Raw genomic sequence first — 57671 nt, 5'->3', positions numbered from 1 at the left:
GAATGGTAGAAAGTGAAGAAAACTTTATTGTTTCTATTCACGATCATGGAGCTGGAGGACATTTGAATTGTTTATCTGAATTGGTAGAAGATACAGGAGGTAAAATCAATTTAGATAAATTACCTGTTGGTGACCCGACTTTATCAGCAAAAGAAATTATTGGTAACGAATCTCAAGAAAGAATGGGATTGGTTATTGCTGATAAACATTTAGAAACTTTACACAAAATTGCAGACAGAGAACGCTCTCCTATCTATGATGTTGGGGAAGTTACTAATGATCATCGTTTTACTTTTGAGTCTGAAAAAACTGGAGATAAACCAATGGATTTAGCTTTAGAAGATATGTTTGGTTCGTCGCCAAAAACAATTATGACCGACAAAACTGTCATCAGAAATTATAAAAATTCTAGATATAAAGTTAAAAATTTAAAAAACTATTTAACGCAAGTTTTACAGTTAGAAGCTGTTGCTTGTAAAGATTGGTTAACAAATAAAGTAGACAGATGTGTTGGAGGTAAAGTTGCCAAACAACAGTGTGTTGGACCTTTACAAATTCCGTTGAACAATGTTGGAGTGATGGCATTAGATTTTAACGGAAAAGAAGGTGTTGCAACTTCAATTGGGCACGCTCCTATTGCTGCATTAATTAACCCAGAAGCAGGAAGTAGAAATGCAATTACAGAATCTCTTACCAACTTAATTTGGGCACCTTTAAAAGACAATTTAAAATCCGTTTCTTTATCAGCAAACTGGATGTGGCCTTGTAAAAATGAAGGAGAAGATGCTCGTTTATACAAAGCTGTAAAAGCAGTTTCTGAATTTTCTATTGGTTTAGGAATCAATGTTCCTACAGGGAAAGATTCTTTATCAATGAAACAAAAATATCCTGATGGAGATGTTATTGCTCCAGGAACTGTAATTATTTCTGCTGCTGGTAACTGTAACGCAATTACTAAAGTTGTTGAGCCTCTTTTACAGGTTGATGGAGGAAATATCTATTACATTAATATTTCTCAAGATGATTTTAAATTAGGAGGAAGTTCTTTTCATCAAGTTTTAAATACCATTGGAAATGAAGCCCCTGATGTTACAAATGTAGCTTTTGTAAAAAATACATTTGATACTATTCAGAATTTAATTAAAGATGATAAAATTGTTGCAGGACATGATGTTGCTTCTGGTGGATTGATTACCACTTTATTAGAAATGTGTTTTGCTGATGTAAACTTAGGTGCAGATTTTGATATTTCTTCTTTAAATGAAGAAGATGCTATAAAAGTATTGTTCTCAGAAAATTCAGGAATTGTTTTTCAAGCTGATGCTGCTGTAGAAAGTATTTTATCAGAAAATAAAATTGAATTTTTTACTATTGGTACTGCAAATAATTCAGGAACTGTAAACATTAAAAACAACGAAGAAAGTTTCTCTTTTGATGTAACTGAAATGAGAGATGTTTGGTATAAAACTTCTTTTTTATTAGATAGTAAACAAACTGCTAATAATTTAGCTCAAGACCGTTATGATAATTATAAAAAGCAGCCTTTAACCTATAAATTCCCAGAAAATTTTACTGGTAAACTTCCTAAAATTGGAAAAGAAAAGCCAAAAGCAGCAATTATACGTGAAAAAGGTTCTAACTCAGAACGTGAAATGGCAAATGCTATGTATTTAGCTGGTTTTGATGTGAAAGATGTACACATGACCGATTTAATTTCTGGTCGTGAAACGTTAGAGGATATTCAGTTTATTGGTGCTGTTGGAGGGTTTTCTAACTCAGATGTTTTAGGTTCTGCTAAAGGTTGGGCAGGTGCATTTAAGTACAATGAAAAAGCAAATACTGCTTTAAAGAATTTCTTTAAAAGAGAAGATACATTGTCTGTTGGTATTTGTAATGGTTGCCAACTTTGGATGGAATTAGAACTCATAAACCCAGAACATAAAGTGCATGGAAAAATGCATCATAATGATTCTAAAAAGCACGAAAGTTCTTTTACTTCTGTAAAAATTCAGGAGAATAACTCTGTAATGTTAAGCTCTTTAGCAGGCACAGAATTAGGCGTTTGGATTTCTCATGGAGAAGGAAAGTTCCACTTACCAGAAGCAGAAGAAAACTATAATATTGTTGCCAAATATGGTTATGAAGGCTACCCAAATAACCCAAATGGTTCTGATTTTAATACTGCTATGATGACAGATAAATCTGGTAGGCATTTAGTTACTATGCCACATATTGAGCGTTCTACTTTTCAGTGGAATTGGGCAAATTACCCAGCAGGAAGAAAAGATGAAGTTACTCCTTGGTTAGAAGCTTTTGTAAATGCTAAAAACTGGATTGAGAATAAAAAATAAGAAAGTATATTTTCTAGACCTCACAGGTTTTTAAAACCTGTGAGGTCTTATAACATTTAATAAAAAGCAGCTTTTAGGAAATTCTAAAAGCTGCTTTGCGTTAGGGATTGAACGACCTGTTTGAGCTCTCACGCTTTTTAGCGTGAAGCGAGTAGTGAAAGCCCGACCTTTAGGGAACGCCCAAATAATTAGCAGTTAGCAGTTAGCAGTTAGCAGTTAGCAGTTAGCAGTTAGCAGTTAGCAGTTAGCAAAAGTAAAATTTTGAATTTAATACCTTGCAGGAACTTTGTAATCATTATTTCCTTTTTTGATGTAACGGAATTGGTTTTTCTTGCTTTTTAACAGGTGTTCCATACAAATCGTAATCTCCTGCTTCGTGTATTTTCACATCAATAAACTCCCCTATTTTAATATAATGTTCTTTAGCATCTACTAAAACATCATTGTCTACATCTGGCGAATCAGATTCTGTACGTCCGTAGAAAAACTCTCCGTCTTTTCTATCGAACAAACATTTAAAAGTCTTCCCTATTTTAGCTTGATTCAATTCCCAAGAAATTTGAGACTGCACTTCCATAATTTCATTGACTCTTTGAAACTTAACCTCTGCAGGCACATCATCTTCTAAAACATAAGCTCCTGTATTTTCTTCGTGTGAATATTCAAAAGCACCCAAACGTTCAAAACGCATTTCTTCTACCCAATCTTTTAGTTCTTGAAACATGGCTTCTGTTTCTCCAGGATACCCAACAATTAAAGTAGTTCTAATTGCCATTTCTGGCACAGCTTCTCTAAATTTATGAATTAAAGCAGTTGTTTTTTCGTGTGTTGTTCCTCTTTTCATCGATTTTAACAACTCAGTATTAATGTGTTGTAACGGAATGTCTAAATAATTACACACTTTTGGCTCGCGTTTCATTACCTCCAAAACATCCATTGGAAAACCTGTAGGAAACGCATAATGCATTCTAATCCACTCAATTCCATCTACTTTTGCCAATGCTTCTAATAAATCTGCCAAAGCACGTTTTTTGTAAATATCTAACCCATAGTAAGTTAAATCTTGTGCAATTAGCATTATTTCTTTAATTCCTTTTGCTGCTAATTTTGTGGCTTCTATCACAATATCTTCTATAGGTGTAGAAACGTGTTTTCCACGCATTAAAGGGATTGCACAAAAAGAACAAGGTCTGTCACAACCTTCTGCAATTTTTAAATAAGCGTAATGTTTTGGTGTTGTTGTTAAACGTTCTCCAATTAATTCGTGCTTATAATCTGCTTCTAAAGCTTGTAATAAATTTGGTAAATCATGCGTACCAAAATATTGATCTACGTTTGTAATTTCTGCTTCTAAATCTGGTTTGTAACGTTCACTTAAACAACCAGAAACAAAAACTTTATCAATTTTTCCTGCTTCTTTTCTTTTTGCATAATGCAAAATAGTATCGATAGATTCTTCTTTGGCTTTACCAATAAAACCACATGTATTAATTACAACAATATTTCCATCATCTTCTGGGTCTTCATGTACAACCTCTTTACCATTGGCTTTTAACTGTCCCATTAAAACTTCACTATCATAAACGTTTTTAGAGCAACCTAAAGTAACTACGTTTATTTTATTTTTTTTGATGGTTTTTGTACGCATTTTTATATCGATTTAAGCGATTGCAAAGATACATAATGATTATTGATTACCTATTTTTGTTTTAAATTAAACTTTTTGTTATTATTAGTGTCTTAAAAAGAAAACTTTATGAAATTATCTATTTATGTTTTATTGTTTACTTTCCTATTGTTTTGTTGTTCTTCTAAAGATGAAGAGATAATCATTAAAGAACCTATTGTTGAAGAAAACATCTATTTCCCACCGATTAATTCTAATTCTTGGGAAACAAAAGCAATTTCAGATTTAAATTGGAATGAAAATCAATTACCACCTCTACTCGATTTCTTGGAAGAAAAAAACACCAAAAGTTTTATGATTCTACACAATGGAAAAATTGTGGTTGAAGAATATTTTAATACCCATACTGCTAGTTCTAATTGGTATTGGGCAAGTGCAGGTAAAACATTAACTGTTACAGTTGCAGGAATTGCAGAAGACAAAGGTCTTATCAGTCTAAACAATAAAGTATCTGATTACTTAAATACAGGTTGGACTTCTGCTCCGCTTGAAAAAGAAAATTTAATTACGTGTAAACATTTACTTTCTATGAGTTCTGGATTGGATGATTCTTTAGGGGATGATGTTTCTGCTTCTAACTTAAAATACATTGCTGATGCTGGTAAACGTTGGGCCTATCATAATGTATATGTAAAAATGCAAGAAGTTGTTGCTTCTGCTGCTAAAAGAACTTGGAACAACTACTTTAACTTAAATTTAAAAAATAAAATAGGCATGTCTGGTGCTTGGATACGTTTAAATGATTTAAATGTTTATTGGAGTAATACTAGAAGTATGGTTCGTTTTGGCTTGTTAATTTCTGCAAAAGGAAAGTGGGAAAACACACAAATTATTTCAGAAAAATTTATAACCGAAGCAACAAATACTTCTCAAAATATTAATAATGCTTATGGTTATTTATGGTGGTTAAACGGAAAAGAAAATTATCATTTGCCTAATACTCAAATTCAATTTAATGGAGCGTTAATTCCTAATGCTCCTGCAGATATGTTTTGTGCTTTGGGTAAAAATGATCAGAAAATTTATATTGTACCAAGTAAAAAACTGGTTATTGTTAGAATGGGAGAATCTGCAGAAGATGCTAATTTTGCTTTATCTAATTTTGATAATGAATTGTGGGGGAAAATGAACGCTATTTTTGATTAAGCTATTTTTAGCACTTGCTTTCCACTCTTTACATTTCAAAGGAATGGTTGTCAAAGAAGATTGTGTCTCTTTATCAGGAAATCTTTAGCACAATATATTATTTTACCTTTATTAACAGCTAATAATAATTAGATACACAGGTTTTTTATTTGGTCTTTAATACCTGTAGCTTCATTGTATTCTCTTTTAATATCATCATAAGTAGGATATTCTTTTTTAAATTTAAAGAAAAAATCACTTGCTCCTTCAATTTCGAAAATACCGTTATTTATAAATTCTAAAACTTTATCAGACATTATTATACGTTTTATTATTTAATATAAGTACACATTAATTATTAAATACAAATTTAATAATTATATGACAACTATTACAAGGGTAAACTCATACTTTTTAAAAAATGATAAACTCTAAAACCTTGCCACGAATTCACGAATTATTTTATGATTTAAACTAAAACAATTTCACAAATTTAAAAACCCAAGGTTTTCATTTAAGTAATTAAAGATTAAAATTGATATTCAAGATAATTGAAGGTTAAAAATTTGTGAATTAGTGGCAAAGTAAAAGCTAAGAGTATTCCTTGCAATTTTTACACCAACTCAATTCGATCCTCTTTAATTACAATCAATTTTTGTTTGTACAAATTACCCACTGCTTTTTTAAAGGCTTTTTTGCTCATTTTCATATGAAAACGAATCGAATCTGGACTACTTTTATCTGTTAACAATAAAAAACCTTCTCTACTCTTTTTAAGCTTTTCTAATACTTTTTCTACATCAGCATCAATTACGTTTCTAAAACCTTGTGGACGAAGAGAAACATCTATTTTACCATCTTCTCTAATTTTTTTGATGTAGCCAACAACTTCCATATTTTCTTCTAAATCCTGAAAAACTTCACTTCTAAAAAGCAATCCATCAAATTCTTCATTAATTAAAACAGTATAGCCTAAACCCGTTTCAGTTTCTATTACTAAGTTTACTTTATCGCCTTCTTTAAAGTCGTATTCAAATTCTTGAAAACTATTTTCTTCTTGCAAATTTTCATCTTCTTCATTAAAATCTTCTTGTAAACTCATTATTGTATGTATTTAAAATAATCTTTTAAAACTAAATCATTTTCTTCACTTGGCGTAAAGATTTCTAATATTTTTGGTTTTTTCGAAGATGCTGAATTCATTTCAGTACTTGTTTCAAAAAAACCTTTTAATTCTTGTGTTACTTCTTCTGATGCAAATGCTTTTTGATACTCAAACCCATGCATTTTACACAAATGTTCTGCTGTTAAACAATGTGGCGTTTCAAAATATTTTGCTGCGTTTGTAGATTTTGGTCCAGGTATAATTTTAAAAATTCCTCCACCAGAATTATTGATGATAATAATTCTAAAACTTGCAGGAATATTTGCATTCCACAACGCATTAGAATCGTAGAAAAAACTTAAATCTCCCGTAATAAAAACTGTCTGTTTTTTATTTGCAAAAGCTGCACCAATAGCTGTACTTGTGCTTCCATCAATTCCACTTGTGCCTCTATTGGAATAAATATTTATAGAGTCTTTAATAGAAAATAATTGAGCATATCTAATGATAGAACTATTGCTAATTTGTAGCTCAGAATTTTCTGGAATTTTATTTAAAACCTGCTCAAAAACTTTAAAATCAGAATGTTTTAAATTTTTAAAATATTCAGTATGTTTTGCTCTTCTGTACGCTCTAATTTGCAACCATTTTGGTTGATAATCGCTTTTTATCTTTGAAACAAATTGATTAAAATTAAAGAAAAAATCTACAGGTGTTGTTTGTATAAATTCTGATAAACAAAAATAGGTATTTGTTGCTTTTCTGGCATCAATATCCCAATGATGTTTGGGTTGATACTCTCTTAAAAATCGTTTGATTCTTTTAGAAACAATCATGCCTCCAAATGTGATTAAAATATCTGGCTGCAATTCTTTAAAAGCTTCATCATCCAAAGAAAAAATAAGTTGATCTATAGAGTCTATGGCTTTTTTGTGTCTTAAATTTGAAGTGGTTTCTGTAAACAATAAAACAGATTCATCTTCTGCATACAAATCCATTAATTTATGTAGCTGATCATCAGGATAATTGACACCTACCAAAATCATTTTCTTTTTTGCAGCGTTCCATTTTTTGGATAAATCTTTATAGTTTATATGAGAATTATCTAAAGAACTTAAAGAAATATGAGGGAAATTGAATTTTGTTAGCTCAGGTATAGTTTCATATAAAGGTTCATCAAAAGGCACATTAATATGTACTGGTCCTTGTTGTGAAACAGCCATTTGCAAAGCCTCTCCTATTAACTGAGAATTTCTCGTTTTATATTTTTCGTTCTCTATTAAATTGGCAGAAAACAGCATATGATTTGCAAATACGTTTTCTTGGCGTATTGTTTGTCCATCTCCAATATCTATTAAATGTTTAGGTCTGTCTGCAGAAATTACAACTAAAGGAATATTGCTATAAAAAGCCTCTGCAATTGCAGGATAATAATTTAACAACGCAGAACCAGAAGTACATAAAATTGCCACAGGTTTTTGGGTTTGTTGTGCAATGCCTAAAGCAAAAAAAGCAGCACAACGCTCATCAACAACACTTAAAGTTTCTATTTCTGGATGATTAGAAAAACCAATTGTTAAGGGTGCATTTCTAGAACCTGGAGAAATCACAACTGTATCAATTTTAAATTGAGTACATGCTGAAATTACTAATTGTGCTAAAGGTTTCTTTGGGTACATTTAATATAGTTGCAAAGTTACAAAGGCACAAAGTTACAAAGTCAAAAAGTTATTAAAGTTAAAAAAGTCGCAAACTTTCATTTATTACTATGAAAGTTAACGACTCTTTAATTTTATTTATTAGCTATTAGCTCGCAAACAAGTTTTAGCCCTGATTGAAACCTTTCGACTTCGCTCAAGACAGGCTTCATCCTTTTTGCTTTTTCAGCAAAAAGATATAATGAAAAGCAGGAAATAGCTTCTAATAATTATATTTAAAATTCTAGTTTCCTTTTTGGTAATCTGCTAAAAACGTAGCCAAACCACTATCTGTTAAAGGGTGTTTTAACAAACCTTCAATTGCACTTAAAGGTCCAGTCATTACATCAGAACCTAATTTTGCACAATTTACAATATGCATTGTGTTTCTTACAGATGCTGCTAAAATTTGAGTTTTAAATTTATAGTTATCAAAAACCAATCGTATCTCAGAAATCAAGTTCATTCCATCTGTAGAAATATCATCTAAACGACCTAAAAACGGAGAAACATACGTTGCACCTGCTTTTGCAGCCAATAAAGCCTGACCAACAGAAAACACTAAAGTTACGTTGGTTTTAATACCTTTAGAAGAAAAATATTTACACGCTTTTACACCATCTTTTATCATTGGTAATTTTACCACAATTTGAGGGTTTAAAGCTGCCAAAGCCTCACCTTCTCTAACCATTCCATCAAAATCTGTAGAAATTACTTCTGCAGAAACATCACCATCTACTAACTCACAAATTTCTTTGTAATGATTAATAATATTAGTTTCACCAGTAATGCCTTCTTTAGCCATTAAAGATGGGTTTGTAGTAACACCATCTAAAATTCCTAAAGCTTGTGCTTCTTTAATTTGCTCTAAATTTGCTGTGTCTATAAAAAATTTCATTCTTGTATATTTATTTGTATTTTATTAAAATCTGTTTTTAGTTCGAGTGATTTTGCATTATTTTTAGCAAAATTATATCTATAAATTGGGCGTTCCCTAAAAAGGTCGGGCTTTACGCACTCGCTTCATGCAAAAAAGCATGAGAGCTCAAACAATTGCTTCAATCCCTAACGCAAAGATAGTTAGTTATTAACAAAATTGGTAAGCTTAGTAAAAATATTTTTTTTAAGATTTATAAAGTTTTTTAAACCTGTAAACCATCATGTAAAAATTACAATTTATAATGATTCATTAAAATTTTCTCGTAAATTCTATCTGGCAAAATTCTTTTTAAAACAATCGAAAGTTTCTCCATAAAACCACCAACTTTATAATGAATTTTAGGATTCTTTGTATTGATAATTTTAAAAATAACTTTCGCCATTTCTACAGGATTCATTCCTCCAGTTACATGAGCATCCATTAAATCTAAATTTGCTTGATAATTTTCTTTATAAGCAGAGTTTTCAAAAACGGGTGTATGATATCTTCCTGCTGCAATATTGGTCGCAAAATCTCCAGGAGCAACATTTACAACTTTAATTCCAAAAGGTTTTACCTCCATACTAACTGCTTCTGTAACAATTTCTAAAGCTCCTTTTGTGGCAGAATATAATCCCCTGAAAGGCAAACCCATATAACCTGCAATAGAAGTTACATTTATAATAATACCAGCTTTTTGTTTACGCATTTGTGGTAAAACAGCTTTCATTACATCAACAGCACCAAAAAGATTGGTGTTAAAAACACTTCTCATTTCATCAGTTGGTGTATCTTCAATAGGCCCTGTAATTCCCATACCTGCATTGTTTACCAAAACATCTAGTCTACCTTCTTTTTGTATTACCAAATCAATTGCAGTATTTATGCTATCAACCTTTAAAACATCTAAGGCAATCAATTCAAAAGAAAAATTATTTGGTTTTTTAGGATTCCTACTTGTTCCATAAACTTTATATCCATTTTCAGATAAAAAAATAGCAATTGCTTTTCCTATTCCTGAAGAAGCACCTGTAACTAAAACAACTTTAGACATGAAATTAATTTTAAAGTATAAAAGTTGTAAAGTTAAAAAAGTTAAAATGAAAGACACCTTTTTTCAGAACGAAACTTTAAGGCATAAAAAAAGGCAAGCTACCTACATCACACTGCTACAACCTAATACCTTTGCTGTGTTCCCACCCTGGAGGATTCAAAGGGAGCTAGTTGTGTAGGACTTGCCGTGGCAAATTTACAATACATTTTTATTTTAACAATTAAAAAAAGAGTTATTTTTTGCAACTTTTTTAATACTTTGATTATTAATTAATTGTTGTGATAGTTTACAATCTTTCTTAAAAAGTAAAAACTATCAAAAAGTAAATGAATATATTTGTCTCATTAATAAAATATTAAAAATGGAGGATAAAATTATAAAAACTAAAGGTGTTCATTTTGGTTTGTACTTTGGGTTGTTTTTAGTACTATTATTATTATACGCTTATGTAATAGATAATAATTTTTTTGCCAGTTATTGGTATCTTGGCATACTTGTATTAGGCTTTTTTGTAAATGGGCTTTGGGTTATTGGAGACTTAAAGAAAACACAAAATGGTTTTATCACTTTTAAAGAAGGTTTTACTGTATTCTTTATATCAAATGCTTTAGCTTTTCTACTATCAACAATAGTAACAATTTTAATTTTTATTGTTATTGACCCTGATTTACAAGCTACTGTTAAAGAAATTACAATTTCTAAAACTACTGAAATAATGGAGAATATGAATGCTCCAATTGATAAAATTGATGAAACAATTGAAGGTTTAAAAAGTCAAAATAATTTTTCTTTAGTAGCACAAATAAAAGGATACTTTTCTACATTAGTAGTTGCTTCTATTGCTGGTTTGTTACTAGCATTAATATTAAAAAACAATAAAGAAGATTAAGTAAAAAAGAATTTTACTTTTTTTAATTTAACTACAAAAAAATGGATATATCGGTAGTAATACCACTTCTTAATGAAGATGAATCTTTAAAAGAATTACACAATTGGATTGCAAAAGTGATGCAATCTAATAACTATGTCTATGAAATAATTTTTATTGATGATGGTAGCTCAGATAAATCCTGGGCTGTTATAGAAAATTTATCTTTTAAAAATGAAGCTGTAAAAGGAATCCGTTTTCAAAGAAACTACGGCAAATCTCAAGCATTAGATGCTGGTTTTGAAATTGCGAAAGGTGATGTTGTAATTACAATGGATGCAGACTTGCAAGATAACCCTGATGAAATACCTGAATTATACCACCTAATAATTAAAGAAAATTTTGACCTAATTTCTGGTTGGAAAAAGAAAAGATATGACAATGTTTTTACAAAAAACATTCCCTCAAAACTATTTAATGCAGCTGCAAGAAAAACATCGGGATTAAAATTACACGATTTTAATTGCGGTTTAAAAGCTTACAAAAACGAGGTTATCAAAACTGTAAAAGTTAGTGGAGAAATGCACAGATACATTCCTGTCTTAGCAAAAAATGAAGGCTTTACTAAAATAGGGGAAAAAGTAGTACAACACCAAGCAAGAAAATACGGAGTTACAAAGTTTGGAATGGACCGATTCGTAAACGGCTTTTTAGATTTGATAACCATTTCTTTTTTATCAAAATTCGGAAAAAGACCGATGCATATTTTTGGTCTTTGGGGTACATGTATGTTTCTATTTGGAACCATATCTGCATTTTACATCGGTGCTCTTAAACTTTACAAAGTATTTAATGGCATTAAAACCATTTTAGTAACAGACAATCCTTGGTTTTTTATCGCCTTAACTTCTATGATTATAGGAACTCTTCTATTCTTAGCTGGTTTTATTGGTGAGCTAATCATAAAAACAAAAAGTAACGAAAAACATTATAAAATTAAAGAAAAGCTAAACTTTTAACCTTTATTTTAGTATTTTTAAATCAATATAACAAATAACACAAATGAGCAAAATTTTAGACAAAGCAAAACAATGGTTAACTGCTACTTTTGATGCTGAAACTCAAAAAGAAATTAACGATTTAATTACAAATAATCCTGATGCTTTGGCTGATAGATTTTACAAAGACATGGAATTTGGAACTGGTGGAATGCGTGGAGTTATGGGAGCAGGAACCAACAGAATTAATAAATACACATTAGGTAGAGCCACCCAAGGTTTGTCTAACTATTTAATAGAAAATATAAAAAAAGATCAATTAAGTGTTGTAATTGCTTACGATTGCAGACACAACAGTAAAAAATTCGCTAAAATTGTTGCAGATATTTTATCTGCAAATAACATAAAAGTTTTTCTTTTTGAAGATTTACGTGCAACCCCAGAATTATCTTTTGCAGTGCGTCATTTAGGCTGTGATGCTGGTATTGTTTTAACAGCTTCTCACAACCCACCAGAATATAATGGTTATAAAGTTTATTGGTCTGATGGTGGACAAATTGTACCTCCTCATGATAGTGGAATTATTAGCAAAGTAAATTCATTACAATTTTCTGAAATTAAATTTAATGCAAACAAAAATTTAATTGAAGTAATTGGCAAACAAGTTGATGATGAATTTGTTGATGCTAGTGTTAAAAATGGTTGTTTATCTGATACTATTGATCGTGAAAACTTAAAAATTGTATTTACTTCTTTACATGGAACCTCTATTGTTTCTGTACCTGATACTTTAGCAAAAGCAGGCTATACAGATGTACATATTGTTGAAGAACAAAGAGCACCTAATGGCGACTTCCCTACTGTAAAATCACCAAACCCAGAAGAACCAGAAGCTTTAAAAATGGCGACTGAATTGGCTGATAAAATAGGAGCTGACATTGTAATTGGTACAGACCCAGATTGTGATAGATTAGGTGTTGCAGTAAGAGATTTAGAGGGCAACATGAAACTAATGAATGGTAACCAAACCATGGTTGTGATGACAGATTTTATCATTCAGAAATGGAAAAATGAAGGTAGAATTAACGGAAAACAATTTGTTGGTACTACCATTGTTTCTACTGAACTAGTAAATGATGTTGCTGCGAGTTATAAAGTTAAAACCAAAGTAGGATTAACTGGTTTTAAATGGATTGCCAAAATGGTTAGAGATGCTACAGATTTAGAATTTATTGGTGGTGGTGAAGAAAGTTTTGGTTATATGGTTGGTGATTTTGTAAGAGACAAAGATGCTGTAACAGCAACGCTTTTAGCCTGTGAAGTTGCTGCTTTAGCAAAACAAAACGGAAGTTCTTTCTATGAAGAGTTACTTGCTATTTATGTTAAAAATAGTTTTTACAAAGAGCATTTAATTTCTATTACTAAAAAAGGAATGGATGGTGCTGCAGAAATTCAGCAAATGTTAAGTGATATGCGTAACAATCCATTAACAGAAATTGATGGAGAACAAATAGAATCGTTATGCGATTATGATGCTTCTACTAAAAAGAATTTAATTACAGGAGAAGTAACAACCATTGATTTACCAAAATCTAATGTGTTAATCTATCAAACAAAATCTGGAACTAGAATTGCAGCAAGACCTAGTGGAACAGAGCCTAAAATAAAATTTTACTTTAGTGTAAATACTTTATTAGATGATGCAAAAAATGCAGCTGCAACAGAGGCTGAATTAGATGCAAAAATTCAAAGAATTATTAAAGAAATGAAATTGAATTAATGGGATATTTTAAAGATATTTTAAAATATGAAAAAAAATACAGAAAATTTACAGTCTTAAATATTGTATTTAATATACTGTATGCCTTGTTTAATGTGCTTTCTGTTTTAGCATTTATTCCTGTTCTAAATATTTTATTTGGAGCTGATAAAAAAGTAATAATAAAACCTAATTATCAAGGTATTACCAATATTGGTAATTATCTTGAAAATAGTTTTAACTATTTTATTTCTCAAAAAATTGTAAATGACGGTGAGGCTAATGTGTTATTTTTTATCTGTATTCTATGCCTTTCATTGTTCTTTTTCAAAAACTTATTTAGATATTTAGCTGCTTATGCAATTACTTTTTTAAGAACAGGTATTGTAAAAGATTTACGTGATAATCTGTATCATAAAATTGTAGAATTACCCATAGCTTACTTTTCTGAAAAAAGAAAAGGTGATATTATTGCTCGTATGACTTCTGATGTACAAGAAGTAGAAAGCTCTATTTTAAGTTCTATCCAAACCATTGTTAGAGAGCCTTTAACTGTTATCATTTCTATTGCTATAATGCTTTTTATGAGTGTAAAACTCACCTTATTTGTTTTTGTTTTACTCCCCGTTTCTGGATTTATAATTTCGTCTATCAGTAAAAAATTAAAATCAAACTCTGCCAAAGCTCAAAAGGAAACTGGTAATTTTTTATCATTTATAGAAGAAACGTTAACTGGTTTAAGAATCATTAAAGGCTTTAATGCAGAAAGTGTTATTGAAAAAAAGTTTAACAATTCTACCACTAAATTTAAACAATTAACTACAAGTGTTTTTCATAGGCAATCTTTAGCATCACCAATGAGTGAGTTTTTAGGTTCTGCAACTATAATTGCAATTCTTTGGTATGGAGGTAGTGAGGTTTTAGCTGAAACTAGTTCTCTAGAAGCTGGTAAATTTTTAGGATATATTGTGTTGTTTTACACTGTTTTAAATCCTATCAAATTAATTACATCAACATTTTACAATATTCAAAAAGGAGAGGCTTCTGCAGAAAGAATTATCACAGTTTTAAATACTGAAAACAGTATTAAAGACAAAGAAAATGCCCTTGTTAAAAAAGAATTCTCACATAAAATTGAATTTAAAAACATCTCTTTTAAATATAAAGATGATTATGTTTTAAAAGATTTTTCATTAACAATAAATAAAGGAGAAACTGTTGCTTTAGTTGGGCAATCTGGTAGTGGAAAATCTACCTTAGCAAACTTAATTACTCGTTTTTATGATGTAAATAAAGGTGATGTGATTATTGATGATAACAACATTAAAAACATTAGCAAAAAGTCTTTAAGAGATTTAATGGGTATTGTTTCTCAAGATTCTATTCTTTTTAATGATTCTATAGTAAATAATATAAAGTTAGGAACTCAAAATGCAACAGATACAGCTGTTTTAGAAGCTGCTAAAATTGCCAATGCAGATGAATTTATACAGAATTTACCTGAAAAATACCAAACAAATATTGGCGATAGTGGAAACACACTTTCTGGCGGACAAAAGCAGCGTTTATCTATTGCAAGGGCTGTTTTAAAGAACCCTCCTATTATGATTCTTGATGAAGCTACTTCTGCCCTAGATACTGAGTCTGAACAATTGGTGCAAGTTGCCTTAGAAAAAATGATGCAAAACAGAACTTCTTTAGTCATTGCACACAGATTATCTACCATTCAAAAAGCAAATAAAATTGTAGTACTAAAAAAAGGAAAAATTGTAGAACAAGGAAAACACGAAGAGTTATTGGCTAAAAAAGGAGAGTATTTTAAATTGGTAAATATGCAATCTTTAAAGTAAATGAAAGAAATATTAATTTTTAATCTACTCTACAAATGGAAATATTTAATAGCAATATTAAAGTCTAAATTTGTAAAAAAAAATCAAAAAAAAACACTTGAAACAGTAACTTATGTTGCCAGAGAAGTAGATAAAGATTGGATTTTTGGAGCTAAAGTAAGACGTTTAGCTAAATTTTCTTCATTGAACGCTAAAACGTATTATCACAACAAACTAAGAGACTTACCAGATTCAGATGGCTATTTTTTTGTTTTTCATCAATATTTTTACAGAGCGATTCGTCATAATCCTAAGATATTGAATAAGAAAAATATTGTAATGTTTACGCATGCAAATTGGACTGTTTCTTTTTCTAAAACGCATGTTATTTGGTGTTTAAAAAAGGCAGATAAAGTAATTTGTTTAAACTCAGTAATTCAAAAAGAATTAATTGATGCTGGATTAAATGAAGAAAAAACAGAAGTATTACACATTGCTTCAGATTCAACTTTTTTCTATCCTCATGAAAGAAAAAGTGGCTCTGTTGGTTTTTGCAGTGCTTTTAGCGATCGTAAAAATCCTGATTTAATTTTTTCAATCATAAAAAACATGCCTGAAAGAACCTTTTATTTAATTGGTAAAAACTGGGAAAATTATAAAAATTATGATGAATTAATTGCACTTGAAAACTTTACCTATTTTAACAATCAACCCTATGAAAAGTATCCAGATTTATACAATAAAATAGATGTTTTTATAAGTCCTTCAAAAAATGAAGGAGGCCCAGTACCTTTACTAGAAGCAATGTTGTCTAATTGTTTTCCAATTTCAACAAAAACAGGTTTTGGACCTGATATTATTGAACATGGAAAAAATGGGTTTTTAATTAATGATACAGATCATTATAGCAAAGTTATTGATTTGATCAACAAAGCTAACAAAAGTAACATTAATGTTAGAGAAACTGTACTTGCCTATTCTTGGCAAAATTGCTCTAAAAAGCTAGATGAACTATTCTTAGAAAAACAACCTTAAATCTTAATTATGAATTTATTATTTGTTGGTTCTTTTACTGGAAGTGAAAACGTACACAAATCTCAAATAGAAATTATTTTAATTTTAAGCAAACAGGTTCATACCATTATTGTTGTTGGAAACTTTAGTTTAGAAATTGAAAAAATATTTAAGAAAAATAACATAAGAGCTGTAAAAGCTTTCCCAAAGAAAAAATTTGACAAAGAGTACAGTGCAATTGTAGAAAGTATTATATCCAAAGAAAAAATTGATGTTGTGCAGTTTTTAAACGGAAAAGCTTCTAGAAGTATTTTATATTATTGTAAAAAAGAATCTGTTAAATTTGTGTCTTATTTTGGTTCTAACAGTTTACACTGGTATGATGTTTTCTCTTATTTTACGTATTTAAGTCCTAAATTAGATGCTATTATTTGTAATAGTAATTTTGTTTACAACCATGTAAAAAATCAGCTTTTTGGTAAAAACAAAGAAAAAGCAAAAATGATTTACAAAGGCTATGATAGTTCTTGGTTTACCAATGTAATTTCTTATGATTACTCTCAAATGCAAATACCAAATAATGCTATAAAGGTATGCTTAGTAGGAAATCACAGAAAAGTAAAAGGCACTAAATATTTTATAGAATCATTCAATCATTTAAACACAAATAAAGAAGTACATTATATTGTTGTAGGTAATAAAACAGACTCATCCTTTTTCTCAAAAATAAAAAATCGTATTTCTAATGGAAATAGAATTCATCTTTTAGGCCAAAGAAAAGATGCAGTATCTCTTATAAAAGGTGCAGATATTTATGTACAAACATCATTAAGCGAAGGTTTAGGAAGAGCTATTTGTGAGGCAATGTGCCAAGAAAAACCAATTGTAATGACAAATGCTGGTGGCTGTATTGAGTTAATTGATAAAACCTCTGGCATTGTTGTACCTGTTAAAAACCCGTTAGAAATTGGGAAAGCAATTTCTAAGCTTGTAAATGATGAAACTCTAAGACTTAATATGGGAATCAATGCTAAAAAACGTATTGATAACGATATTAACATTCAAAAAAATGCAGATGAAAGTTATTTGCTTTATAAAAGTTTAATTGATAAACCTTAACAATTATAGAAATTAACTACGCTTTTTTTAAACCTAATTTTTCTCCTTTTTCTATCATAAAATTAAAGCAAGCTTGATGTTCATTTGGTATATTACCATCTAAAATAGCTTCTTTAATAGCTTCTTTAATTTGCCCAATTTCTCTACAAGGTTTTAAATTAAAAACGTTCATAATTTCTTCTCCAGTAATTGGTGGCTGAAAATTACGAACTTTATCTCGTTCTTCTACTTCTTTAATTTTAGAACGTACAACATCAAAGTTTTGATGGTAACGTTTAAATTTTTTAGGATTCTTTGTAGTAATATCTGCTTCACATAAAGTCATTAAAGAATTGATATCATCACCTGCATCAAAAACCAAACGTCTTACAGCAGAGTCAGTAACTTCACTTGCTAAAACGATAGGTCTAGAACTTAACAACACCATTTTCTGCACAAATTTCATTTTATTATTTAAAGGCATTTTTAAGCGTTTAAATAATTTATACACCATTTTAGAACCTACAAACTCGTGTGCATGAAACGTCCAACCTACTTTTTTACTAAACTTTTTTGTGGGTGCTTTACCAATATCATGTAATAAAGCAGCCCAACGCAGCCAAACATCGTCTGTGTTTTTAGAAATATTATCTACAACTTCTAAAGTATGATAAAAGTTATCTTTATGCTTTTGCCCTTCTACCTCTTCTACTCCTTTTAAGGCTATTAATTCAGGAAGAATTTGAGGTAATAAGCCAGATTTTTCTAACAATAAAAAACCTATTGAAGGTTTGGCAGAAGAAAGTATTTTATTTAATTCATCTACAATTCGCTCTTTAGTAATAATCTTTAAACGATAGGCATTTTTAGAAATAGCGTGTAAAGAATCTGCATCAATATTAAAATTTAATTGCGTGGTAAAACGAATAGCACGCATCATTCTTAAAGGATCATCAGAATAGGTAATATCTGGATTTAAGGGTGTTTTAATTACTTTGTTTTCTAAATCTTTAATTCCGTTAAACGGGTCTAATAATTCGCCAAAATTAGCTTCATTTAAACTTAATGCCAATGCATTGATGGTTAAATCTCTTCTATTTTGATCGTCTTGTAAAGTACCTTCTGTTACCTCTGGGTTTCTACTTTCTTCAGAATACGATTCTTTTCTAGCTCCAACAAACTCAATTTCAATATCTTTAAAACGCAACATGGCTGTTCCATACGTTTTAAATACCTGTACTTTTGGTTTGTTTGGTAATAATTTAGAAACCTTTTTAGCTAATTCAATGCCACTGCCAACTGCAACAATATCTATATCTTTAGAATTTGCTCTTTTTAAAAAAAAATCACGCACAAAACCACCAATTACATAACTATCTATTTCTAATTCTGAAGATGCTTTTGATATAACGCTAAATATTTCTGATGAAATTGCTTCTTTAAAGAATTGTTTTTGCATGAAATACGGACTTAAAACTTGAATAATTACATCAAAAAAATTAGTTAGATTTTAATGATTTTCTATGCTTATTATTTTATGCAAATTTACTATATAATAAAGACCTTTCAAAACAGAGTTTACTATTTATGAAAGTATTTCTATGAATACTTTTTAAAGAGTATCAATATATTTTTTAAACTTTTTACGAATTAATAGTGCATCAAATTCAGTTACAATTTTATGCCTTCCGTTTTTACCTAATTTAGAAATTAAATCTTTGTTTGATTCTAATTGCTTTATGTTATTTACAAAAGAATCTACATCATTTACCGCAGTTAAAAAACCATTATTAGTATCAACTACTAACTCAGGATTACTGCTAATATTAAATGCAATAACTGGCTTTTTACAAAGCATTGCCTCTGCAATTACATATCCAAAACCTTCCCATAAAGAAGACAATAAAAAAACATCTAGCTTGGCCATAAACATCTTTGGATTTTTTACAAAACCTTCAAACACTACTTCATTTTCTAACTGAAGCTCTTTTGTTCTTTTAACCAAAGCTTCTTTTAACTTCCCTTCTCCTCCAATAATTAGTTTAAAATTAAAATTGTCTTCCTTTAGTTTTTTGGCAACATCTAATAAAAAAAACTGATTTTTTTGCTTCACTAACCTCCCTAAATTTCCTAGGGTAAAAATTTTATTTTCTTCTTTAGAAATTTTGTTTAGTTCTAATAAAAATTCTTCTGTTTCAATTCCATTTGGAATAACGGTAATTTTATCATCAGGAAAAAGATTTTTATTATTTGCATTAATAGTAACTTTAGTCGCTGAAGAATTTGCCAGAACATTTGTAATAATGTTAGAAAAAAAATATCTGTTAATAAAAGAATTCTTAATAGGAATAGCACTCCCTCTTCTATAAATAATATTTTTAACACCTGCTTTTTTAGCAGCTAAACCAGCAAACTTAAGCTCTTGAGAAGAGTTAAAAATAATAGTTTCAATTTTATTTTCTTTGAGAACTTTTGCTACTTTATCAACTTTAAAAGTATTAAAATAGCTGAAATTTGATACTGAAACATGTTCTACTTTAATAGTATTTTTATCTATCTTACTATCTAAAATACCATTTTTTTCTGCAAAAAATAAAACTTTATAATCAAGTTTTGAAATATAGGTCGCCATTTCTAGGTGCCATTTTTCACCTCCTCCCCAAGAAGAAATCGAATTAAAAAAGCAAATATTTTTCATGTAAAAATGATTTTAATAAAATAATAACAAACAAATTTACAAATCCTATATTTGTTATGATGTTACAAATAAAAAATAAACAGAATTATTTATGAAAGTGCTTATTGAAGGATCTACTTTATTTACAAAAGGCTATACAGGCATTCCTCACTACATAATATGCCTTCACAAAGCTTTAAAAAAAAATTCTAATATTGATGTTTTTTTAGCCTATAATTTAAAAAAAATTAAAAGCTTAAAACATAATAAAGTAAATATTAAGCATCTTTGGTATTTAAAAAATATTCTATTTTCTTTAAAGCATAAGCCACAAATTTCTCATAGTTTACATACACCTTTTTTAGAGATTATAGGATCTAAAAAAATTGCTACCATTCATGATTTAGCAGTTCATTTACCAGAATTTGCTGATTATAATTTTAGTAGTGAATATTTTAAAAAAAAGAGATTCAAACTATTTAAAAACTTTGCTAAAAATGCTGATGCCATAATATCTGTGAGTGAAAACACAAAAAAAGATTTTTTAAATTTTTTTGATTATCCACCAGAAAAAATACATGTCATTCATTTAGCACCGGTTTTTAAACCAAAAGTAAATGTACATATTGAAAATGATACCATATTAGAAAGTTATCTTATAAAAAAGCATCACTATTATTTATCTGTAGGTGGTATTTCTCTTAGAAAAAATAGTTATAACTTGTTAAAAGGATTTCATTTATCAAAAAAACATTTACAAAATAAACTCGTTTTTGCTGGCAAAATTTCTTTGGATGAAAAATCAAAATTAGACAAGTATATAGAAAACAATAATTTAAAAGATCAAATTATATTTACAAATTATATAACAGATGATCATCTAAGTATTTTATATAAAAATGCCAAAGCATTTCTTTTCCCTACTTACTATGAAGGTTTTGGAATACCAATAATTGAAGCAATGAGTTATAGGTTGCCTGTGCTAACAAGTATTACTGGATCTGCTCCAGAAATTGCGAATAATAATGCAATATTAGTAAATCCTTTTAGCGAAGAAAGTATTGCGAAAGGAATTGTTGAATTAGATTCTATTGATGATTTACAATTAGAAAAAGCTAAAAATTATGCCAGTACTTTTACTTGGGCAAAAGTAGCTAAAGAAACAATAAAGGTTTACAATTCGTTAGCTAATTAGAGATTTGTATATTTTAAAATATTTATTTGCAATTACATCATCATTAAATTTCTGAACAAAATCAAAGCCTTTATCAATCATATTATTTGCTAAATTTTGATCATTTAAAACCAATTGAATACTACTAGATAAAGCATCAATATCCTTAGGAGCTAAGTAGATAGAATCTGGACCTCCTGCCTCAGAGAAACAACTTCCTGTACTTGTAATCACTGGGGTTTTAGAATATAAGGCCTCTATAATAGGGATGCCAAAACCTTCAAAAATACTTGGATATACAAAAACAGCTGCCATTTGGTAAATAGCAGACAACTCTGCCATACTAACGTTTTCTAAAAACTGCACTTGATTTTCTAATTGATGTTCATCAACATAAGCTTTTAACACCTTAAAATAAGCAGTTTTAGCACCAATAACAACTAAAGGAGTTTCAATTTTCTTAATAGCTTTTATCAATGATAAAATATTTTTACGCTCATTTAATGCCCCAACATTTAAAATAAATTTTTTGGGAAGTATAAATTTTTCTCTTACTTGTTTTTTAAAAGAATCTGATTTTTGTTCTTTAAAAGTAGCATGACAACCTTGGTAAATAACCTCTATTTTTGATGCATCAATTTTTAAATAATCTACAATATCTCTTTTTGTTTGCTGGCTAATAGCTACAATTTTATTAGCATTTTTTGCTGAAAACGTAACCTTTCTAAGATGTATTTTTCTATCAAAAAAAGAATATAATTTAGGATATCTTATAAATATTAAATCGTGAATGGTAACCACTGTTTTTATTGATTTTTTATCGATCCCAATTGGAATTTCGCCACTCAATCCATGAAAAACATCAATCTTATCTTTTTTTAATTGTTTCACTATAGGGCCTTGCCTCCATATTGATGAAAACCTTTGCCAAAACTTAGAGCTTGGTAAAATCTCTAAAATATTTTTATTTTCTTGAAGTCTTTTAACCTTCTTAGCTTTTGGATTGTATAAAAAAAGAAGCATACTTGGGTGAAATTCAGATAAAACTCTTACCAAATCTCTACCATAATTTCCCAAACCAGTTGTATTATGATAAATTCTTTTTGCATCATAACCCACACGAATAGAACTTTTATTTCTTTTAAATTCTATACCATTTTTGTTTAACTCTAAAAGTTCAATATACCTTCTATACACTCCATAAGCATGTAAATAAGAAATTTGGAAACCTTCAACACCATCTAAAAAACCTAATTTAATTATAAAATGAATTAAAAATCGGATAAAAGGTTTTGCTATTAAATGATATAAGTTAACACGATTCCCTTTTTCATAAAGTTCTAAAGCTTGTAACTTTGCATACCCTTTTAATTTCCTTTTATATTGCTCGTTATTTTGATAGGAGAAATGCTGCAATTTATGCTGCATAAAATCTACTTTACCTTTAAACTGTAACTTTTCATGCACCTTACCTGTGTAAGCACAATAATCTTTGTGAAACAATCGAATTACTTTATCTCTTTTCCAACCGCTAAAATTTATTTTTTTATTCTTAAAATAAAAAACTCTATAAATATAAAAACCAACAATATTTGAAGTATTATTGGCTTTTTCTAAAATTTCAAGTTTTAAATCTTCATTTACAATTTCATCTGCATCTAGCAAAAATACCCATGAGTATTTTGCCTGTGAAATAGCAAAGTTTTTTTGAGAAGAAAAATCATCAAACTTTCGCTTGATGATTTTTACATTATAAGTTTCTGCAATTTCTAATGTTCTATCTGTACTGAATGAATCAATCACAATAATTTCGTCTGCAAAACTTACAGATTTTATTGCTTCAGCTATATGAATTTCTTCATTTAAAGTAGGTATAATTGCAGTAATTTTAGTCATAGCAGTGCTTTTTAAACAGCTACATCATACTCACGTAGTGCATCATTTAAAGAGGTTTTTTTATTGGTACTCTCTTTTCTTCTTCCTATAATCAATGCACAAGGTACATTGTATTCTCCTGCTGCAAATTTCTTAGTATAACTCCCAGGAATTACAACAGAACGTGCAGGAACTCTCCCCTTCATTTCTATAGGTTCATCACCAGTAACATCTATAATTTTAGTACTCATTGTTAACACAACATTTGCACCTAAAACAGCTTCTTTTTCTACTCTAACACCTTCTACAACAATACATCTAGAACCTACAAAAACACCATCTTCAATAATTACTGGTGCAGCTTGTAATGGTTCTAAAACACCACCAATCCCTACACCTCCAGAAAGATGAACATTTTTACCAATTTGAGCACAAGAACCAACAGTAGCCCAGGTATCAACCATTGTACCTTCATCTACATAAGCACCAATATTTACATAACTTGGCATTAAAATAGTACCAGGTGAAAGGTAAGATCCTTGACGAGCAGATGCTCCAGGAACTACACGTACTCCTTGAGCAGCATAATCTGTTTTTAAAGGCATTTTATCATGATATTCAAAAATACCAGCTTCTAAAGTTTCCATTTTTTGAATAGGGAAATATAAAACTACAGCTTTTTTTACCCATTCATTTACTTGCCAATCTCCATCAATAGGTTCAGCAACTCTTAATTCACCTTTATCTAATAAATCAACTACTTTTCTAATCGTATCAATCGTATTTTGCTCTTTCAATAACTCACGATTATCCCAAGCAGTTTCTATAATTTCTCTAATTTCTTTCATCCTTATAAATAATTTAAACAAATATAAATCTATCCATTAATTCTAAGGGCGAATATACAGTTTTTATACCTATTATTTAGCTTTGTGTAGGCTCAAATATTCCTAAAACAGCAAACTCAACATCACTTTATGATAACTATTTGATAATATTTAAGTTAATGCTTTATTATTAAATATTAACTGTTATTTTTACGCAAAAAATAATAGTTTTGGGTAGAATTATGGCCATTGATTTTGGTAAAAAAAGGACAGGAATTGCTGTTACTGATGAACTTCAGATTATTGCATCTGGCTTAACAACAGTAAATACTGATGAATTACTGTCTTTTTTAAAAACCTATATTTCTAAAAACAAGGTAGAATTGTTTTTAATAGGTAAACCAAAACAGATGAATAATACTGATAGTGAAAGTGAAATTTTGATACTTCCTTTTTTAAAGAATCTTGAAAAACAAATTCCACAAATCCCTATTTTAAGAGTAGATGAGCGTTTTACTTCTAAAATGGCTTTTCAAACAATGATTGATGGAGGCTTAAACAAAAAACAACGTAGAAATAAGGCTTTAGTTGATGAAATTAGTGCTACTATTATTTTACAATCGTATTTATACAGTAAATAATTTTATTGAAGTGTCAAACTTTGTACTTTTGCCATCATTAAATATAAAGAAATGATTTTACCAATTGTAGCTTATGGAGATCCTGTTTTACGTAAAGTAGCCACAGAGATTGATGCAGATTATCCAGATTTAAAAAAATTAATTTCTAACATGAAAGAAACTATGTACAATGCTTCTGGTGTTGGTTTGGCTGCACCCCAAATAGGGAAAGCAATTCGTTTGTTTCTTATTGATGCTTCTCCTTTTGCAGAAGATGAAGAATTGTCTGAAAAAGATAGAGAGGCTTTAAAAAACTTTAACAAAGTATTTATAAATGCAAAAATAATTAAAGAAGAAGGAGATGAATGGGTATTTAATGAAGGATGTCTTAGTATTCCTGATGTTAGAGAAGATGTTTTTCGTCAACCAATTATTACTATTGAGTACCAAGATGAAAATTTTAAAACACATACAGAAACTTTAGATGGTTTAGCTGCTAGAGTTTTTCAACATGAATATGATCATATTGATGGGGTTTTATTCACTGATAAACTTTCCTCGCTTAAAAAAAGATTGATAAAAAAGAAATTAGAAAATATTTCTAAAGGGAAAATTAATGCAGATTACAGAATGCGTTTCCCAAATGCTAAAAAAGGTAAATAGTCTAAAAAAAAGACAAAAAAATATAGAAATGGAATTTAATAAAATTATAGCAATAACAGGTAAACCAGGATTATATAAAGTAATCTCACAATCTAAAAATGCAGTCATTGCAGAATCTTTACTAGACAAAAAAAGACTAGCTATCAATGCTGCTCAAAACCTAAGTTTATTAGAAAACATTGCCATTTACACCTACGAAGAAGATGTGCCATTATTAAACGTATTTACTTCTATTTTTGAAAAAACAGCAGGAAAAGAAGCCATTTCTCATAAAGAAAACAACAAAGTTTTAACTACTTTTTTTAGTGAAGTACTACCAAACTATGATGATGAAAGAGTTTATGCTTCTAACATCAAAAAGGTAATTCAATGGTATAATATCTTAATAAAAGTTGGGATGGATTTCTCTAAGGTAGAAGAAACAACTACTGAAGAAAAAAAGTAAAAAATCTCATTTTTTAGTGAGCAAATTTAAAAATACGCATGTAAGACTGAGCTTGTCAAAGTCTTCTTAGAATAAAAAATGAACACAAGAAAACAACAGCTTTCTGCATTTAATCGTCTGTTAGATATTATGGATGAACTTAGAGAAAAGTGTCCATGGGATAAAAAACAAACTTTAGAAAGCTTACGTCATCTTACTATTGAAGAAACCTACGAACTTGCTGATGCTATCTTAGAAAATGACTTACCAGAAATAAAAAAAGAATTAGGCGATATGCTTTTGCATATCGTCTTTTATGCTAAAATAGGTAGCGAACAAAAAGCCTTTGATATTGCAGATGTTGCCAATACAATCTGTGATAAGTTAATTCACAGACACCCTCATATTTATAGTGATATTAAAGTTAAAAATGAAGACGATGTTAAGCGTAATTGGGAGCAATTAAAACTAAAAGAGGGCAAAGAATCTGTTTTAGAAGGTGTTCCAAAAAGTTTACCCGCAGTTGTAAAAGCAAGCAGAATTCAAGAAAAAGTAGCTGCTGTTGGTTTTGACTGGGAAAAACCAGCTCAAGTTTGGGAAAAAGTACAAGAAGAACTTGCAGAATTAAACGAGGAAATTAAAGCTGGAAATAAAGAAAATACCGAAAAAGAATTTGGTGACGTCTTGTTTTCTATGATTAATTATGCTCGTTTTATTGATGTAAACCCAGAAAATGCTTTAGAAAAAACGAATAAAAAATTTATCAATCGGTTTCAGTATTTAGAGCAAGCAGCTAAAAAAGAAGGCAAAGAACTTGCTGATATGTCTTTAACTGAAATGGATATCTATTGGGAAAAATCGAAAGAATTTTTTAGATAAATAGCTAATTTAGATCTCATAGGTTTTAAAAAACTGAAATATCTGTAATATTATGTTATTTTTTCTTCGGATAAAATTGCGATTCTAAAAAACCTAATCCATAACCTAAAAACTGGGTTAAAGAAGTAAACATACTTAAAAAAGCTACCTGAAAACTTTTATTCTGAATTAAAGAATCAAAGAAAATTAGCAAGAAATAAATTGCATAGCTATACAATAATTGATTGTAGCCAAAAAACGCTAAAATAATACTCACATCAATACCAATAATAAATAAAGAAGGAAACCAATAAGTCGCTTTTGCTGTAGTTGGGTATTTTTTATTTAAAATAGGTCTTGCAGTTCCGAAACCAAAAGTTTGTTTAAAAAATTGTTGAATGGTACTTCTTCTTTTGTGATACACAAATGCTTCTTCTATGAGTTGAGTTTCAAAACCATTTTGCCATAATCGAAACGTTAAATCGATGTCTTCTCCATTTTTCATTTTAGAAAAACCTTGTGTAATACTAAAAGCTGTCTGAGACAGCCCCAAATTAAAACTTCTTGGCTGAAATTTACCAACTGCTTGTTTTTTTCCACGAATTCCTCCAGTTGTTAATACTGATGTCATAGAATAATTGATTGCTTTTTGCAAAGTTGTAAAACTTTTATGTGCTTGATCTGGCCCACCAAAAGCATCTGTAAAATTATTTTCTAATGCTTTTTTAACTTCAGATAAATAGTCTTTGGGAACAATTACATCTGAATCTAAAATGATAAAATAGTTTCCTGTAGCCTTTTGCATTCCGAAATTTCGGCTCTCTCCTGCTCCACTGTTTTCCTTAAAAAAGTATTTTAAGTTTAGCTGATTTTTATATTTTTCAACAATAACATCACTTTTTTGGGTAGAACCATCTTCTATAATTAAAACTTCAAAATCATTAGAATAATCTTGTTTTGTAAGACTTTCTAACAACTCGTCTATTTCATTTGGACGGTTATAAACTGGGATTATTATTGAAAAAAATAGTTTCAAAAGTTTAAAGTTTCAACGTTTCAAAATTCTTTGTTTTGAAACTACATTATAATTGTGAATAATAATTTTTTAGTTTTGTAAAAGTTAACAAGCAGGTTTAGCCCAGATTAAAATATTTCGACTTCGCTCAACACAGGCTCTATTCTTTTTTATTTTTCAGTAAAAAGATATAGTGAAAAGCTGGAAATAGCTTCAAAAAAACTACTCAAACTTTCCCATAATTGCATCACTTACTCCCATATTTGAGAATCCACCATCGTGAAATAAGTTTTGCAATGTCACTTTTTTAGTTAAATCTGAAAACAATGAAATGGTATACTCTGCACAATCTGTAGCTGAAGCATTGCCTAAAGGACTCATTTTTTCTGAAAAATTGATAAAACCATCAAAACCTTTTACGCCATTTCCTGCAGTTGTTGGTGTTGGTGATTGAGAAATAGTGTTGACACGCACCTTAAAATCTCTACCAAAATAGTACCCAAAACTACGTGCAACAGATTCTAAATAAGCTTTATTGTCTGCCATATCATTGTAATCTGGAAACACTCTTTGTGCAGCCATGTATGTTAAAGCAACAATACTCCCCCAATTTTGCATGGCTTTTTTATGGTACAAAACATTGAGTACTTTATGAAAAGAAAGAGCGGAAACGTCCCATCCTTTTTTTGAATATTCATAATTTGGATCTGTATAAGGTTTTCCCTTTCTAACATTTACAGACATGCCAATTGAGTGTAGTACAAAATCTAATTTACCACCCAAAATTTCTGTTGCTTTTTCTACTAAATTTTCTAAATCTTCAATAGAAGTTGCATCGGCAGGAATAATTTGAGAACCCGTTTTTTTTGCCAAAACCTCTAAATTGCCCATTCTAATAGAAGCTGGTGCATTTGTTAATACAAATTCTGCTCCTTGTTCGTTTGCTTTTTCTGCAGTTTTCCAGGCAATTGAGTTTTCATTTAAGGCTCCAAAAATAATTCCTTTTTTTCCTTTAAGTAAATCTTGCATTTAATTAGTTTTTAGTGCTTACTGTTATGTTAAAAATTAAAAAAACATTAAAATAGTTACATAGAAAGATACTCTGTCTCTTTGTAACTTTATAAATTCAATAATTCTTTTGCATGTATAAGTGCAGAGTCTGAAATGTCTTTACCACTTAGCATTTCTGCAATTTCTTTAATTCTTTCTTCGGTAGTTAAAAGTTTTAAGTTAGTTGTGGTAACCCCTTTTACTTCTTTTTTATATACTTTATAATGGCTGCTACCTTTTGCTGCTATTTGTGGCAAATGTGTAATGGCAATAACTTGCATATTATTACTCATTTTTTGCATTATTGCAGCTATTTTGTTAGATACTTCTCCAGAAACACCAGTATCTATTTCATCAAAAATGATAGTTGGTAATTGGGTGTTTTCTGATAGAATTGTTTTTACAGACAACATAATTCTTGATAATTCTCCTCCTGAAGCTACTTTTTTTAGTTCGCCAAAACTACCTCCTTTATTTGCTGAAAATAAGAATTCTAACTCATCTTTTCCGTTAGCAAAATAACTTCTTGTTGGGTTTATTTTTATTGAAAAACGTGCATTTTCCATTCCTAAATCGGTTAATAAAACGTGTAATTCTTTATTTAATTTAGGAATTGATTTTGTTCTTGCATTGCTAATTAATTCTGCTACTTTATCTAATTTCACAGAAACATCGTCAATTTCTATTTGTTTTTCATTGATTACTTCATCTGCAGATTCTACAGCTCCAACTTTTTCTGATAAATCATTAAAAACTAAAAGTAGTTCTTTGTTATTGCTTACTGTATGTTTTTTTTGTAAATTATATAATAATTGTAATCTATCGTTTATTTCTTCTGCTTCATTAGGATTAAAATCTACATTTTCATTTGCGTCTTCTAATTCTGAAACAATATCATCTAACTCTATTTTTACGGATGTAATTCTTTCTGATAAATTTTGATATTCTTTAGAAAAAGCTGCAATTTTAGACAATCTATTTTCTAAGGTATTTAGTAAATTCTGAATTCCTATTTCTTCATTTACCGTAATTTCTAAAGCTTCAGATAAATTGAGTTTAATAGCTTCTATATTATTTAACTTCTCTAACCTTTCTTCAAGATCTTCTTGTTCATCAACTTTAATTTTAGCTTCCTCTAATTCTTTAAAAAGATGTAAATTATATTCATATTGTAAATTGGCCTCTTTTTGTTGTTCTTTTAAAACTGAAAGTTCTTTTTTTAACTTTGTTAATTGTACAAAACCTCTTTTGTAAGAAGCAATTCTTGGAGCGTTTTTAGCCAAAGCATCTAAAATAGAAAACTGAAAAAGATTGTCTGACAATTCTATGGTTTGATGCTGAGAATGAACATCAATCAATTTAGATCTTAATTGATTTAGTACTGCCAAAGTAACAGGTGTATCATTTACAAAAGCTCTCGATTTCCCTGAAGGAAGAATTTCTCTTCTAATAATAGTTTCTGCTTCGTAATCTAAATCAACTTCATTAAAAAAGTCTTGCAAATTATAATTAGTAAGTACCACTTTGGCCTCTACAATACACTTATTGGTTGTATCTTTTAAGGATGATAAATCTGCTCTGTTACCTAAAACCAAACCTAAAGCACCTAAAAGTATGGACTTACCTGCACCAGTTTCTCCAGTAATAATAGATAAACCAGAAGAAAAATCAATAGATAATTGATTGATTAGTGCGTAGTTATTAATGGAAAGTTGTGTTAACAAATTCTCTGAATTTTAGAGTTTAAAATTAATGAAAATTGTATAAACTTAAAGAATAATTAAAGCGAATATTCTATTTAATATTTCTCCACTTCGCATTATTGTTTGGAGATATTTTTTTAACTACTTTAATAAAAGCATCTTGGTTGTTTGTTTTAGGACCATCAGCATAAATGTTTGCTAACTCTTCTGCCTTAGCATCAAAAAATAAGCGTATTAAATAATTACCAACTGTTTTATTAAAAATAGATTCTAAAGAAATAACAGCATCTTCTATAGATTGCTTAGATTTATTTTTGCTTGTAGAAAATTCGTCCAGTCCTTGTCTATGATAGTTATAAGTTGCAGTTCTATAAGTTTCTAATTTTGGTGACAATAAATTATCAATCAATAAAAAACGATTTTGTTTTCCTACCACATTTTGCCAAGAAGATATACCACTTTGTTGTGCTTGCAACATAACATCTTGGGCTACTTTTAAATTTTCTTCTCCGCCTTTTTCCCTAAAAGTATCTGCATCTACACCTATAATAATATTTGCATAAAATACCATTGTAGAAATTAAGTTGCTATCAAAGGAATTTCTATTAAAAATTAATGGATCGAATTCAAGATATTTAAAGCTAAAATCATTGTCTTTTAAATTTAAGATTGGTGATGCATAAGTTGACCCAAAAACAGGTCTTGTAGATTGTAATTGTAAGGTTGCTGTAAAATTATTTTCGTTTCTAGAAGTAATAATAATTGTCATTGCACAATCTATTCTTTCTTCTTGTTTTACCTCTCTATTGGTCCACTTTGTTTGGTTTAGAAACTCAGTCAACGCTTTTTCTAAGGTTTTAAAAACCTGTGTATTTGAACCTTGAACTTGGTTATAGTTGATATTTACTACACAGTTCAATTCTTGAGATTTTACAGTAGAAACCGAAATGAATAACAGAAAAAGGAATATAAGTTTACGCATACATTTTTAAGATTTTAGAATTACAGAAACAAATAGTAGACATCTCTAAAACTTATTTCTAAGTATCTTTATTCTTTAATTTTTATAATAATTTCGTTGATAATATCTTTTGCTACTTCTATTTTTGATTTTAATTCAAAAGATTTCTGATTCAAATTTTTATCAATAATAGTAATTTTATTGGTGTCTGTTGCAAAACCTGCACCTTTATCTTGTAAAGAATTCAATACAATAGCATCTAAATTTTTACGTTTAAGTTTATTCTTTGCGTTTTCTATTTCATTATTGGTTTCTAATGCAAAACCAACTAAAAACTGATGTTTTTTAATTTTACCTAAAGAAGCTAAAATATCTTTTGTTGCAACTAACTCAATATTTAACGTTGTATCTTTCTTTTTTATTTTCTGGGTAACAACATTTTTAGGTTTATAATCTGCTACTGCAGCAGAAAGAATTGCAATATCTACATCATTAAAATAAGTATGTGCTGCAATGTACATTTCTTCGGCAGAAATAACATCTATTCTTTTTACCAAAGAATGTTTAATTTTTTGATGACTTGGCCCTGAAATTAAATACACCTCAGCACCTAAATTTGCAGCTGCTTCTGCAATTGCAAACCCCATTTTACCAGAAGAATGATTGCCAATAAAACGAACAGGATCAATGGCTTCATAAGTTGGCCCTGCAGTTAGTAACAGTTTTTTTCCTTTTAAGGGTAATTGAGATAAAATATCATTTTGTATAAAGGATACAATATCTTCTGGCTCTGCCATTCTTCCTTCTCCAACCAAACCACTTGCTAATTCGCCAGAAGTTGCAGGAATAATAATGTTGCCAAAACTTTTTAATTTCTCTAAACTGTTCTTTGTAGAAGGATGAATGTACATATCTAAATCCATTGCAGGAGCAAAATATATAGGACATTTTGCAGACAAGTAGGTTGCTAATAACAAATTATCACAACTACCATTTGCCATTTTAGACAATGTGTTTGCTGTTGCAGGAGCAATTAGCATATAATCTGCCCAAAGCCCTAAGTCTACATGGTTATTCCACAATTCATTTTCATCTTCTTTATCATAAAAAGTAGAATGAACAGGGTTTTTAGAAAGTGTAGAAAGGGTAAGAGGTGTTATAAAATCTTTAGACGCAGGAGTCATAATTACTTTAACTTCTGCGTCTAATTTTATTAATAAACGTACTAAACTAGCTGTTTTGTAGGCAGCAATTCCAGCAGTAATTCCTAAAATAATTTTTTTACCACCTAAAACAGACATTTATTCTGTTTCTGGAGTTCTAAAATATACTTTGTCATTTAACCATTCATCAACTGCAATTGCTGTTGGTTTTGGTAATCTTTCGTAAAATTTAGAAACTTCAATTTGTTCTTTGTTTTCAAAAACCTCTTCTAAACTATCATTATAAGTCGCAAATTCCTCTAATTTATCAACCAACTCCTTTTTTAAGTCTTCGTTAATTTGAGTTGCTCTCTTAGCAATAACTGAAATAGCCTGGTAAATGTTATTTGTTGGAGCTTGCAATTCATTTTTATTGTAAGTAATAGTACTTAATGCAGCTTTAGTATCTTTATAATCCATAACTTATTATTATTTCTGTGTAAACTTAATTATTTTTTTTTGTTTTGCAATCAGGGCTTCTGCCTCTTTATTTTGTGCATGTAAAGTTTCTACCATTACATTAGCCTCTGACATAAACTGAGATTCTGGAAAATTTCTTTTTAACTTTTCATACGCTTCTAAAGCATCTTTAACACGCTCTGGCTTTCTTCTAATAGTACTTTTTAAAACAAAATCATGAGCTGCTTTTAATCTATAAAACAGAGCTTCTTCTTTAAATTCTGACCCTAAATAATCTGACAATAAATTATCAAAAGCCTGAATTGAAGCTTTGTAATTTCTTAAATCATAATCTGCAGTTCTATAATAGGTTTTTGCAATTTCGAAAGATTTTTTTTGAAGTTTGTACCTTAAATCTTTATAATGCTTATTTGCTTCTTCTATTTTTTTTGATTCTGGATACGTATTAATAAAACCCTGAAATGCTTCTAACGCCTTATTTGTTTCTGTAGGATCTAGACTGAATTTTGGAGAAGCTAATTTATAGCTGTAAGCAGATAAAAATGCGGCATCTTCCTTTTTAGAACTTTTAGGGTAATTTTTTGCAAAACGATCAAAATAATAACCAGAAATGCTATAATTTTTTTCATTAAAATTAGACTGTGCAACCATAAACTGAATACGTTCCATTTGTGGCTTACCTCTATAAGTTGGGGTAATTTTCTCAAACAAACGCAATGCTTTACCAAACTTACCAGTTTCGTACATTTTAGTTGCCATTTTATACTGCTCTTCTGTAGTACCTTTGTTTAATACCTTTTGATATTCTGCACAGGAAAATAATACAAGTGAGAAGATTAGTAAATACGCTAAATTTTTAATTTTTTGCATCGTGCAAAATTAGTGATTAAATATGGATAATAAAAGAATTTATTTTTTCTGAAATAATTCTTTCTTTTTAGCTCCTAAAACACTGAAAAACTTCAACATATAAAAAATTAGGATGACAATTTTAACAAAAACCAAAGCTCTTAACATCAAAAAAAATCGTTAAAAACAAAACGCTTTTTTTACTCAGTAAATGCATCAGATAATTTCGATACAAAAAAAGTAAAAAAAACGTTTGAGCGCTACTAAAAGAATGTTAATATTATTTTTAAAAAAAAAGAACTATAAACTTTTAAATAAGGTTATTAAAAAAGATAAAGACAGCTATTAAATCCGTTTTATCTAAAATATTCCTAGCCTATTTGTTGCTATTATTTTTTGATGTTTTAGTCAATGGAATTATACTCTACTAAAATCCCTTCACAAATTCAGCAATTTTTGTAGAAAGATGCTCACTTGCTTGTACCAAAGGCAAACGCACATCATTTTTACAAATATTTAATTCTTGTAAAACTGTTTTGATTCCTGCAGGATTATTTTCTTCAAAAATGTAATCAATAACATCCATCATTTTGTAATGAATTGCATATCCTTCTTTAGCATTACCGTCTAAACCATGGTTTATCATCGTAGAAAACGCTTTTGGAAAAGCTTGTCCTATCACAGAAATCACACCAGAACCTCCAGCTAAAGTTACTCCTAATGCTAAATCATCATCCCCAGAAATTATTAAAAAATCTGCTGGCTTGTCTTTTATTAAAGTATAATATTGTTGTTTATTATTACCTGCTTCTTTCACAGCTACAATATTATCAAAATCATTTGCCAAACGTAAAATTGTTGCTGGCTCCATATTTTTAGCAGTTCTGCCAGGAACATTGTATAAAATAATTGGCAAATTGGTTGCAGTTGCTATGGCTTTAAAATGCTGATAAAAACCTTCTTGCGTTGGCTTACTGTAATATGGAGAAACAGAAAGAATACCATCTAAACCTGTAAAATCTCTTGTTTTTAATTCTTCTACAACCAAAGCTGTATTATTACTACCTACTCCTAAAACCAAAGGAACACGTTTGTTGTTTGTTTTTATGATTAGGTTAATAATTTCTTGTTTTTCTTGCTGCGTAATTGTGGCACTTTCTGCTGTTGTACCATTGATCACTAAATAATCTGTTCCGTTTTCAATGTTAAAGTTTACCAATTTTACAAGTGCATCAAAATCTACACTTAAATCTTCTTTAAAAGGTGTAACTAAAGCAACTCCAGTTCCAATAAATTTTTGCATTTTATAATATATTTAAAGGTACAAAACTACAATTTTAAGATGGATTTTATCACTAAAAATTAGAATCTTGCTAAGAATAAACAACTTTATTATTAAAGTTTAATTTTTTAGTTTTTTTAGAATTTGAAGGTATTTTTTTAACTCTGCTGTAAATTGCTTTGTATTGCTAATTTTTTCTAAAATTTCTAATTCGTACAATTGATCATTCACTCCAGTAAAACCTGCTTTAAAAGTTGCTTTAGATTGATTTACAGCTATTTCTAAATAAATATTATTTTTATTAAAGTAACCTATTAACAAATCAAAAGGTTGGTCTAAAAAACTTTGAAATGTTGGCTCTATAAAATCGCCCTTCCAGTTGATGTCTTTTTCTGTAAAATCTTTGTAAGAAACTTCATCTAATTTATTAAAATGTTTAAAACTATACATTTTAGAGTTTCTAATACCAAGTGTAGTTTCTATGATTGATTTTATATCTAATTCTGTAGCAATACTTTCTTCTGTTAAAATACCAACAGTCACAATTTCTTTTTGAGATACTGTTCTGTTTTCTATAAGTTTAGATACATTTTTATCAAACTTTTTTCTTAATCTCTTTTCTTTTAATTTAGATAAATTCATCAATAAAATTACATTAACACTGTAAAAGTAGGGATTATTTACTTTTTATATCTAATAAAATAAGCTGATTTCATCAATTTTTATAAACTTAAAAATCATCCTTAGAAACTAAAACAAAATTTAAACCTTTACCTGTTTATTTTCAATTAAATACAATTCATTTTAAATAATTATCAAGACAAAATATTCTTTCTAATTTAAAACTATTTTGCTACAATTACACGAATAAAAATTATAACTCTATAAAAAAAAAAGAATCTGTAGGTTTAAAAAAATTAGACCTTTTTTTTGTTTTCATCTAAAAAAGAAAAATTAATGAATTCGTGATTTTTTTTTGATAAAAATTGAATTTTTACAATTTCCTTCGATTATCATCAGACTTTGTGTCTATCAATTTATTGTAAGGATCTACTCCTACTTCTGTTGGTTTTTTATCAACAATAATGGTTATTTTATTATTAATTTGAGTAATTTTATGTTTTTGTAAATAGAGTTCCTTTTCTTTCTTTTTACCATCAATTTCTGTTACAGTAAAAACACCAATATCTATATAATCTGCTAAGGGAACTGATAAAATTGGTTTTTTAACTTCGTCATTTTTGTAAACCAAAGTATCTCCCACTTTATTACCATAAAACTTCTTCCCTTTTTCATCATTTCTATATTTAGAAACTTCAAACTCAATTTCTACCTTATATTTTCCGTTTTCTAATTGTATGGATTTTACATCTTTAATACTATTTTTATAAAGTGTAATCGTTTCAAACATATCTTTAAGTACATACTTTAAAGAATCTGGGGTTACTTCTTTAATATACTGCATCATTTCTAAAGAAGTTGTGTAAGGAGGCTCTTGAAATTGCACTTTTTCTAGATATTTTTTTAACGCTCCATTTAATTTATCTTCTCCTATATAATCACTCAAAGCATAAAAAACTAAAGAGCCTTTTTGATAATGAATATAGCCTTGTCCATCATTATACATTAAAGGTTTTTCTCGTTTAGTTTCCATGGTTCTTTGTAACAAATACTTATCTAAAGCATCTTTTAAAAATGTACGCATTTTGTTTTTTCCATGTTGATGTTCTAATACTTTTAGCGTTACATATTCAGATATGCTTTCAGACAACATGGTTGCTCCTAAAACATCTGCACCAATTACTTGATGTGCCCACCATTGATGTGAAACTTCATGCACTGTTATTGCAAAAGGATAATCTACACCATCATCTTTTTTATCATCTACATCTGCAATAAAACCTACACTTTCTGAAAACGGAATTGTATTTGGAAAAGATTGTGCAAAACTACCAGCAGTTTTAGGAAACTCTATAATTCTTAATTGTCTATGCTGATAAGGACTAAAGTTTTTAGCATTGTAATCTAGGGATGCTTTCATACCTTTTAACATTCTATCCAAATTAAAATCATGGGGTTTATGATAATAAATTTCTAGACTTATCCCTTTATATAATTCTTTTTTAACTTTATATCTGGCAGAATTAAATGCATAAAAATTTAATATTTTACTATCCATTTTATAATGGAAATAGTTACGACCATCTTCTGTCCATTCTTTTTGTAAATAGCCTGGAGCAATTGCAATTTGATCTTTTGATGTAGAAACGGTTGCTTCAAAATCTATCCAATCTGAATCTTTAGAAATATAAGTATTTCCTAAAGCTGATGAATCAGTTGGATTTGGTCGTAAATTATTAGGTGGTAAATTGTATTTTTCACGTGTTTTATTATCTGTTAATTCTCCTTTTGAGGAATACCCTAAAGTAGGAAAAATTGTAAAATTATTAATAAAAGTCCCATTTTCTATAATAGGTGAACGTCTTTTAAAGCGAGTATTTTCTTTACTTTTTACATGGATGGTTAATTGTAAAGAATCTCCTGGTTGTATTGGTTCACAAAATTGATAAACATCAAAATGAAAAAGTTTGTCTTCTACCACTAAATCAGTTGCTTTATCAAACTCAAAAGTACTTTTTAACGAATTATGATTCAAAAACAAACTATCAATAGACTTATCTGTTTTATTTACGAGTGTATAAATAGCACTTGCTTTGTAAGTTTTTTCTTTGGGATACATATCTAAACTTACATTTACAGCAACTATTCTAGGTTGATGGTATTCTTCATATTTTTTATATGTTTTTTCCCATTTTACTGCATTTAGCTCTCTTTGTTTAGACGCCGTTTTTTTACTTTTCGATCTTATTTCTTTATAAATAGAAACGCCTAAAGTTAAAAAAGCAATCAATACTAACATAAAAGCTATTTTTTGAGAGGGTTTAAAGCGTTTTTTTGCTAAAAGAAGTCTTTCTGAAAATGAACTTGGCAAGCCTCTAACCCAAAATAGTAAACTAATTATTAGCAATAAAACCCCTCCTAAAACCCAATACAATTTGTACCACAAATACCTAGACAAAGCTGTGCCATAACCATTCATATCTGAATATCTAAAACCTGAACCTTGATTGTATTTAAAGATTGGTAATTCTATACCGATTAAAGATAATAAAGGAGTACCAATTGCTATAATCAACATTATAAACAACCCTAAATATTGATTTTTAATTAAGGTTTGGATAAAAATTGCCATAAAAGCCCATATAAAGTAATTGATAAATTTTAACCCATACAATTCTTTTAAATAATGCCCTACTTCATAATCATAATAACCTTGGTAGGTTTGATACAAAACACCCGAAACCAAAATAACAGATAGTAAAACCAATTGCATTTTTAACAACGCAATGAATTTAGAAAAAAGTAACACCCAATTATATATTGGTGTGCTATCTATTAAATGATTTATTTTTGTAGTTTTTGCTCTTTGTATTAAAATACCTGCATACAAAAACGTACATAAATTTATAATTAATGTACTAAAAACATTTCCACCTCTAAGCATTTGCCAAGTAACTGGTAATGTTTTTGTGCCAACTATTTTGCCTATTGTAAACAAAGTACCTACCAACATTAAAACACCAACAATAAGTATACAGATAAATGGCAAACTTTTAAAAATATATTTAAAATCGATGTTTGATAGTTTCCACATCACTTTTAAATTTTGAATAAACGAGTAATTATGTGTTACTTTGGGTAAGGATATTCTTGTAATACCGTTAAAATTAGTTTTAGTAATTGTTTCTATTTTTGATTTTTTGAAAGAAAATGAAATTGCATTTTGATTAAATTTAAAATACCTAAACACCACACCAAAAATTACAGATGATACAAGTAGCCAGAGTAATCTATTATAAATAATTAGTTCTTTAATTGGTATTTGCAATTCGTTTTGCTCAGAAACTGTCCAATATTTTGTGTAAAAATTAGATGCAGCTGCTCCAAAAGGATCTAATATTGCCAATACATTTGCTTGCTCTGGTTCTGATAGCATGCTACTCATTGCACCTTGAGCAAACAGCAATAAGATAACAGTAATAAAACCTGCTGCAATATTTCTAGAAAATGTAACCACAGCAAATACTACTGCTCCAAAAAACAGCACATTTGGTAAAATAAAAAGTAGATAAGTCTTTAAATAGGTTACAATATTAAAACCTCCTACAATTTGTGAATTTGTTCCTGGAAATCTAAAACCAATAATCATTCCTATAGCAATTACCAAAACAATACTAGAAACAACTACAATACCACTAAAAAATTTTGCAAATAAATAATTAGCTTTTGTAAATGGGTAAGAATACAAAATAGTATGCATATCACTTTTAAAATCTCTATAAATAGCAACACCAATAATAGAGGGAAATAAAAACAGAATTAAAATAGTAATTGTGTTAAATAAACCTAAAACATTTATAGGAGAATTTACAATTCTTGACGAGCCTGTAGTACCTGTAATATCATCCCAAATACCAGCATTAGATGCTGATAATAAAAATGCAATCAATAAAAAAATAGATATATAAATATAAAAAACGGGTTTAGAAAACCAGTATTTTAACTCTTGCTTAAAAATAGTTGAAAACATAATTTTCGAGTGATTAGTGATGAGTTTTGAGTGATGAATTGTGCTACTTAAATAATGATTCCTAATTAGAGTATTTTAAATACTCTCTACTTATTAACTAATAACTCTTAAATTGTTAAAACAGGCTCATCTTCTTTTAAAGCGATAAAATACACATCGTCTAATTGTGGGGTAGCTTTCACAAAATCATCAGAAGGTTTTTCTGTTGCAAAAACTCTAATATTTAAAGAGTTATCTTGGTTATAATTTGATGATAAAATATTGAATTTTTGTGCATTTTCTTCTAACTCTTCTCTTGTAATAATTTTCGTCCAAATAGTGTTTGCTAATTCTTTGGTAGCTTCTTGTGGTGTTGTATGTTTTAAAATTTTCCCTCCATTTAAAATTGCCATTTCGTTACACAATTCTTTTACATCCTCTACAATATGTGTAGAAAAAATAACAGTACAATTGGTACCAACTTCTCGTAAAACATTTAAAAAACGATGTCTTTCTGCAGGATCTAAACCTGCAGTTGGTTCATCAACAATAATTAATTTTGGGTTGTTTAAAAGTAATTGTGCAATTCCAAAACGTTGTTTCATTCCGCCAGAATAACCTGCAACATATTTATGTCTAACGTCATATAAATTGGTAATTTCTAAAACTTGTGTTACAATTGCTTTTCTTTCTGATGAATTTGAAACCCCCTTTAAAGTTGCAAAATAATCTAACAATTCTTCTGCCGACATTTTTGGATACACCCCAAAAGATTGTGGCAAATAACCCAACACTTTTCGTAAAGACATATTGTCTTCTAAAACATTGATATCTCCAAAAGTAATTGAACCAGAATCTGGACTTTGTAACGTTGCAATAGTTCTCATTAAAGATGATTTTCCTGCTCCATTAGGACCTAACAAACCAAACATTCCTATACCAATTTCTATACTTAAATTATCAATCGCCTTTACGCCATTTTTATACGTTTTGGTTAAATTATTGATTACTAATTTCATTGTTGTTTGGTTTTAAAATTGAGTTTGGTTGTTCTTGTAAAAGTAAGCACTTTTAATACATTTTTTTGTGCTTTTTTTAATGGAATTGCTAAAAAAATGGATTATTTTTACCACTGAGAGTTTAAGATGTTCTGGTTATTTTTCTTTTTTATTTCAATTATAAAGAAAATACGAATTAACATTTTAACTTAAATTTTTCATATTTAAACTTTATAAACGTATTAATAATGTCAACAAAATCAATTTTAAATAAAAAATCGTTAGACTTTTTAGAGAAATACTTAAATAATGCTGCACCAACTGGTTATGAATGGGAAGGTCAAAAAATTTGGATGGACTATTTAAAGCCTTATGTAGATACTTTTATTACAGACACTTATGGTACTGCTGTTGGTATTATAAATCCAGATGCTAAATACAAAGTGGTCATAGAAGGGCATGCAGATGAAATTTCTTGGTATGTAAACTATATTTCTGATAACGGTTTAATTTATGTGATTAGAAACGGAGGTTCAGATCATCAAATTGCACCTAGTAAAATTGTAAATATTCACACTAAAAACGGCATTGTAAAAGGTGTTTTTGGATGGCCTGCAATCCATACCAGAAATAAAGCCAATGAAGAAGCTCCAAAACCAGACAATATTTTTATTGACACAGGTTGTGCTACTAAAGAAGAAGTAGAAGCTTTAGGCGTTCATGTTGGTTGTGTAATAACCTATCCAGATGAATTTCATATTTTAAACGGAGATAAGTTTGTGTGTAGGGCTTTAGATAATAGAATGGGTGGTTTTATGATTGCTGAAGTTGCTCGCCTTTTAAAAGAAAACAAAAAAGAATTGCCTTTTGGATTGTACATTACTAATGCTGTACAAGAAGAAATTGGTTTGCGTGGAGCAGAAATGATTACACAAACTATAAAACCAAATGTGGCTATTGTTACTGATGTAACACATGACACAACTACACCAATGATTGAACCTAAAAAAGCAGGCTTAATGGAATTAGGTAAAGGACCTGTAATTGCTTATGCACCTGCAGTACAACAAAAATTACGCGATTTAATTACAGAAACTGCCGAAGCAAAAAAGATTCCTTTTCAACGTTCTGCACTCTCTAGAGCAACAGGTACAGATACTGATGCTTTTGCTTATAGCAATGGTGGTGTTGCTTCTGCTTTAATTTCTCTACCTTTAAGATACATGCATACTACTGTAGAAATGGTACACAGAGAGGATGTAGAAAATGTAATTAAAATGATTTATGAAACGTTGTTAAATATTAAAGACGGAGAAACGTTTTCTTATTTTGAATAAATTACTCCAATTATGAATTACGAATTAATAATTCGTAATTCATAATTCTTATATATGGATGAACTTATAGACATTTTAACTTCTGAAGGAAAATCTACAGGAAAAACGGCTTTAAAATCTGAAGCACACAAACACGGTTGGTTTCATGCCACTGTACATATTTGGCTTTTTACTGCTGATAAAAAAATATTGCTGCAAAAAAGAGCAATGACAAAAAAAGTATTTCCTGGTTTGTGGGATATTTCTGTGGCAGGACATATTGGTGCTGGAGAAACTGTTTTATCTTCTGCAAAAGAGAAGTTTTTGAAGAAATTGGTATAAATTTAGAAGAAAAAGAATTGATTAAAATTGGTACAAGAATTCATCAAGTATCTCATTTAAATGGCATCCAAGACAATGAATACCATCATGTTTTTATGGCTGAATTAAAAGTGCCAGTTTCTGAATTAAAAATTCAAGAAGAAGAAGTTGACGACATTAAATTGTTTGATTTATCAACTTTAAAAAACACCAATGGCTTAAAAAATGTATTACTCTCTAGGTTTCATGACTATTATTGTAATGTTTATGGTAAAATTCATCAACAAATAGAAGAAAGATGAAAAATTCAATTGCTGAACGTGTTTTTGATTTTTTAAAAGAATACCCACCTTTTAACTTATTACCTAAAAATAAGATTTTAAAAATAGCAACAGAAGTAAAAATTATCTACCTCGAAAAAGGAAAAGTAATTTTTAATGGAGATGACACAATACATAACCATTTTTATATGGTTAGAAATGGTGGAATTAGCTTACACAAAAACACAAAAGACAATAAAATACTTATTGATATTTGTGATGGTGGAGATATTTTTGGCTTAAGACCCTTAATTAGTAAAGAAAATTATTTATTAGATGCAATTGCTAATGAAGAATCTATTGTTTATGGAATTCCGATTGCTATTTTTGAAGCCGAAATTGAAAACAATGCAAAAGTAAATAAATACCTTATAACCTCATTTGCCTCAAAATCTTTTGATCCCTATACTAATGAGCAAAGTAATAATATTTTTACAGATTATATTGCTAAAGATAATTTAGCCTCTACAAATTTACATGCTGTTAATTATACTAAAAAACCATTAAAATGCTCTATTAAATCTACAATTAAAGAGGCTGCCATAAAAATGAGTCGTAAAAAAATTGGCTGTATTGTAGTTGTTGATACAAATGCAAATCCTAAAGGGATTATTACAAATAGTGATATTAAAAATAAAATTGCCACTGGTATTGTTTCTATAGATGCAAATGTTACAGAAATTATGTCTAGCCCTGTAATTACCTATACTAAAAACCTAACGGTTTTAGATGCCCAATTACACATGATTAAAAACAAAGTTGGTCATTTATGTATTACTGAAGATGGAACAAGTAACTCTAAATTAATAGGAATTTTAACCAATCACGATGTTTTAGCGTCTTTAGGCAATAACCCAACTGTTATTTTAAAAGAAATTCAACGTGCTAAAAGAACAAGAGAAATTCGTAAAATTAGAAACAAAGCCAACTTACTTTTAAAATCTTATTTAGAGCAAAATATTCCATTAGCACATATTTCTAAAATTATCTCTGAAATAAATGATAGTGTAACTATAAGAGTTATTGAACTTTCTTTAAAAAAGATGAATATTGCTCCACCTGCAAAATTCTCATGGTTAGCTCTAGGAAGCCAAGGTAGAAAAGAGCAACTTTTATACACAGACCAAGACAATGCTTTAATTTTTGAAGATGTTGCTGAAAACAAATACGAAGAAACAAAACAATATTTCTTAAAAATGGCAGGTTATGTTACAAAATCGCTTCATAAAATTGGTTATGAATATTGTCCTGCAGAAATGATGGCAAGCAACCCAAAATGGTGTTTGTCTTTATCTGAATGGAAAAACCAATTCAATGATTGGATTATTAATGTGAATGATGAAGGAATTTTATTATCTTCTATTTTCTTTGATTACAATCGTGTTTATGGCGATTTTTTGATGGCAAAAGAATTATCTGAAAGTATTTTTAAATCATTAAACAAAAGAGACTTGTTATTTACCTTTTTAGCAAAAGAAGCCATTGCAAGCCCTTCTCCTTTAAGTTTTTTTAAACAATTTTTGGTAGAAAATAATGGAGAGCAAAAAGATACTTTCAACATAAAAAGAAGGGCTTTAATGCCCTTAATTAATGCTGCTAGACTTTTAATTTTATCAAAAAATATTTCTGGAATTAGCAATACTGCTCAACGTTTTGAAAGATTAGCAGAACTAGAACCTCAAAATAAAGAGCTATTTCAATCTTGTGCTTATGCATTTAAAGCATTATTAAAATTTAAAACCAAACAAGGAATTTTACACAACAATTCTGGTACATTTATACAATTAGAGTCTTTAACAAAAGAAGAAAAGTTAAAATTAAAAAGATGTTTTAAACCTATTAGAGAAATTCAAGAAGTACTTTCTGTAAGATTTAATTTAAGCAATATAAGATAGTTATGAAATTTCATTGGTTTTTCAAAAAAAACAAACAACCTATTCCTAATTACTATAAAGAGTATCAAAAAAGTTTTTTAAAGACCAATAAACTTTCCATCTCAAATACTCGATTTGTTGTTTTTGACACAGAAACTACTGGTTTTTCTGTTAAAAAAGATCGCGTACTTTCTATCGGGGCAATTACATTAATAAATACTACAATTAAAGTAAATGATACTTTTGAAGTATTTGTGAAACAAGCTGTTTTTAAAGCAGAAACAGTACCAATTCATGGAATTTTAAAAGATGGTTCTATAGAAAAAATTACGGAATTAGATGCTTTAAAACAATTTCTAAAATATATTGATACTGCTGTTTTAGTGGGGCATCATATTGGTTTTGATGTAAACATGATTAACGAAATTTTAAAGAGAAATAACTTACCAAAACTGCTAAATAAAACAGTAGATACAGGGTATTTATATAAAAAATCGAAACACAGCATTTATCAAAATGAAGAAAAACATTATACTTTAGATAATTTGTGTGATGAATTAAATATTTCTAAAAGCGATCGACATACAGCTACAGGAGATGCCTACATTACAGCGATTGCTTTTTTAAAAATAATGACTCGTTTAAATAAAAACAACGATTTACAGTTAAGAGATTTATTGATGAATTAAGGTAAAACAAAACTCTAATTTAACAAACTATTTAACTGGCTTCTCAAAAAATGCATCAGAAATTTCACCTGTACTTAACAATGGTAAAGTAAAATCTACAATTTTAGGAGTCGCCTTTAAAACTTCATTTTCATCTTTTTTATACCAAGTAATCTGTTTTGGTAAAACAAATCCGTTTACGTTTTCCCATTTATTATACCTAATAATTTTATAAGTATTACTTGGCTTTTTTGTTTTAAAAGTAACAGTATATCCTAACCATTCCATTTGATACGTTTTTGAATTGTAATACATCATATAATTATCATCAGGAGAAGTGCCCACATTTGCTTTGTAAGATATTTTATATCCAGGATATTGAACTCCATTAAAAGTTAAATCTGCAACTTTTTCATAGATAATTCCATCATCTGCTAAAACAAAAGGCATTGCATAAAAGTAGAAAAAAAGATTGTAGTAAAAAGTTGGGTTTCTTTTAAAAGAACCCTCTATTTCTTCAGCTAACCAAACCTCTTTTCCATCAAACCCCAAAGAATAATTAGAAGTACTTACAATTGTTTTTCTAGAATACAAATCTGCTGTATGAACTTCTTCCTCTAAGTTAAAAGACAAGGTTTTATTTTTTCTCCAAGCTTTAATTCCTCCATGTTTTTCAAAAACCTTTCCTAATTCTGTTGGGAAATTTTCTTTTTTTACTTCAGTAATTGTTTCTTTTTTTGAAACATTATTACAGCAAATAGATATCAAAACTAATAATAACAATAATACTTTTTTCATAAATTGGTATATAGATTTTAGAACGATTTTTAGGCAGTTTTATTTCAAAAACTTAATAATCTTATATTATATCTTAGATTGATAGGTATACAAATCATAATACCTACCTTTAGCTTTAATCAGTTCTTCATGATTGCCTCTTTCTGCAATTTTACCAGCTTCTATTACTAAAATTTGATCTGCTTGTTTAATAGTACTTAATCTGTGAGCAATTACAATGGTAGTTCTGTCTTTTATCAATTCTGATAAACTTTTCTGAATTAAAGACTCACTTTCTGTATCTAAACTAGACGTTGCTTCGTCTAAAATTATGATTTTTGGATTGGCTAATATCGCCCTAGCAATTGCCAAACGCTGTCTTTGTCCGCCAGATAATTTTACACCTCTTTCTCCTATCAACGTATTTAAACCATCATCAAACCTATCTGTAAACTCATTTACATAAGCAGCTTTTACAGCATTTTGTAATTCTTGTTCTGTTGCATTTGGTCTAGGAAATAAAATATTTTCTTTGATAGTTCCTTCAAATAGAAACTCATCTTGTAAAACAACACCTAAATTTTTACGATAACTCGCTAGTTTTACTTTAGACATGTCTTGCTTGTCAATTGTAATTGTACCAGATTTAGGGTTTAAAAATGTTGCTGATAAACCTGCAATAGTAGATTTACCAGAACCAGAACTACCCACCAAAGCTGTTACAGAACCTGCAGGAACCTCAAAATTAATGTTATGCAATACTTCTTTACCTTCTTCATAAGCAAATGAAACATCATCAAAAATAATTTCTCCTTTAATTTTATCTAAAATAATGGTTCTATCTTCATTATCTTCTTCTGCTGGCATATTCATTAATTCTTCTGTTCTATCTAAACCTGCCAAAGCTTCTGTTAACTGACTTCCAATATTACTCATTTGTACAATTGGGGCCACCATAAATGCTAATAGAAAAGTAAACTGTATAAAATCTCCAAAAGTCAACGTGCCTTGCATCATAAAATAGCCACCTAAACCCATAACACCAGTAGTTGCTATGCCTATTAAAAAAGTAGATGAACTGGTCATTAAAGCAGTGGCTGTCATACTTTTTTTAACGTTTGTAAAAATATCTGCAACTCCTTTTTCAAAGATTTTAGTTTCTTGTGCTTCTGCGTTAAAAGCTTTTATAACTCTAATTCCACCTAAAGTTTCTGTTAAACGCCCTTTTACTTCTGCATTAATTTTACCTCTTGCTCTAAAAATAGGACGAATGTATTTGAAGGATTTTAGGGCTATCAAACCAAAAATAGATAAGGGAACAAATGTAAAAACAGTCATCCAAACATTCATTTTTAATAGAATAACCAATGTTAAAATAGCTGTAAAAGAGCCACCAATTAATTGTACCAAACCTGTACCAATTAAATTTCTAACACCTTCAACATCACTCATAATTCTTGATACTAAAGCTCCAGATTTTGTATTATCAAAAAAACTGATTGGCAAAGTGAGCACTTTTTTTTGTACTTGTGCTCTTAATTCTGATATTAAATACTGTGCCTGAATACTCAATACTTTTGTTAACAAAAAAGATGTAATTGCTTGCACCAAAATAGCACCAATTACAATCAATATTAAGTTATACAGTTCATTTACGTTTTTATTAGGTACAACTTCATCTAATAACACCTTACTTTGCAACGGTAGTACAAAGCCAGATAAACTTCTAATAATTATTAATACTAAACCTACAAAAACCAACTTTCTACGAGGCCAAATAATAGTTATAAAAGCTTGTTTTAAAGTTACTTTTGGTTTTTTACTCAGTTTTTTTGATTCTTTAAGATGCTGCATGTTTTTATTTAAAGTAGAAATATATGTTTGTCAATTTATATGCCGTTTTATTAATATATGACATATTTACAAAGTTACAATAAACAAGAAGACCTTAAAACCTGAGTTCAATTAATAACCATCTATTTTAAAGTTGTTGTAATTATCCTGCAAGGTTTCAAAAACGTTTTAAATAGGTTTAAGAGATAATTAATACCATAACGACAAAGAACTTAAAACCTGAGAAATCCTGAAATCAAATCAACTAATTTTTTATGGATCAGTTTTTAACTTTCTAAAATTTAAAACCTTTACTTTTTACATATTATTTTATTGAAATTTATCGATTTAGCTTACACTTACAAACGTTAAAAATTTGTGTTTCTATTTTTTCATAATTTGGAATACTAACAATCAAAATAATGAATTTTCATTAATTTCAGTTAACCTATATTCTTGTTTTTATATAAAAACATAAAAGACAACAATTTTAAAACGCTAAAAATAGTAACTTAGAAAACATTATTTTAATTATAGGAGGCCTAAAAAAAATTAGATACCACATTTTAAACACTTTACAGAGTAGCTAAAAATTTTATTATTTTTTGATGAAAAATTGTTGCAAAAGTCAGAAAAGAGGCTATATTTGCAACTCTTTACCAAGCGAAAGTAGCTCAGTTGGTAGAGCGTCAGCCTTCCAAGCTGAATGTCGCCAGTTCGAACCTGGTCTTTCGCTCAAAAGCCTTATTAATTTTAATAAGGCTTTTTTTATGCTATAAATTTCTTAATTTATCTCCAAAAACTAGTACCAATACAATAGGAATTCCTAATGAAATTACTAACAGTTTATCTGTTGTAAATATAGAAGGATTTAACAATAATGTAAGCACAAAGCCACCAATTGCTCCACCTAAATGTGCAGAATGACCAACATTACCTAATTGCTTTTTCATACCATAAATAGAATATAATAAATACCCTACTCCAAAAATAGATCCAGGAATTGGAATGGGGATGAAAAATAGATATAATTCCATTGCAGGATATAAAAGTATAGAAGAATACACAATACCAGAAACTGCCCCAGAAGCTCCAACAGCAGTGTAATAGGGTTCATTTTTATGGTATTGAATTGTGTATAAACTACCAGCTAATAAACTACCAAAATAGATGATTAAAAAATTAGGCATTCCTAAAATTGTAGCAACAATATCTCCAAAAAGATACAAAGCATACATATTAAAACCAAGATGCATCCAATCTGCATGCAAAAAACCTGAAGTTAGTACTCTAATTTTTTCTCCTGATAAAATAGCTCCTACCTGAAACTTATATTTATTTAAAAAGGCATAATCTTTAAACCCTTTCATAGAAACCAAAACATTGGCTATAATAAGCATTAAAACTGCTTGATTTATATTGTTCATCATACAACAAACATAGTAAATAATAGGCTACAATTGCTATTGGTTTTTAAATTTATATACGATATTTGTGCCATCAAAAAGTACTATATGCAATACATCCTGTTTTCAATTATATATCCTATTATATGGAGCATTTCTAAGCTTCCAATGAATATATTGTATCTAATTTCTGATGGTCTTTATTTTTTAAACTATTATGTTATTGGATATCGAAAAAAAGTAGTAATTAAAAACTTAAAATTAGCTTTTCCAGAAAAAAACAAGGAGGAAATCATTCAAATTAGCAAAGGTTTCTTTAAACATTTAACTGACTTTTTTGTTGAAAGTTTAAAATCTTTTACCATTTCTGAAAAAGAAATTTTAAAAAGGATGCAATACAAAAATATTTCTTTACTAGAAGAACTTGCTAAAAACGGAAAAAGTATTGCTCTAGTAGGAATTCATCAAGCTAATTGGGAATGGCTAACAGGCTTGCCTTTACAAATTAAAAATCCTGCTTTTTTTGCTGCTTATACAAGAGTACAAAATAAGCACTTTGAAAAAATAGTTAAAACTTCTCGTTCTAAATTTGGTGGAACATTATACAGATCTTCAGATACCATAAGAAATATTCATCGAAATTTTAAAAATAACGTTCAGGGAATTTATATTTTATTGAGTGATCAATCTCCTCAAATAAACAAAACTAATTATTGGGCAGCATTTATGGGTGTTAAAGTACCTGTACACACAGGAGCTGAAGCTCTCTCTAAAAAATATGATATGAGTTTTGTATATTGGACTTCTAGAAGGGTTAAAAGAGGTTATTACGAAGTTGAATTCGAATTAGTTACAGAAAACCCCAAAGCGTATAAAAACTATGAACTTACAGATCAATTTTTAAAAATTACAGAGCGTAATATTAGAAATCAACCTGAAGTTTACTTATGGTCTCACAAACGTTTTAAACATAGAAATAAAAGATAGATATAACTCAAAAATAATTGTATGCAATTTATAAGTTTTGCACTTACCTACCCATTCATTTTATTGTTCTCTATACTACCAATGAGAATTTTATATTTAATTTCTGACTTTTTTTTCATCGTAGTTTATTATGTTTTTGGTTACAGAAAAAAAATAGTTCTTAATAATCTAAAACTAGCCTTTCCAGATAAATCTGATGATGAAATAAAAATAATTTCTAAAAATTTTTTTAAGCATTTTACTGATTTAGTTGTAGAAAGTGTTAAGTATTTTTCTATTAGCGAAAAAGAAATTAAAAAAAGGTTTCAATTTTTAAATCCAGAATTGGTAGATACTTATGGTAAAAAAGGAAAAAATATTATTATAGTTGGTGCTCACCAAGCAAATTGGGAATGGTCTACAAGTATGCCCCTTGCTTTAGAAACAACTATTTTAGGTGCTTACACTAGAGTTACAAATAAGTATTACGATAAAGCAATAAAAAAAAGTAGGAAACGATTTGGCATCAATGGGTATAAAACTTCTGAAACTGTAAAAAATATCGAAAAAAATATAGCGAATAATATACATGCTGCTTATATTTTATTGAGTGATCAATGTCCTGCTTTGAGTAAAACTTATTATTGGAGTCACTTTTTTAACATTAAAGTACCCATTCATACAGGTGCAGAAATGCTTGCTAAAAAATTTGACTGTACAATGATTAACTATGTTGCCAAAAAAGTAAAACGTGGCTATTATGAAGTTACTTTTGAATTAATTGCTGAGAAACCAAGAGATTTTAAAGATTACGAGTTAACAGAAAAGTATTTAAAAATCACTGAAAAAAATATTAAGCAACAACCTGAATTCTATTTATGGTCTCACAGACGATTTAAACATAGAAATAGAGTACCAAAAGAGTTTTTATAAAACTATCTGATACTCTATTTTATTTAAAAGACTACTTTTTTAATTGATAAAAATGTTACTATAAAAAAGTAAAAATTTGATTAATTCTTATTCAAATAAAAGAACTATTTATTTTATCAATTGTATTTAAAAAATTATGCAATTATTTCTTTAATTTCATTGATAAACCTTACTGCCAAATCATCTGCTGCTTGCTGAGATTTTGCTTCTGTATAAATTCTAATAATTGGTTCTGTATTCGATTTACGTAAATGAATCCACTCTTCTGCAAAATCAATTTTTACACCATCTATTGTATTTACATCTTCGTTAGCATATTTTGTTGCCATGGTTTCTAAAATTTTATCAACATCTATTTCTGGCGTTAACTGAATTTTATTTTTACTCATAAAATAACTTGGATATGAATCTCTCAACTCTTTACAAGACATTTTACCATTTGCTAAATGCGATAAAAACAAAGCAACACCCACCAAAGAATCACGTCCATAATGAGATGCAGGGTAAATGATTCCTCCATTTCCTTCTCCACCAATTACAGTATTAGTTTCTTTCATTTTGATGACTACATTTACTTCACCTACTGCAGAAGCAGTATAGGTTCCACCATGTTTTTCAGTAACATCTCTCAAAGCTCTAGAAGATGATAAATTAGAAACCGTATTTCCTCCTTTTAATTTCCCTAATACATAATCTGCACAAGCAACTAATGTATATTCTTCTCCAAACATAGATCCATCTTCAGAAACTAAAGCAAGTCTATCAACATCTGGGTCTACAACAATTCCTAAATCTGCTTTTTCTTTTACTACCAGTTCAGAAATAGCTGTTAAGTGTTCTTTTAATGGTTCTGGATTGTGAGGAAATTTTCCATTTGCCGTACAATATAATTCTACACATTCTACACCTAATTTATTTAATAAAGCAGGAATAAAGATTCCTCCTGTAGAATTTACACCATCTACAACAACTTTAAATTTTGCTTTTTTAATGGCTTTTACATCTACTAAATCTAACTTTAAAACTTCTTTAATATGTTTTTTTAAGTATTTTTTATTTTTTTTATATGAACCTAAATCATCTACTTCTGCAAATTCAAAATCTTCACTTTCTGCTAAAGCCAAAATTTGCTCTCCTTCTGCTCCGTTTAAAAATTCTCCTTTTTCATTTAATAATTTTAATGCATTCCATTGTTTTGGATTGTGAGATGCTGTTAAAATAATACCTCCGTCTGCTTTTTCTAATGGTACAGCAATTTCTACTGTTGGTGTGGTAGACAATCCTAAATCTATTACATCAATTCCTAAACCTACTAATGTATTTGCTACTAAGCTAGAAATCATTTTACCAGAAATACGTGCATCTCTACCAATTACAACTTTAACTTTTTTCTTTCCTTTGTTTCTTTCTTTGATAAATGCTCCATAAGCAGCTGCAAATTTTACAGCATCTATTGGTGTTAAATTATCGGCTGTTTTACCTCCGATAGTTCCTCTTATTCCTGAAATTGATTTTATTAATGTCATATTTTAATAGTGTCTTTTTTAGCTCCACAAATATAATTTTATTAAATGATTAAATAAATTAGTAAGTAGTAAATTTTGATATTGCTATTGGTTAGCAAAAGTGTGCGTTAGGGATTGAAACGGCATCCTTTTTGCTTTTTTTGCAAAAAGATATAGTGGAAAGCCCGACCTTTTTAGGGAACGCCCAAAAAATAGTTGGCAGTAGTCAGTGTTCAGTGTTCAAAAATAAAATATTGTAAAGACACTTACCAATCTAATTTTAAGAACCTTGTAAAATAGAAAAAGCCGATACAAAATGTATCGGCTTTTAGATATTTTAAATATTAGCTTTTACTAAAAAGAAATTACTTTTTCTTTTTTGCTCCTGCTTCCATTTTTTCTTTAAGAGCTGCAAGACCTCCAATGTCACCTAAAGTAGTTTTTTCTACTTCTGCTGCTTTTTTAATAGCTGCCTTAACATTTTTCTTCTCTTGTTCTTTAAATAAAGAGGTATGAGATACAACTACTCTTCTGTATTCTTTAGAAAATTCTAAAACTACAAATTCTATTGTTTCTCCTTTTTCGATTTTAGAACCGTCTTCTTTTTCTAAGAAACGTGTTGGTGCAAAACCTTCAACTCCGTCAGAAAAAGTTACAACTGCTCCTTTATCATTCTTTTCTTTTACAACACCTGTGTGCTTAGAACCAATTGCATAGGTAGCTTCATGTGCATCCCAAGGGTTATCTTGAGTTTGCTTATGACCTAAGTTTAATTTTCTGTTCTCTACATCTAATTCTAATACTTGTACTTCTAGCTTATCACCAACAGTAACAAAATCTGATGGATGCTTCACTTTCTTAGTCCAAGATAAATCTGAGATATATACTAAACCATCAATACCTTCTTCTAACTCTACAAACACACCAAAGTTAGTGTAGTTTCTTACTGTACCAGTATGAGTTGAACCAACAGGGTATTTAGTTGTAATATCTGTCCAAGGATCTGGGTGTAATTGCTTGATACCTAAAGACATTTTACGGTCTTCTCTATCTAAAGTTAAAATTTGAGCTTCTACTTTATCTCCAACTTTTACGAAATCTTGTGCAGAACGTAAATGCGTTGACCAAGACATTTCAGAAACGTGAATTAACCCTTCTACTCCTTGTTCTACTTCTACGAATGCTCCATAATCAGCTAAAACAACAACTTCACCATTTACTTTATCTCCAACTTTTAAGTCTGTGTTTAAAGCTTCCCAAGGGTGAGCAGATAATTGTTTTAATCCTAATTGAATTCTAGATTTGTTATCATCAAAGTCTAAAATTACAACGTTTAATTTTTGATCTAATTCTACAACCTCATTTGGATGATTGATTCTAGACCAAGATAAATCTGTAATATGTACTAAACCATCAACGCCACCTAAATCTACAAAGACTCCATAAGAAGTAATATTTTTAACAATACCTTCTAATACTTGTCCTTTTTCTAATTGACCAATAATTTCTTTTTTCTGTAATTCAATATCAGCTTCAATAAGTGCTTTATGAGATACAACAACGTTTTTAAATTCGTGGTTGATTTTAACAACTTTAAATTCCATTGTTTTCTCAACATATTGATCGTAATCTCTAATTGGCTTTACATCAATTTGAGATCCTGGTAAAAATGCTTCGATTCCGAAAACATCTACAATCATACCACCTCTAGTTCTACATTTAACAAAACCGTTAACTACTTCACCAGTTTCATGAGCATTGTTAACACGTTCCCATGCTTTAATTACTCTTGCTTTTTTGTGAGATAATACTAATTGACCAGAAGAATCCTCTCTTTTGTCTACTAATACTTCTACTTTATCTCCTTCTGCTAAACCTTGGTTATAACGGAATTCGTTTAAAGAGATAACTCCTTCAGATTTTGAGTTGATGTCAATAATTGCGTCTCTATCTGTAATTCTAATTACAGTTCCTTCAATTACATCACGTTCATTTACAAAACCTACAGTTCCTTCTAACGCTTTTTCAAACTCAGCTAACTTTTCTTCATCAACTTCATCAATACCTTCTTCGTATTTATGCCAGTTAAAATCTGCTAAAAATTGTTTTGGATCTACAGCAGGAGTCGCTGTTTCTTGTACTTCAGTAGCAACTACTTGCTCTTCAGTGTTTTTTGTTTCTTCAGACATTTCTGAATAATAATTTGTATCTTATTGTTTACCAGATTATTAACGATAAAAACGCAAAGAGTTGTTTTTATAAATTGTTTTATTTAATCCTTTTATAAATCTGTTATCGTAAAAAGGAGTGCAAATTTACAAAAAACATTTGATTTTTAGTACTTTAGAATTAAATTATTATTCCTTTTATTCTTGCTCAACAAAAAACTACCTTTGCATTTTTAAAACCTATTTAGTAGATTTTAATAACGATGGATAAAAAAACAAAAGATTTAGTAGATAAAGGTATAATGCTTCCCTTAATGGAAGAATTTTACACCATTCAAGGAGAAGGTTCTCACACAGGCACAGCAGCTTATTTTATTAGAGTTGGTGGTTGTGATGTAGGTTGCCATTGGTGTGATGTTAAAGAAAGTTGGAACGCAGATTTACATCCTCCAACATTAGCAGATACCATTGTGCAAAATGTTAAAAAATACGCTAATACTGTTGTTATTACTGGTGGTGAACCATTAATGTGGTCTATGGATTATATTACAAAATCATTACAAGAAAATCATATAAAAACACATATTGAAACTTCTGGAGCCTATTCTTTTTCAGGAAAATGGGACTGGTTTTGTCTTTCTCCAAAGAAAACAAAATTACCTTTGACAGAAAATTATAGAGAAGCAGATGAATTAAAAATGATTATTCACAATCAAAACGATTTTATTTTTGCTGAAGAACAAGCTGCTAAAGTGGGTAAAAAATGCCAGTTGTTTTTACAACCAGAGTGGAGTAAAAAAGAAAAAATGACTGAAGAGATTGTAGATTATGTGATGAAAAATTCAAAATGGAAAATTTCTTTACAAACTCATAAATATTTGAATATTCCTTAAAATTATTATTTGAAGCTATTTCCAGCTTTCACTACTCGCTTTTTTTACCTGAAAAAGGTAAAAAAGAGCTCAAACAGACCGTTCAATCTGGGCTAGACTTGTTTGCAAACTTTATTATTATTAAGAAATTCTTTTTTCTACTAAAGTACAAATTCTCTCAAATTGCTCAGTAATTCCCATATCAGAATTATCAAACTCAATAGCATCATTAGCCTTCATTAAAGGAGAATCTTGTCTTGTAGAATCTATTCTATCACGTTCTTGAACATTAAAAAGTATATCTTTAAACTCAACTTTATCACCCCTTTCAATCAATTCTTTATAACGCCTTGTAGCTCTTTTGTCAGCAGAAGCAGTCATAAATAATTTCAATTCAGCATCAGGAAAAACAACAGTACCTATATCTCTACCATCCATTACAATTCCTCTTTCTTTTCCCATTATTTGTTGTTCTGCAACTAACTTTGTTCTAACTTCAGAAATAGTAGACACTTTACTAACTAATTGTGAAATTTCAAGAGACCTAATGTGCTTTTCAACATTTACACCATTCAAAAACATCTCTGCAAAACCTAAATCGTTATTAAGTTGAAAAGAAAGTGAAATGTTTTTTAGGTTAGAAACAAGACCAGAAACATCTAACTTTTCAAGGCCTACAAAATTATTTTGCTTTGCATATAAAGTTACTGCTCTATACATAGCACCTGTATCAACATAAATATAATTATATTTTTGTGCTAATAATTTAGCAATCGTACTTTTACCTGTAGATGAAAAGCCATCAATTGCAATAATAATTTTTTTACTCATTTTATTTTATTCAATCTAAATCAATTAATAAACTAAAAGTACTAGCATTTGTTGCAGAATGAAATTTAGAAAATGCATAATTAAACTTTAATTTATTCATTTTAATTCCAAAACCAAAAGAAAAACCACTAAATGTTCTAACATTTTGTAACTTTAATTCTGCAGCTCTTCTAAAGTTATAACCACCTCTTAAATTTATAACACTATCAGGAAATAACTCAGCTCCTATAACAAAATGCCTCATTGCATTACCTAAAAAACCAATTTCTTCAGAAGTAACATTACCCTCTAAATCTGTAGTATTATCTGATGGATTTGAAGGAGAAATATTCCATTTTTGTAAATTTTCTAAAGTAAAATACCATTTTAAAGGCACATGATCTAATTGATAAGAACCACCTAAAGCTACCTTAAATGGTAAATCTTCCTCAACGCCATTGAAACTTTTAACTTGTTTTCCAAAATTTCTAGCAACTAAAGTAATTACAAAAGGCTTAAAAGGATTATTATATAAAATAGCAACGTCCATTGAAACACCAACTGATGAAAAATTGGCAATAGATGAATTAATAAAACGAATATTAGAACCAAAATATAAGTTTGTCCAAGGAAGATTTCTAGCATAGCCTATAGATATTGCTAAATCACTTGCATTAAAATCACCTGTTTCATTACCTTCTTCATCAGCGCCAATCAAAGAACCATAATCAATGTATTTAATACTACCATGAAGAGTACCAAATCTTCTAGAAATAGTTTTTGCAGAAGAAAGAGAACCAACATTTATACCTGCTAAATAACTAGTATAATTTACAGAAATTTTATTATCAAGTTCATCATTAATCACAGAAGGGTTCCAAATTGGTTGATTCACATCATCTAAAAGGGTTAAAACTTCTCCACCTAAAGCAACCTGTCTAGCAGAAGTAGATAAATTTAAAAATTGATATACCTGTTCTCCTGCTTGTCCGTTACTAGAAAAAGAAGAGATAATAAAAATAAAAAAAAGAAGGTTCTTAAATGTCATTCAGAAAAATAAACTACTTATAAAACTATAACGAAAATAAGAGATTTTATTACAATATATATTAATAAATAAAAGAAAAAAGAAATCTATTTATTCGGAAAAAAAAAGCCTCAATTCGTAAG

The 57671-nt window shown here is 29.1% G+C and carries 49 protein-coding genes, 1 tRNA gene and 1 other RNA gene (1 of these 51 running past the window's edge); 22 read left to right on the top strand and 29 right to left on the bottom strand.

The annotated features are described in order from the left end of the window. Nucleotides 1-2351 carry the 3' portion of a phosphoribosylformylglycinamidine synthase gene (gene purL, locus Q0731_RS09530; RefSeq protein ID WP_299063203.1) on the top strand. 1348 nt of this gene lie to the left of the window's left edge, so 2351 of the gene's 3699 nt are visible here — the last part of the coding sequence; its start codon lies off the left edge, out of view; the stop codon is at nucleotides 2349-2351. Nucleotides 2352-2646: 295 nt separating this feature from the next. Here the strand turns inward: purL and rimO are convergent, their stop codons facing one another. Then, nucleotides 2647-3999 (bottom strand): 30S ribosomal protein S12 methylthiotransferase RimO, encoded by a 1353-nt coding sequence (gene rimO / locus Q0731_RS09525; protein WP_299063200.1) that lies wholly within the window; start codon nucleotides 3997-3999, stop codon nucleotides 2647-2649. A 108-nt stretch (nucleotides 4000-4107) separates the two neighbouring features. Between rimO and Q0731_RS09520 the strand changes: the two genes are divergently transcribed. After that, nucleotides 4108-5184 carry a serine hydrolase gene (locus tag Q0731_RS09520; protein WP_299063197.1) on the top strand — a complete coding sequence of 359 codons (1077 nt, stop codon included), beginning with the start codon at nucleotides 4108-4110 and terminating at the stop codon, nucleotides 5182-5184. A 128-nt stretch (nucleotides 5185-5312) separates the two neighbouring features. On the opposite strand, the gene Q0731_RS09515 is transcribed toward Q0731_RS09520, so the two are convergent. The 6 genes from Q0731_RS09515 to ffs all read right to left on the bottom strand — a co-directional run bounded on the left by Q0731_RS09515 (nucleotide 5313) and on the right by ffs (nucleotide 10125). After that, nucleotides 5313-5480 (bottom strand): hypothetical protein, encoded by a 168-nt coding sequence (locus tag Q0731_RS09515; protein WP_299063194.1) that lies wholly within the window; start codon nucleotides 5478-5480, stop codon nucleotides 5313-5315. A gap of 296 nt (nucleotides 5481-5776) precedes the next feature. Then, nucleotides 5777-6265, bottom strand: a complete 489-nt coding sequence (locus Q0731_RS09510; protein ID WP_299063191.1) for a DNA-binding protein — start codon at nucleotides 6263-6265, stop codon at nucleotides 5777-5779. After that, nucleotides 6265-7947 (bottom strand): 2-succinyl-5-enolpyruvyl-6-hydroxy-3-cyclohexene-1-carboxylic-acid synthase, encoded by a 1683-nt coding sequence (menD, locus tag Q0731_RS09505; protein ID WP_299063188.1) that lies wholly within the window; start codon nucleotides 7945-7947, stop codon nucleotides 6265-6267. The genes Q0731_RS09510 and menD overlap by 1 nt, the downstream gene beginning before the upstream one ends. A 262-nt stretch (nucleotides 7948-8209) precedes the next feature. After that, the gene (gene fsa, locus Q0731_RS09500) at nucleotides 8210-8863 is read right to left on the bottom strand and encodes a fructose-6-phosphate aldolase (protein WP_299063186.1); all 654 of its coding nucleotides are present in this window, start codon (nucleotides 8861-8863) and stop codon (nucleotides 8210-8212) included. Nucleotides 8864-9134: 271 nt separating this feature from the next. After that, complete coding sequence (locus tag Q0731_RS09495) at nucleotides 9135-9938, bottom strand: SDR family oxidoreductase (protein WP_299063183.1); 804 nt, start codon at nucleotides 9936-9938, stop codon at nucleotides 9135-9137. An 88-nt stretch (nucleotides 9939-10026) separates the two neighbouring features. Then, nucleotides 10027-10125, bottom strand: an RNA gene (ffs, locus tag Q0731_RS09490) — signal recognition particle sRNA small type. Nucleotides 10126-10299: 174 nt separating this feature from the next. On the opposite strand from ffs, the gene Q0731_RS09485 reads away from it, so the two are divergent. Genes Q0731_RS09485 through Q0731_RS09460 form a run of 6 tightly spaced genes read left to right on the top strand, consistent with a single transcriptional unit; the run spans nucleotide 10300 to nucleotide 17525 of the window. Further along, on the top strand, nucleotides 10300-10827 hold the full coding sequence (locus Q0731_RS09485) for a DUF4199 domain-containing protein (RefSeq protein WP_299063181.1): 528 nt from the start codon (nucleotides 10300-10302) through the stop codon (nucleotides 10825-10827). A gap of 41 nt (nucleotides 10828-10868) precedes the next feature. Continuing rightward, nucleotides 10869-11825, top strand: a complete 957-nt coding sequence (locus Q0731_RS09480) for a glycosyltransferase family 2 protein (RefSeq protein WP_299063178.1) — start codon at nucleotides 10869-10871, stop codon at nucleotides 11823-11825. 43 nt (nucleotides 11826-11868) lie between these two features. After that, nucleotides 11869-13584: a phospho-sugar mutase gene (locus tag Q0731_RS09475; RefSeq protein WP_299063175.1), complete on the top strand. Its 1716-nt coding sequence runs from the start codon at nucleotides 11869-11871 to the stop codon at nucleotides 13582-13584. Continuing rightward, nucleotides 13584-15413, top strand: coding sequence for an ABC transporter ATP-binding protein (locus tag Q0731_RS09470; RefSeq protein ID WP_299063171.1), 1830 nt, complete (start codon nucleotides 13584-13586; stop codon nucleotides 15411-15413). Before Q0731_RS09475 ends, Q0731_RS09470 begins: the two co-directional genes overlap by 1 nt. Beyond that, nucleotides 15414-16427, top strand: a complete 1014-nt coding sequence (locus Q0731_RS09465) for a glycosyltransferase family 4 protein (protein ID WP_299063168.1) — start codon at nucleotides 15414-15416, stop codon at nucleotides 16425-16427. It abuts the gene before it with no gap. Nucleotides 16428-16436: 9 nt separating this feature from the next. Continuing rightward, complete coding sequence (locus tag Q0731_RS09460; protein ID WP_299063167.1) at nucleotides 16437-17525, top strand: glycosyltransferase family 4 protein; 1089 nt, start codon at nucleotides 16437-16439, stop codon at nucleotides 17523-17525. A gap of 16 nt (nucleotides 17526-17541) precedes the next feature. On the opposite strand, the gene Q0731_RS09455 is transcribed toward Q0731_RS09460, so the two are convergent. Together Q0731_RS09455 and Q0731_RS09450 are read right to left on the bottom strand one after the other, a co-directional pair. Further along, nucleotides 17542-18963 (bottom strand): HD domain-containing protein, encoded by a 1422-nt coding sequence (locus Q0731_RS09455; protein WP_299063164.1) that lies wholly within the window; start codon nucleotides 18961-18963, stop codon nucleotides 17542-17544. 153 nt (nucleotides 18964-19116) lie between these two features. Beyond that, nucleotides 19117-20202, bottom strand: a complete 1086-nt coding sequence (locus tag Q0731_RS09450; RefSeq protein ID WP_299063161.1) for a glycosyltransferase — start codon at nucleotides 20200-20202, stop codon at nucleotides 19117-19119. Nucleotides 20203-20293: 91 nt separating this feature from the next. Here Q0731_RS09450 and Q0731_RS09445 point away from each other — a divergent pair, with 91 nt between their 5' ends. Beyond that, nucleotides 20294-21376: a glycosyltransferase family 1 protein gene (locus tag Q0731_RS09445; RefSeq protein WP_299063158.1), complete on the top strand. Its 1083-nt coding sequence runs from the start codon at nucleotides 20294-20296 to the stop codon at nucleotides 21374-21376. Here the strand turns inward: Q0731_RS09445 and Q0731_RS13205 are convergent. Then, a complete protein-coding gene (locus Q0731_RS13205) occupies nucleotides 21365-23251 on the bottom strand; it encodes a glycosyltransferase (RefSeq protein WP_366915410.1) in 1887 nt (628 codons plus the stop codon). The genes Q0731_RS09445 and Q0731_RS13205 overlap by 12 nt on opposite strands. Nucleotides 23252-23262: 11 nt before the next feature. Continuing rightward, complete coding sequence (locus Q0731_RS09430) at nucleotides 23263-24078, bottom strand: 2,3,4,5-tetrahydropyridine-2,6-dicarboxylate N-succinyltransferase (RefSeq protein WP_299063155.1); 816 nt, start codon at nucleotides 24076-24078, stop codon at nucleotides 23263-23265. 209 nt (nucleotides 24079-24287) lie between these two features. On the opposite strand from Q0731_RS09430, the gene ruvX reads away from it, so the two are divergent. The 4 genes from ruvX to mazG all read left to right on the top strand — a co-directional run bounded on the left by ruvX (nucleotide 24288) and on the right by mazG (nucleotide 26643). Continuing rightward, nucleotides 24288-24698, top strand: coding sequence for a Holliday junction resolvase RuvX (ruvX, locus tag Q0731_RS09425; protein ID WP_299063153.1), 411 nt, complete (start codon nucleotides 24288-24290; stop codon nucleotides 24696-24698). A gap of 51 nt (nucleotides 24699-24749) precedes the next feature. Beyond that, entirely contained in the window at nucleotides 24750-25340 is a 591-nt protein-coding gene (def, locus tag Q0731_RS09420) for a peptide deformylase (protein WP_299063150.1), read from the top strand. Nucleotides 25341-25368: 28 nt separating this feature from the next. Then, nucleotides 25369-25785: a DUF5606 domain-containing protein gene (locus Q0731_RS09415; RefSeq protein WP_299063147.1), complete on the top strand. Its 417-nt coding sequence runs from the start codon at nucleotides 25369-25371 to the stop codon at nucleotides 25783-25785. 78 nt (nucleotides 25786-25863) lie between these two features. Continuing rightward, nucleotides 25864-26643 carry a nucleoside triphosphate pyrophosphohydrolase gene (gene mazG / locus Q0731_RS09410; protein WP_299063144.1) on the top strand — a complete coding sequence of 260 codons (780 nt, stop codon included), beginning with the start codon at nucleotides 25864-25866 and terminating at the stop codon, nucleotides 26641-26643. Between the two features lie 55 nt (nucleotides 26644-26698). Here the strand turns inward: mazG and Q0731_RS09405 are convergent, their stop codons facing one another. The 11 genes from Q0731_RS09405 to Q0731_RS09355 all read right to left on the bottom strand — a co-directional run bounded on the left by Q0731_RS09405 (nucleotide 26699) and on the right by Q0731_RS09355 (nucleotide 40753). Further along, nucleotides 26699-27658 (bottom strand): glycosyltransferase, encoded by a 960-nt coding sequence (locus Q0731_RS09405; protein ID WP_299063142.1) that lies wholly within the window; start codon nucleotides 27656-27658, stop codon nucleotides 26699-26701. Between the two features lie 201 nt (nucleotides 27659-27859). Then, nucleotides 27860-28666 (bottom strand): SDR family oxidoreductase, encoded by an 807-nt coding sequence (locus Q0731_RS09400; protein WP_299063139.1) that lies wholly within the window; start codon nucleotides 28664-28666, stop codon nucleotides 27860-27862. Nucleotides 28667-28755: 89 nt separating this feature from the next. Then, entirely contained in the window at nucleotides 28756-30411 is a 1656-nt protein-coding gene (gene recN, locus Q0731_RS09395; protein WP_299063136.1) for a DNA repair protein RecN, read from the bottom strand. A gap of 70 nt (nucleotides 30412-30481) precedes the next feature. Continuing rightward, a complete protein-coding gene (locus tag Q0731_RS09390) occupies nucleotides 30482-31372 on the bottom strand; it encodes a DUF4835 family protein (RefSeq protein WP_299063135.1) in 891 nt (296 codons plus the stop codon). 68 nt (nucleotides 31373-31440) lie between these two features. Beyond that, nucleotides 31441-32652, bottom strand: coding sequence for a bifunctional phosphopantothenoylcysteine decarboxylase/phosphopantothenate--cysteine ligase CoaBC (coaBC, locus tag Q0731_RS09385; RefSeq protein ID WP_299063132.1), 1212 nt, complete (start codon nucleotides 32650-32652; stop codon nucleotides 31441-31443). After that, complete coding sequence (locus Q0731_RS09380; protein WP_299063129.1) at nucleotides 32653-32973, bottom strand: DNA-directed RNA polymerase subunit omega; 321 nt, start codon at nucleotides 32971-32973, stop codon at nucleotides 32653-32655. A gap of 9 nt (nucleotides 32974-32982) precedes the next feature. Beyond that, the gene (gene bamD / locus Q0731_RS09375) at nucleotides 32983-33843 is read right to left on the bottom strand and encodes an outer membrane protein assembly factor BamD (protein WP_299063127.1); all 861 of its coding nucleotides are present in this window, start codon (nucleotides 33841-33843) and stop codon (nucleotides 32983-32985) included. Nucleotides 33844-34249: 406 nt separating this feature from the next. Beyond that, nucleotides 34250-35125 (bottom strand): 4-hydroxy-tetrahydrodipicolinate synthase, encoded by an 876-nt coding sequence (dapA, locus tag Q0731_RS09370; protein WP_299063125.1) that lies wholly within the window; start codon nucleotides 35123-35125, stop codon nucleotides 34250-34252. Nucleotides 35126-35224: 99 nt separating this feature from the next. Further along, nucleotides 35225-35746, bottom strand: coding sequence for a hypothetical protein (locus Q0731_RS09365; protein ID WP_299063121.1), 522 nt, complete (start codon nucleotides 35744-35746; stop codon nucleotides 35225-35227). Between the two features lie 352 nt (nucleotides 35747-36098). Beyond that, nucleotides 36099-39755, bottom strand: coding sequence for a M1 family aminopeptidase (locus Q0731_RS09360; RefSeq protein WP_299063119.1), 3657 nt, complete (start codon nucleotides 39753-39755; stop codon nucleotides 36099-36101). A 107-nt stretch (nucleotides 39756-39862) separates the two neighbouring features. Beyond that, nucleotides 39863-40753 (bottom strand): ABC transporter ATP-binding protein, encoded by an 891-nt coding sequence (locus tag Q0731_RS09355; protein WP_299063116.1) that lies wholly within the window; start codon nucleotides 40751-40753, stop codon nucleotides 39863-39865. Nucleotides 40754-40980: 227 nt separating this feature from the next. Here Q0731_RS09355 and Q0731_RS09350 point away from each other — a divergent pair, with 227 nt between their 5' ends. The 5 genes from Q0731_RS09350 to Q0731_RS09330 are packed head-to-tail and all read left to right on the top strand — an operon-like array spanning nucleotide 40981 to nucleotide 45252. After that, nucleotides 40981-42069 (top strand): M42 family metallopeptidase, encoded by a 1089-nt coding sequence (locus Q0731_RS09350; RefSeq protein WP_299063114.1) that lies wholly within the window; start codon nucleotides 40981-40983, stop codon nucleotides 42067-42069. A 54-nt stretch (nucleotides 42070-42123) separates the two neighbouring features. After that, nucleotides 42124-42390 (top strand): NUDIX domain-containing protein, encoded by a 267-nt coding sequence (locus Q0731_RS09345; protein ID WP_299063113.1) that lies wholly within the window; start codon nucleotides 42124-42126, stop codon nucleotides 42388-42390. Nucleotides 42391-42407: 17 nt separating this feature from the next. After that, nucleotides 42408-42671, top strand: a complete 264-nt coding sequence (locus tag Q0731_RS09340) for a hypothetical protein (protein WP_299063112.1) — start codon at nucleotides 42408-42410, stop codon at nucleotides 42669-42671. Continuing rightward, a complete protein-coding gene (locus tag Q0731_RS09335; protein ID WP_299063109.1) occupies nucleotides 42668-44584 on the top strand; it encodes a DUF294 nucleotidyltransferase-like domain-containing protein in 1917 nt (638 codons plus the stop codon). Before Q0731_RS09340 ends, Q0731_RS09335 begins: the two co-directional genes overlap by 4 nt. 2 nt (nucleotides 44585-44586) lie before the next feature. Continuing rightward, the gene (locus Q0731_RS09330) at nucleotides 44587-45252 is read left to right on the top strand and encodes a 3'-5' exonuclease (protein WP_299063106.1); all 666 of its coding nucleotides are present in this window, start codon (nucleotides 44587-44589) and stop codon (nucleotides 45250-45252) included. Nucleotides 45253-45279: 27 nt separating this feature from the next. Here the strand turns inward: Q0731_RS09330 and Q0731_RS09325 are convergent, their stop codons facing one another. Then, nucleotides 45280-46029, bottom strand: a complete 750-nt coding sequence (locus Q0731_RS09325; protein WP_299063103.1) for a DUF6503 family protein — start codon at nucleotides 46027-46029, stop codon at nucleotides 45280-45282. Nucleotides 46030-46095: 66 nt separating this feature from the next. Then, a complete protein-coding gene (locus Q0731_RS09320) occupies nucleotides 46096-47862 on the bottom strand; it encodes an ABC transporter ATP-binding protein (protein WP_299063100.1) in 1767 nt (588 codons plus the stop codon). A gap of 642 nt (nucleotides 47863-48504) precedes the next feature. Here Q0731_RS09320 and Q0731_RS09315 point away from each other — a divergent pair. Then, nucleotides 48505-48577, top strand: a tRNA-Gly gene (locus Q0731_RS09315). Nucleotides 48578-48614: 37 nt separating this feature from the next. Here the strand turns inward: Q0731_RS09315 and Q0731_RS09310 are convergent. Beyond that, nucleotides 48615-49271 (bottom strand): rhomboid family intramembrane serine protease, encoded by a 657-nt coding sequence (locus tag Q0731_RS09310; RefSeq protein ID WP_299063097.1) that lies wholly within the window; start codon nucleotides 49269-49271, stop codon nucleotides 48615-48617. A gap of 84 nt (nucleotides 49272-49355) precedes the next feature. Between Q0731_RS09310 and Q0731_RS09305 the strand changes: the two genes are divergently transcribed. Together Q0731_RS09305 and Q0731_RS09300 are read left to right on the top strand one after the other, a co-directional pair. Beyond that, nucleotides 49356-50234: a lysophospholipid acyltransferase family protein gene (locus Q0731_RS09305; protein WP_299063094.1), complete on the top strand. Its 879-nt coding sequence runs from the start codon at nucleotides 49356-49358 to the stop codon at nucleotides 50232-50234. A 21-nt stretch (nucleotides 50235-50255) separates the two neighbouring features. Next, nucleotides 50256-51146, top strand: coding sequence for a lysophospholipid acyltransferase family protein (locus Q0731_RS09300; RefSeq protein WP_299063091.1), 891 nt, complete (start codon nucleotides 50256-50258; stop codon nucleotides 51144-51146). A 134-nt stretch (nucleotides 51147-51280) separates the two neighbouring features. Here the strand turns inward: Q0731_RS09300 and glmM are convergent, their stop codons facing one another. Continuing rightward, entirely contained in the window at nucleotides 51281-52672 is a 1392-nt protein-coding gene (glmM, locus tag Q0731_RS09295) for a phosphoglucosamine mutase (RefSeq protein WP_299063088.1), read from the bottom strand. Between the two features lie 344 nt (nucleotides 52673-53016). Continuing rightward, on the bottom strand, nucleotides 53017-54840 hold the full coding sequence (rpsA, locus tag Q0731_RS09290; RefSeq protein ID WP_299063086.1) for a 30S ribosomal protein S1: 1824 nt from the start codon (nucleotides 54838-54840) through the stop codon (nucleotides 53017-53019). A 242-nt stretch (nucleotides 54841-55082) separates the two neighbouring features. Here rpsA and Q0731_RS09285 point away from each other — a divergent pair, with 242 nt between their 5' ends. After that, entirely contained in the window at nucleotides 55083-55712 is a 630-nt protein-coding gene (locus Q0731_RS09285) for a 7-carboxy-7-deazaguanine synthase QueE (RefSeq protein ID WP_299063084.1), read from the top strand. A 120-nt stretch (nucleotides 55713-55832) separates the two neighbouring features. Here the strand turns inward: Q0731_RS09285 and cmk are convergent, their stop codons facing one another. Continuing rightward, a complete protein-coding gene (cmk, locus tag Q0731_RS09280) occupies nucleotides 55833-56522 on the bottom strand; it encodes a (d)CMP kinase (protein ID WP_299063082.1) in 690 nt (229 codons plus the stop codon). A gap of 10 nt (nucleotides 56523-56532) precedes the next feature. Further along, on the bottom strand, nucleotides 56533-57549 hold the full coding sequence (gene porQ, locus Q0731_RS09275) for a type IX secretion system protein PorQ (RefSeq protein WP_299063079.1): 1017 nt from the start codon (nucleotides 57547-57549) through the stop codon (nucleotides 56533-56535). Nucleotides 57550-57671 lie beyond the last annotated feature (122 nt).

Source organism: uncultured Polaribacter sp., assembly GCF_947497695.1.
In the GTDB taxonomy this organism is placed as follows: domain Bacteria; phylum Bacteroidota; class Bacteroidia; order Flavobacteriales; family Flavobacteriaceae; genus Polaribacter.
This window is presented reverse-complemented; position numbering and strand designations above follow the sequence as displayed.

Bases quoted from the DNA above. Each gene is read 5' to 3' on its own strand.
- rimO (WP_299063200.1), bottom strand. From the start codon at position 3,999: ATGCGTACAAAAACCATCAAAAAAAATAAAATAAACGTAGTTACTTTA.
- Q0731_RS09520 (WP_299063197.1), top strand. From the start codon at position 4,108: ATGAAATTATCTATTTATGTTTTATTGTTTACTTTCCTATTGTTTTGT.
- Q0731_RS09515 (WP_299063194.1), bottom strand. From the start codon at position 5,480: ATGTCTGATAAAGTTTTAGAATTTATAAATAACGGTATTTTCGAAATT.
- Q0731_RS09510 (WP_299063191.1), bottom strand. From the start codon at position 6,265: ATGAGTTTACAAGAAGATTTTAATGAAGAAGATGAAAATTTGCAAGAA.
- menD (WP_299063188.1), bottom strand. From the start codon at position 7,947: ATGTACCCAAAGAAACCTTTAGCACAATTAGTAATTTCAGCATGTACT.
- fsa (WP_299063186.1), bottom strand. From the start codon at position 8,863: ATGAAATTTTTTATAGACACAGCAAATTTAGAGCAAATTAAAGAAGCA.
- Q0731_RS09495 (WP_299063183.1), bottom strand. From the start codon at position 9,938: ATGTCTAAAGTTGTTTTAGTTACAGGTGCTTCTTCAGGAATAGGAAAA.
- Q0731_RS09485 (WP_299063181.1), top strand. From the start codon at position 10,300: ATGGAGGATAAAATTATAAAAACTAAAGGTGTTCATTTTGGTTTGTAC.
- Q0731_RS09480 (WP_299063178.1), top strand. From the start codon at position 10,869: ATGGATATATCGGTAGTAATACCACTTCTTAATGAAGATGAATCTTTA.
- Q0731_RS09475 (WP_299063175.1), top strand. From the start codon at position 11,869: ATGAGCAAAATTTTAGACAAAGCAAAACAATGGTTAACTGCTACTTTT.
- Q0731_RS09470 (WP_299063171.1), top strand. From the start codon at position 13,584: ATGGGATATTTTAAAGATATTTTAAAATATGAAAAAAAATACAGAAAA.
- Q0731_RS09465 (WP_299063168.1), top strand. From the start codon at position 15,414: ATGAAAGAAATATTAATTTTTAATCTACTCTACAAATGGAAATATTTA.
- Q0731_RS09460 (WP_299063167.1), top strand. From the start codon at position 16,437: ATGAATTTATTATTTGTTGGTTCTTTTACTGGAAGTGAAAACGTACAC.
- Q0731_RS09455 (WP_299063164.1), bottom strand. From the start codon at position 18,963: ATGCAAAAACAATTCTTTAAAGAAGCAATTTCATCAGAAATATTTAGC.
- Q0731_RS09450 (WP_299063161.1), bottom strand. From the start codon at position 20,202: ATGAAAAATATTTGCTTTTTTAATTCGATTTCTTCTTGGGGAGGAGGT.
- Q0731_RS09445 (WP_299063158.1), top strand. From the start codon at position 20,294: ATGAAAGTGCTTATTGAAGGATCTACTTTATTTACAAAAGGCTATACA.
- Q0731_RS13205 (WP_366915410.1), bottom strand. From the start codon at position 23,251: ATGACTAAAATTACTGCAATTATACCTACTTTAAATGAAGAAATTCAT.
- Q0731_RS09430 (WP_299063155.1), bottom strand. From the start codon at position 24,078: ATGAAAGAAATTAGAGAAATTATAGAAACTGCTTGGGATAATCGTGAG.
- def (WP_299063150.1), top strand. From the start codon at position 24,750: ATGATTTTACCAATTGTAGCTTATGGAGATCCTGTTTTACGTAAAGTA.
- Q0731_RS09415 (WP_299063147.1), top strand. From the start codon at position 25,369: ATGGAATTTAATAAAATTATAGCAATAACAGGTAAACCAGGATTATAT.
- mazG (WP_299063144.1), top strand. From the start codon at position 25,864: ATGAACACAAGAAAACAACAGCTTTCTGCATTTAATCGTCTGTTAGAT.
- Q0731_RS09400 (WP_299063139.1), bottom strand. From the start codon at position 28,666: ATGCAAGATTTACTTAAAGGAAAAAAAGGAATTATTTTTGGAGCCTTA.
- Q0731_RS09390 (WP_299063135.1), bottom strand. From the start codon at position 31,372: ATGCGTAAACTTATATTCCTTTTTCTGTTATTCATTTCGGTTTCTACT.
- coaBC (WP_299063132.1), bottom strand. From the start codon at position 32,652: ATGTCTGTTTTAGGTGGTAAAAAAATTATTTTAGGAATTACTGCTGGA.
- Q0731_RS09380 (WP_299063129.1), bottom strand. From the start codon at position 32,973: ATGGATTATAAAGATACTAAAGCTGCATTAAGTACTATTACTTACAAT.
- bamD (WP_299063127.1), bottom strand. From the start codon at position 33,843: ATGCAAAAAATTAAAAATTTAGCGTATTTACTAATCTTCTCACTTGTA.
- dapA (WP_299063125.1), bottom strand. From the start codon at position 35,125: ATGCAAAAATTTATTGGAACTGGAGTTGCTTTAGTTACACCTTTTAAA.
- Q0731_RS09365 (WP_299063121.1), bottom strand. From the start codon at position 35,746: ATGAATTTATCTAAATTAAAAGAAAAGAGATTAAGAAAAAAGTTTGAT.
- Q0731_RS09360 (WP_299063119.1), bottom strand. From the start codon at position 39,755: ATGTTTTCAACTATTTTTAAGCAAGAGTTAAAATACTGGTTTTCTAAA.
- Q0731_RS09355 (WP_299063116.1), bottom strand. From the start codon at position 40,753: ATGAAATTAGTAATCAATAATTTAACCAAAACGTATAAAAATGGCGTA.
- Q0731_RS09350 (WP_299063114.1), top strand. From the start codon at position 40,981: ATGTCAACAAAATCAATTTTAAATAAAAAATCGTTAGACTTTTTAGAG.
- Q0731_RS09345 (WP_299063113.1), top strand. From the start codon at position 42,124: ATGGATGAACTTATAGACATTTTAACTTCTGAAGGAAAATCTACAGGA.
- Q0731_RS09335 (WP_299063109.1), top strand. From the start codon at position 42,668: ATGAAAAATTCAATTGCTGAACGTGTTTTTGATTTTTTAAAAGAATAC.
- Q0731_RS09330 (WP_299063106.1), top strand. From the start codon at position 44,587: ATGAAATTTCATTGGTTTTTCAAAAAAAACAAACAACCTATTCCTAAT.
- Q0731_RS09325 (WP_299063103.1), bottom strand. From the start codon at position 46,029: ATGAAAAAAGTATTATTGTTATTATTAGTTTTGATATCTATTTGCTGT.
- Q0731_RS09320 (WP_299063100.1), bottom strand. From the start codon at position 47,862: ATGCAGCATCTTAAAGAATCAAAAAAACTGAGTAAAAAACCAAAAGTA.
- Q0731_RS09310 (WP_299063097.1), bottom strand. From the start codon at position 49,271: ATGATGAACAATATAAATCAAGCAGTTTTAATGCTTATTATAGCCAAT.
- Q0731_RS09305 (WP_299063094.1), top strand. From the start codon at position 49,356: ATGCAATACATCCTGTTTTCAATTATATATCCTATTATATGGAGCATT.
- Q0731_RS09300 (WP_299063091.1), top strand. From the start codon at position 50,256: ATGCAATTTATAAGTTTTGCACTTACCTACCCATTCATTTTATTGTTC.
- glmM (WP_299063088.1), bottom strand. From the start codon at position 52,672: ATGACATTAATAAAATCAATTTCAGGAATAAGAGGAACTATCGGAGGT.
- rpsA (WP_299063086.1), bottom strand. From the start codon at position 54,840: ATGTCTGAAGAAACAAAAAACACTGAAGAGCAAGTAGTTGCTACTGAA.
- Q0731_RS09285 (WP_299063084.1), top strand. From the start codon at position 55,083: ATGGATAAAAAAACAAAAGATTTAGTAGATAAAGGTATAATGCTTCCC.
- cmk (WP_299063082.1), bottom strand. From the start codon at position 56,522: ATGAGTAAAAAAATTATTATTGCAATTGATGGCTTTTCATCTACAGGT.
- porQ (WP_299063079.1), bottom strand. From the start codon at position 57,549: ATGACATTTAAGAACCTTCTTTTTTTTATTTTTATTATCTCTTCTTTT.